The following is a 55,145-nucleotide window of genomic DNA, read 5'->3' as shown; positions in this document are numbered from 1 at the left end:
GCCCTTGTCAGCCACGGTGTCCACCACGGCTTGCATCTTGGCGAACAGTTCGGTCGCCTTGGTCTTGTCGCCAGCCAGAACAGCCTTTTCGACGTTCTTGACAGCGGTACGGTATTTGGAGCGCAGCGAGGTATTCGCAGCGTTGAGCTTGATGTCCTGACGGACGCGCTTGCGGCCCGACGCCAGGCGCGGGTTCTTTTTCTTGGGTTTAGCGGATGCCATGATTTAGTTCCTTGGGTCTGTGGATGATGCCAGCAAAGCCCGCGATTATAGCCCAAGGCTGTTTGTTCATCGCCATGGTGTTCAAAACCGGCGTAGCGCCATCGCTAGCGTACCCCTGGAACTGGCTCTGCCAGGCCACAGGGTGCGTCCCCCTCTGGGGGAAGGCGCGAAGCGGCTCAGGGGGAATACACTCCCGCCCGTGTCACTGTTCAAAGCCGCCTCCACCGTTTCCCTTTTGACCCTTGCCTCCCGCATCACCGGGCTGGTGCGAGAGCTTCTCATGGCTTCCGTCTTTGGGGTTAGTGCCATGACGGACGCCTTCAATGTGGCATTTCGTATCCCCAATCTGTTCCGGCGGGTGCTGGGCGAGGGCGCCTTCAGCCAGGCTTTTGTCCCGGTGCTGTCCGCCACCCGTGCCCAGGAGGGCGAAGAGAGTGCCCGCGCGCTGATCGACCATGTGGGCACCTTGCTGGCATGGACGCTGGTGCTGCTGTGTATTGCTGGCGTGCTGGGCGCCCCCTGGATGGTGTGGGGCATGGCCAGCGGGCTCAAGCAGTCGCCCCAGGGCTTTGACGCCGCCGTCACCATGACGCGCTGGATGTTCCCGTACATCGGCTTCATGTCGCTGGTGGCGCTGGCGGGGGGCATTCTCAATACCTGGAAGAAGTTTGCAGTGCCGGCGGCGTCGCCGGTGCTGCTCAACATCGCACTGATCCTGTCCATCACGGTGGGCGCACCCTGGTTTTCCCGCCATGGCATCGAGCCCATTTACGCCCAGGCGGCGGGGGTGATGCTGGGTGGCTTGCTGCAACTGGCCATCCAGGTGCCTGCGCTGGTGCGCCTGGGGTTGCTGCCGCGCATTGGGGTGCGCTGGGCGGCCATTCGTGCCGCCTGGTCCGACCCCACCACGCGCAAAGTGGCACGGCTGATGCTGCCCGCGCTGCTGGGGGTGAGCGTGGCGCAGATATCCCTGCTGATCAATACGCAGATTGCCTCGCACCTGCCCACAGGCAGCGTGAGCTGGATCACCTACGCAGACCGCCTGATGGAGCTGCCGACCGCGCTGCTGGGCGTGGCGCTGGGTGTGGTACTGATGCCGCAACTGGCCAGCGCCCGCGCCAAGCAGGACGACGACCAGTACTCGGCCATGCTCGACTGGGGGCTGCGCTTGGTGGTGCTGTTGTCCGTGCCCTGCATGGTGGCCTTGCTGGTCTTTTCAGAGCCGCTGGTGGCGGTGCTGTACCACTATGGGGCCTTTGGCGATCAGGACGTGCGCCAAACCACCCTGGCACTCACGGGTTATGGCGTGGGCCTGGTGGGCATTGTGGCCATCAAGGTGCTGGCGCCGGGCTTCTATGCCAAACATGACATGCGTACCCCCATGCTCATTGCGGTGGCGGTGCTGGTGCTGACCCAGTTGATGAACCTGGTGCTGGTGCGTTACCTGCAGCATGCGGCCCTGACGTTGACCATCGGCATTGGCGCACTCATCAATGCCGGTTGGCTGTTGATCGGTTTGCTGCGGCGCGGCAGCTACCGGCCCCTGCCGGGGTGGGGCAAGTTCGCCCTGCAGGTGATCGCTGCGAGCGCCTTGCTGGCCGTGCTGCTGGTATGGGGTGCGCAGCATTTCGACTGGGTGGAAATGAGGGGGCAAACCCTGCAGCGGATAGGGTTGCTGGCGGCGCTCATGGCTGCTGCTGCCGTGCTGTACTTTGGCGCGCTGTGGGCAGCCGGGCTCAAGCTGCGCCAGCTGTTGCGGCGCTGATTTCACCGAAGGCCACAAATGCCCTGTCAAGAAGGGCTTTCTGTCGCTTGACGCCGCCCGCCCCGGCACTTACAACACCACCATGTCACTGAGCTATTCCGTACCCACCTCGCTGGAGTACTTTGCATCGCTGGTGCAAAGCGATGATCACTTCCCGCTGCTGGAGGCAGCGGCCAGCCTGGCGCAGGACGAATACCCTGAGCTCGACATGCAGCAACTGCTGGGCGACATGGATCAGCTGCTTGCGCGCATCAAGCGCCGCCTGCCTGCCGACGCACCTGCGCTGCAGCGCCTGCGTACGCTCAACCAGTTTTTCTTTGTCGACCTGGGCTTTGGCGGCAACATCAATAACTACTACGACCCCGAAAACAGCTATCTCAACGCCGTGCTGCGAACGCGCCGGGGCATCCCCATCAGCCTGGCCGTGTTGTGGATGGAGCTGGCTCAGGGCCTGGGCCTGCATGCCCGGGGCATTGCATTCCCCGGGCACTTCATGGTCAAGGTGCTGCTGCCCAAAGGACAGGTGGTGCTGGACCCGATCTCGGGCCAGTCGCTCAGCCGCGAAGAGCTTGCCGAACGGCTGGAGCCTTACAAGCGCCGCAACGGCCTGGTGGACGACTACGACGTGCCGCTGGGCCTGTACCTTCAGGCGGCCACACCGCGCGACATCATTGCGCGCATGCTGCGCAATCTGAAAGAGGTGCACCGCACGCAGCACGACTGGCAGCGCTTGATCACCGTGCTCGACCGGCTCATCGTGCTGCTGCCTGACGCCTGGGGCGAGCGGCGGGATCGGGGGCTGGCCCATGCCGAGCGGGGCAACACCCTCGAAGCGATGGCCGATCTGGAAGCCTACCTGGCCCACGCCGAAGACGGGCTCGACATCGACCTGATCGCTGACCGGCTGAGCGCGCTGCGCAACGCCAACGGCTGACGCTCAGAACGGCGCGCTGCCTTCTGGCAGTGCCGCCTGCAATTGCGCCACCTGCCGACGCAGCTGGGTGTTCTCTGCCGTCAGTTCTGCCACGCGGGCCCGCAGGGCCTGCAGTTCATCGGCGCCCGCTTCAGCGCCCGGGCTGGCGTCCTTGGCCGCAGGGCTTTCGTCCGATGGCGCTTCTTCGCGTGGCTTGCGCTTGTTGAGTTCGCGCACGCGCTTGGCGGCCTGCTTGAGTTCGTCCTTGCCTGCCACGACGGCTGCCACCTGCTCCTCGGCGGGCAGCGTGGCTACGGCAGCTGCCGCATTGATGGAGATGGTGCCGGACTTCACGGCCGCCACCAGTTCCGGTGCGGCCTGCTTCTGGATTTTTTCGATCATCACCACCTGGCTGCTGCTCAGGCGCGCGGCCTTGGCAATGGCTTCGCGGCTGTCCAGGGGCGAGGGTGCGGGCAGGGCGGCCGCAGCTTCGGGGGTGTCAGGGGTGGTGGCCGCTTCGGTGTCTGCGGCCGTCGTTGCGCGGGCCTTGCGGTCGGCCATGATCTCGCGCTTGCGCAGCGCCAGTACGCCGCGCTGGAAATCCGATACGCTGCGGCGCCCCAGGTGCTGGTCGATCATCCACAGGTGCACGTCTTCCATCGACTGAAAGCGCGGGTTTTGCACGGTCTGGAACGGCAGGCCATGCTTTTGACAGATGCCATAGCGGTTGTGGCCGTCCACCAGCACATCGCCCCACAGCACCAGCGCGTCGCGGCAGCCTTCGGCCAGGATGCTGCGCTCCAGCGCCTCGTGTTCGTCGGGGGTCAGGGGTTCGATATAGGCTTTGAGTTCTTCGTTGACGACGATGTTCATGGCAGGGCAGGCAATCGGGAGCGGGGAAGGGGCGCGATTGTAGAGGCCCCGACAAGAGTCCTGGGCCAGGGCGCCGCCCTGGGCACTACGGGTCTCGCGTGCCCCGCAGCGCCAGCCAGCCCGCTACCGCAGTAAAGGCCGCCACCACGGCCACGATGATCCAGAAGCCATGCCCGTTGTCGGCCAGCGGCACGCCGCCCACGTTCATGCCGAACAGGCCAGCCAGGATGTTGATGGGCAGGGCCAGCACGGTCACCACCGTCAGCACAAAGAGGCTGCGGCTGTTGGCTTCCTGCACGCTGGCTGCGATCTCTTCCTGCAGCAGCTTGATGCGCTCTTGCAGTCCCTGCATGTCGCGCAGCACCACCGAGAACTCTTCCGTGGAGTCGCGCAGCTCCTGCGCATCGTCCGATCCCATCCAGGCCGGTGGATGCTGCAGTAGGCGGAACAACGCCGCAGGCTCGGGCGCCAGCAGCCGCTGCAGGCGCACCAGCAGGCGCCGCAGCACACCCAGGCGTGCGCGTTTGTGGTCCAGGCGCCCGGCCAGCAGCGCGTCTTCCACGTCGTCGATGCGCTGGGTCACGCCGCGCACGATGTCCACCAGACCCGAGGCCTGCGTGCGCATCAGCTCGGCCAGCAGGGCCACGCTGGAGCAGGGCGCATTGCCGCTGCGCACGGCGGTGCGCAGTGCGTCCACCGACCGCAACGGGCGTGTGCGCCCAGTCACCATCAGGTGCGGCGCCACGCTGGTCCACAGGGTGGCGATGTCCGAGGGCTCGAACGCAAAGTCAAAGTGTGCGTCGTTGAGCACCGCGATCAGCGTGTCGTCGTCGCGCTCGATGCGGGTGGACACAGAACGGTCCTTGAGCGCGTCAAAAAAAGCTTCGGGCAGGTCGGCATGCCGCTCCATCCAGCGCACGGCCTGCGCGTGGCTGAGGTTGAAATGCAGCCACAGGAACTGCCCTTGCGGTGCGGCTCCTGATGGAATGCTTGCCAACCACTGCGCCGCCTGCACGGTATCGACCTCGCGCGGCGCGGTGTTTGCGGCGAGCAGGTAGCCGCAGATGAGCCCGGCGGCATCACCCCCATAGTTCAGGCTGTTGCCTGCAGGCGCAGCGTTGGGGCGGTGGGGGGCGGGGGGAGCGGAGGGCACGGGCCTGCATCCTGGCTGCTGCACATGACGTGGCTGTGACAGATCACACCCGTGTCACGGTCCTGTCACTTGGCGGTACCACCATGGCGCCATCTTTTTTTGCACCGCCGGACGGCACAATGTTCCACAGCAACACCCTTGACACCCAGGAGCTGATGCAGCGCATCGCCAACGACCTCATCGACAGCTACGACGAAGAGCTGGAGCTGGAGATCGAGGACCGCAATGTGGACGACATCGGCGCGCCGCAGCCCACCGATCGCCTGGCGCGCCAGCAGTATTTCAAGGATCTGTTCCAGTTGCAGGGTGAACTCGTCAAGCTGCAGGACTGGGTGCAGCACAGCCGCCAGAAGGTGGTGATCCTGTTCGAGGGGCGCGATGCAGCCGGCAAGGGCGGCGTGATCAAGCGCATCACCCAGCGTCTGAACCCGCGCGTGGCCCGTGTGGCGGCACTGCCTGCGCCCAACGACCGCGAGCGCACCCAGTGGTACTTTCAGCGCTATGTGGCGCACCTGCCTGCGGCCGGCGAGATGGTGCTGTTTGACCGCAGCTGGTACAACCGTGCGGGCGTCGAGCGGGTGATGGGCTTTTGCACCGACGACGAATACGAAGAGTTCTTCCGCACCGTGCCTGAGTTTGAAAAGATGCTCGTGCGCTCGGGCATCACACTCGTCAAATACTGGTTCTCCATCACCGACGAAGAGCAGCATCTGCGCTTTCTGGGCCGCATCCACGACCCGCTCAAGCAGTGGAAGCTCAGCCCCATGGACCTGGAAAGCCGCGTGCGCTGGGAGGCCTACACCAAGGCCAAAGAGACGATGCTGGAGCGTACCCACATCCCTGAGGCGCCTTGGTGGGTCGTGCAGGCGGTGGACAAGAAAAAGGCCCGCCTCAATTGCATCGCCCACCTGCTGTCGCAACTGCCCTACCAGGACGTGCCCCACCCGACCGTGGTGCTGCCCGAGCGGGTGCGCAACCCTGAATACCTGCGCCAGCCGGTGCCCGCGAGCATGTACGTGCCCGAGGTGTATTGAAGAATTGCTATTAAATTTATAGCTATCTGCGCTTGTCTATCAAACGCTAGCGGCCAAAATCAGCGCGCCAACTCCTCTCGCACGGCCGCGACTTGCCGGCGGGAGACCGCCAGCAATTCGGTGGACCCCTGCAGCCGCACCGCCCAGCCTTCGCCCTCTTCGGGGTCGTAGTGTTTCTCCAGTGCGCGTACTGCGCGGCGGGCCACGAGCGCATTGCGGTGGATGCGCAGGAAGCGCGGGGCGAACTTGGTTTCTATCTCGCTGAGCGAGCCGTCCATGATGTAGCTGCGGGTGGTGGTGCGCACGGTCACGTACTTCTGCTCGGCCTTGAAGTACAGCACCTCGGCCAGGGGCAGGCGTTCGGTGCGGCCCCGGTCCTGGATCAGCAGGGTTTCGCCTTCGGGCAGGCTGGGCGCCTGGGCGGGTGCGGAAGGGCGTGCGCTGCGCTGCGCCTTGGCCAGTGCCTGCTGCAAGCGTTCGCGGCGCACGGGCTTGGTCAGGTAGTCGGTGGCGTCCAGCTCGAACGCGCTCACGGCGTGGTCGGCGTGGGCCGTCACAAACACCACCGCCGGGGGCTGGGGCAGGGTCTGCAGTGTGTGGGCCAGGGCCAGGCCGTCCTGGCCGGGCATGTGGATGTCGAGCAGCACCAGGTCAAAACCCCGTCCGCCCGTGGGGCCCAGCAGTGCCATGGTTTCGCTCGCGTTGGAGGCCTCGGCCACCGTCATGCGCTGAGCGGGCTGGGCCTGGGCGCAATCGGCCAACAGGGTCCGCAGGCGGCTGCGCGCAAGGGCTTCATCGTCAACGATCAGGATGTTCATGGTCTCTCAAGGGGCTGTTGTTGTCGTTGGGGCTGTCCACCATGCGGCGCTGCAACGGCGCCGCGCGGCTGCCATGGCGGTTGCCGGGGTTGCCAGAACTGCGGCGCGCGGGCGGCGCTGTGCTGCGCCCACCCCGGGGGCGGGGCTGGGGGGCGGGGGCGGGCAGGGTAATGCGCACCTGGTAGAGGCCATCCTGCACGCCAGCGGTGAACTCGCCCTGCACATCGTGCAGCAGCGCCAGCCGCGCACGTACATTGGCCAGCGCAATGCCGTGGCCGCGGGGCGCGGTGTCCTCTCCATTGCCATGGCCGTTCTTGCCTTCCTTGGGGGGAAGGGTGTTGGTGATGCGCACCACCACACGGCTGCCGCGCAGCTCGGTCAGCACGCGGAGCTTGCCACCCCGGTCGCTGGGCTCCACGCCGTGTTTGACGGCGTTTTCCACCAGGGGCTGCAGCAGCAGCGGGGGCAGGCGGGCGCCATCGGTGCGGGGGTCCAGGTTCCACTGCACCTGCAGGCGTTTGCCAAAGCGCACCTCTTCGATGCCCAGGTAGCGGCGCGCGAGCGTGATTTCTTCGGCCAGCGTGGTCGATTCACCCTGCTCGATGAGGGCGACCCGAAACAGGTCGGACAGGTCTTCCAGCAGCGATTCGGCCTTGGCCGGTTCTTCGCGCACCAGCGCGATGGCGCTGTTGAGCGTGTTGAACAGAAAATGGGGGCGGATGCGTGACTGCAGCTCCGTCAGGCGCGCCGTGGTGGCCGCGGGCGTGCGGCCCCGCGCGCGCAGCACCAGCGCTGCCACCAGCATGGCTGCCAGCAGCGCACCCGTGGCGGCGCTGGCCAGCCAGGGGGCCGAGGTGGGCTGCGCCACCAGCGCCAGCATGCCGCAGGCATAGGCCCCGGCCAGGGCACCCAGCAGCACGCCCGCCAGGTATTGCTGCACGGTGGTCAGGCGCTGCAGCACGGTCTTGAGGCTGCAGGCCGTGACCAGCCACAGCAGCGTGGCGGGCAGCGCACCGCCCGTCAGCAGCGCCAGGGTGGCCAGCCATTCCACAGGGTTGCCCGCCCCATACATCGCGCCCACGCCCACCACCAGCTCCACGAACAGCACGGCCCGCAGCACCACGCCCACCTGGCAGGCGTCAAACACCAGGGCCCGCCCGCGCGGCGGCTGCCCGCCCGGCCCGGCGCCAGCGGCCGCCCGCACGCTGCGCGCAGACCTTTCTGGCGGGCCAGAATCGGGCAGCGGGGGCTGGGTCGATAAAATTTGCGTGTTTTGCATTGCGGCGCCCGGGTTGTCCGGGTGTCTGAACCTCCGGATTATTGCCCTCCTTATGTCCAAAGCCCAAGCCACCAGCGCTGACTCTGCGCCGTCCCACAACCAGCTCGACACCAAGGCCCAGGCCTGGTCAGCGTTGTTTTCCGAGCCCATGAGCGACCTGGTCAAGCGCTACACCTCCAGCGTGTTCTTCGACAAGCGCCTGTGGCAGGCCGATATTGCAGGCAGCCTGGCACATGCCGAGATGCTCGCCGCGCAGGGCATCATCTCTGCCTCCGACCACGCCTCCATCCAGCGCGGCATGGCGCAGATCACGCAAGAGATCGAATCCGGCGCGTTCGAATGGAAGCTGGACCTTGAAGACGTACACCTGAACATCGAAGCCCGCCTGACCCAGCTGGTGGGCGACGCTGGCAAGCGCCTGCACACCGGCCGCAGCCGCAACGACCAGGTGGCCACGGACGTGCGCCTGTGGCTGCGCGGCGAGATTGATTTGATCGGCGACCTGCTCAAAGAGCTGCAGGTGTCGCTGGTGGATGTGGCCGAGCAGAACGTCGAGGTGATCCTGCCCGGCTTCACCCACCTGCAGGTGGCTCAGCCGGTGAGCTTTGGCCACCACATGCTCGCCTATGTGGAAATGTTCAAGCGCGATGCCGAGCGCATGGCCGACGTGCGCCGCCGCACCAACGTGCTGCCCCTGGGGTCTGCGGCCCTGGCCGGCACCACCTACCCGCTGGACCGCGAGCGCGTCGCAAAAACCCTGGGCATGGAGGGCGTGTGCCAGAACAGCCTGGACGCCGTGAGCGACCGCGACTTCGCCATCGAATTCACCGCCGCCGCCAGCCTGTGCATGGTGCACGTGAGCCGCTTGAGCGAAGAACTCATCATCTGGATGAGCCAGAACTTCGGCTTCATCAAGATCGCCGACCGCTTCACCACCGGCTCTTCCATCATGCCGCAGAAGAAGAACCCCGACGTGCCGGAACTGGCGCGCGGCAAGACCGGCCGCGTGGTGGGCCACCTCATGGGCCTCATCACCCTGATGAAAGGCCAGCCCCTGGCCTACAACAAGGACAACCAGGAAGACAAGGAGCCACTGTTCGACACCGTGGACACGCTCAAAGACACACTGCGCATCTTTGCCGAGATGGTGGGCGGCCAGATGAACCCCGCCACGGGCCAAAAGGAAGGCGGCATCACCGTGAACGCGCAAGCCATGGAGCAGGCTGCCCTCAAGGGCTACGCCACGGCCACCGACCTGGCCGACTACCTGGTGAAAAAGGGCCTGCCCTTCCGCGACGCGCACGAAACCGTGGCCCATGCGGTGAAGGCGGCCACCTCGCACGCGTGCGACCTGTCGGAGCTGCCTTTGACGGTGCTGCAGGGCTTTCACCCCGCCATCGAGAAGGATGTGTACGAGTGCCTGAGCCTGCGTGGCTCGCTCAACGCCCGCAACACGCTGGGGGGTACGGCCCCCGCGCAGGTGCGCCTGCAGTTGGAGCGCCATCGCGCACGCCTGGCCTGATTTTTGCGGTGCCCATTGCACATCCTTTTGGAGCTTTTGCCATGACCCCATCCCGCCGCAGCCTGTTGTCCCGTCTTTTGCGCACCAGCGCCTTTCTGGGGGCTGCGCTGACCGTGGGGCTCGCGTCGGCGCAGTCGGCCAAGCCCATTCGCCTGCTGGTGGGGTTCCCGCCCGGCGGTGGTTCGGACGCCATTGCGCGCACCTTGTCCGAGAAGCTCAAGGACGAACTGGGCGTGCCAGTGGTGGTGGAAAACCGCCCCGGCGCCGGGGGCCAGATTGCGGCCCAGGCGCTCAAAGCCGCAGTGCCCGATGGGACCACGCTGTTCATCACGCACGACCACACCATCTCCATCCTGCCCCAGGTGGTCAAGAACGCTGGCTTCGACCCGGTGCGCGACTTCGTTCCCGTCGGTGGCTTTGCCACCTTTGTGAATGCATTTGCCGTCTCGGGCGGCACGCCCGCCAAGTCGTTCGGCGACTACGTCAACTGGGTGCGCACGGCGGGCCAGGGCAAGGGGGCCGTGGGTATCCCGGCGCCAGCTTCCACCCCCGAATTCCTGGTCAAGCTGATCGGGCAGAAGTACCAGATCGACCTGGTGTCCGCCCCCTACCGGGGCAGCGCGCCCATGATGGCCGACATGCTGGGCAACCAGATCGGTGCAGGCGTCGCCTCGGTGCAGGATTTCATCGAGAACCACAAGGCGGGCAAGGTGCGCGTGGTGGGCGTGCTCGGCACCAAGCGCCAGGCCGCCATGCCCGATGTGCCCACGTTCGACGAAATGGGCCTCAAGGGCTTTGAAGACCTGCCGTACTACGGCATCTACGCCCCCACCGGCACACCGCAGAAGTTCATCACCGAGTTCTCCATCGCCCTGTCCAAGGTGGTGTCGATGCCGGATGTGCGCGAGCACCTGACGGCCATGGGCCTCACGGTGGGCTACATGACACCGCAGCAGCTGGCCACCCGCCAGGCGGCCTACACCGAGGCTTGGACGCGCATCATCAAGACCAGCGGGTTTGTGGCGCAGTAGGCCAGGGCGTGATTGGTGTGGTCATTCGAGCGGATGCCGCTGCATCCTCCAGTTCCTGAGAACGGTCGAATTGCGGAAATTCAAACTGCGGATTCACGTGCTGCAGATTTCTAAGGCTGGGCCGGGCCTTTGAATTGGTGCGCCGCAAAAGCCGTGACCCGGTCAAAGCGCTCCTCGGGCAGGGTGTCCAGAGTCTGTTGCGGGCGCGGGGCCTGCAGACGTTCATTCTCATCGGCGCGATGGCTTTTTCATGGCAGTGTCTGTGCCGTCGCGGCGGGTGCCTTTTGGGGCTGTGGCCGAGGCTGCGAAGCGGGCCGGTGCCCGCAGTTCAGTGCGCGCGCGCCCGGCCCGTACCCTGCGACGGCGTGCCTCCGCGCCCGAACTGGTGCCAGGCCCGGCGCAGCTGGGTGTCGGAGCTGAACCCCGCCATCAGTGCCGCCTGCGTCACGTTCTGGCCAGACCGCAGCGCGGCCTCGGCCGTGGCCAGGCGGATGCGCCGCAGGTACTGCAGCGGGGCGATGCCCGCATGTTCCAGGAACAGCCGCGTGAGGTGGCGCGGCGAGGTGTGTGCCACCTCGGCCATCTGCGGCACGCTCCAGTCGGCCTGCGGTTGCTGGCCCACGGCGTCCTGCACGCGGTGCAGTGCGGGATGCATGTGGTTGCGGTGGTGCAGAAACGGCGAGAACTGCGGGTCGTCCGGCCCCCGGCGCAGCCCGATCACCATGGCCTGCGCCACCTGCACCGCCACCGTGGGGCTGCAGATGTCGGAGATGCGGTGGAGCAGCAGGTCGATGCCGGTGGTCACGCCTGCGCTGGTGTAGATGGGGCCATCGGCTACGAACACGCGGTTGGCGGCCACGTCGCAGCGTGGGTCTACCAGGGCCAGCTCGTCCAGGTGCAGGTGGTGCGTGGTGGCGCGCCGGCCGGTCAGCAGCCCTGCATGGGCGGCCAGCACCGCGCCCGCGCACACGGTGACCAGCTCCAGCTGCCCGGCCACCGGGCGCAGGCCGCGCAGCCAGTGCAGCAGGGCCTGGGCTTCGGGGCCGCTCACGTCGATGTGGTGGCCTGCCAGGCCCACCAGCACCACCCACGCGGGGCTGGGCAGTGTGTCAGGCAGCGGCGCCAGCCCGGTGACAGCGACCCCCACGGACGACATCGACTCGGGCGTGGGGCTCACGAAGTGCTGCACAAAGCGCTCTGGTTGGCCCAGGGCGACCAGGGTCTGGTTGGCAATCCGCAGCGCCTCGGCCGGGCCCGCCCAGTCCAGCACCAGGCTGCCAGGCAGCAGGGCGAAGTACACGTGGATGGGGGAAGGTGTGGTGTCCTGCATGACAAGTTCTTGAAAAAGGCGCCGCTCCCAAGGGGGTTTATGGCTCCCTGTTCCACGGGGTGTCCATCTGGCGGGCGGTGCGCTCCGCAAGTGCTGCGCCCGCCAGCCGGGTGACCAGGTGCAGGCTCATGTCAATGCCGGCGCTGATGCCGGCCGACGTGACCAGCGCCCCCCGGTCTACCCAACGCACATTTTCCCGCACATCCAGGGTGGGAAACTGCGCCCGCAGGTCAGCAATGTCCTCCCAGTGGGTGGTGGCAGGGCCTTCGGTCAGCACGCCTGCGGCTGCCAGGATGAATGCTCCTGTGCACACCGAGGCGGTGATCTGCGCACCACGCGCCGCCTGGGCCACCCAGGCGCGGGTGTCTGCGCAGGCCGCGGCGGCGTCCACCACGCCGCCGGGCACGATGAGCACATCGGGCGCGGTGGCGCTGGTGAAGTCCGCGTCCGGCAGCACGCGCAGACCAGCGCGGGCCCGCACGGGGGCCAGGCTGCGGGCCACGCACTGCACGGCAAATGGCGCGGGTGCGCCAGGCTGCAGGCGCTGCGCCATGCGCACGGCGGTGGTGAACACTTCGTAGGGGCCGCCCAGGTCCAGGGCTTCCACCTCGTCAAAAACGAGGATGGCGACTTGCAGGGGCTTTGGGGGTTTGATGGCAGATGGCGTGGTCATGGTGTGGTCATGGTGTGGTGCGGGGAGGGTGGTGGGCAAACACATAACGCGGATAGGTGCCGTGCGCAGTCGTTGCGGCGTTCAGGTCGATATCGACGGTGCAAAAGGGTTGTTCTGCCGTGGTGCGGGCGAGCAGGGCGCCATCGGGGCTGATGACCCAGCCCGCGCCGCCATAGGTGCCTGCGGCGTGGTCCGCGCGGTTGGACGACAGGCTGTAGGCGCCAGTGCGCACGGCGGCCACGGTGCCCACGGCCAGCCATTTGTCCGTGGTGGCGGCCGCTGTGGCGCGCGGCGACAGGATGGCCTGCAGCCCGCCCAGCGCCGCATAGTGGGCATAGGTGTCCAGCGCCCAGAGTTCGGTGCAAATATTCAGGCCGAAGGCCAGCGGCCCGGCGTTGAAACGGGGAAATGCTGCATCACCGCGCTCAAACCACTGGGCTTCCCAACCACCCGGTTCATCGGGCAGGTGGAACTTGCGCCGCAGGGGCGCGTAGCCGGTCTGCGCGGACCAGAGAAAGCCCTCGTTCAGGCGCTGCCCGCCCGCAGTGACCGGGCGCGCGCCCACCACCCAGTCGGCGCCCAGCTCGGGCAGGCGGGTCGCCCAGGTGTCGCTGAGTGCGACGGCTGCGCCCCAGCGTGCAGGATCGGCGGGGAGCGATTCCCACACCGGCTCGACAAAGGCGAACTCGGGCAGCAGCACCAGCTCGGATTGCGCGCTGTGGGTGTGGGCGCACAGCGCGGCCCAGGCGGCTTCGAGCTGGTCTGGTTGATAGGGCAATTCGCAGACAGTGGCGCGCATGGTGTTCTCCGGCGGTCAGGCTGCGGCCGCTTCCAGGGCGTCCAGGGCTTCCCGCACGGTGCGCAGCGTGGCAAAGCGGCCCTGCAGCACGGTGGCGGTGCGGGTCTTGATGTCGGCGGCTGCCAGCGTCTGGCCGTCTGGCTGCACCATGTCCCAGGTCAAGGTGGCGTCGGTCACATAGTCCACCTCCCAGCCCAGGTCGGAGGCGTGGCGCGTGGTGGTTTCGCAGCATTGTTCGGTGCGGATGCCGCTGATGATGAGGCGCTGGATGCCATGGCTCGTCAGCCACACGTCCAGTCCCGTGCCCACCAGCGCGCTGTGGCGCGACTTGGTGAAGGTGGCGGCCGCCTCGAAGGGCGCCAGGCCATCGAGTGCGCGCACCTGGCCTGACACCTGCGAAAACGCATTCTCTGGCACTTCGGGGCCTTCGCTGTGGAACACCCGCACCACCGGCACGCCGCGCGCCACGCAGCCTTCGATCAGGGCGTTCTGGGCCTGCAGATAGGCGGGCAGGTCGTGCGTGGTGAAGTAAGGGCGGTGGCGAAAGGACTCCTGGACGTCAATCACAATCAGACATGTTTTCATGGTGTGCTTCTTTCGATGGATGGTTTGAAGCCTCTATTTTTATTAAGCTAAGGCGTGGAGTCCGCGCCAGACGGGACAGGTTTCGATCAATTTACGCCATCGGTGGAGGTCTTGGCGAGGTTTCATCGGGAATGGTGGGCAAGCGGGCCATGGGGTTGTCTGGAAAAAGGCGATTAACGCTGTATGGGTAATGTTTTTTAGCTATCAAATTGATAGTTTTGCGCGGTGAGCCGCATAAGCTGTTATGGTGATTAGGGTTTTCCCTAAATTTTTGACCTCTACAGCCCACCCACTACACAACTCCTTGCCATGGCCAGACGCTCCCGCTTGTTTTCCCTGTCAGCGCTGACGCGGGCCTACCAGCGCAACCTGAAGGCCTTTGCCCGGGCGGCGCGCCCTGTGCGCGCCAAGGCCCCGGCTGCGCCGCGCCGGGTGGTGCCTGCGCCAGCCGTGCCAGCCCGGCGCGCGGCCAGCAAGCCCGTGCCCGCTCGCGGAGAGTGGGTCGGTGGCATTGCACCCGGGCCTGCGGGAGCGCGGCGCTACCACCTCTACATCCCGCCAGGGCTGGCGCTGAAAGCAGACGAGAAACTGCCCTTGCTGGTCATGCTGCATGGCTGCGGCCAGACGGGGGGCGATCTGGCTGCCGCCACGCGCATGAACCGGCTGGCCGCGCGCGAGCGTTTTCTGGTGCTGTACCCAGAGCAGGAGCGCATGGCCAACGCCCATGGTTGCTGGAACTGGTTTGAGCGCCGCAACGGCAAGGCCCAGGCCGAGGCAGCCACGCTGCTGGCTGCGGTGGACAAGGTGGCGCGCCGCTACCCGGTGGACCTGGCCCGTGTGGCCGTGGCGGGCTTGTCGGCCGGTGCCAGCATGGCCGTGCTGATGGCCGCGCTCTATCCCCAGCGGTTCTGTGCCGTGGCCATGCATTCCGGGGTGGCACCGGGCACGGCTGAATCGGCCGCCACGGCGCTGGCTGCCATGCACGGGCGGCGCGCTGCGCACCTGCCAGAGCCCCTGGGTGTCTCCCTCAACCAGGGCGCAATCCCTTCCGCGCTGCCGCTGCCGCCCCTGCTGGTGCTGCATGGCGATGCCGATGGTGTGGTCTCGGTGCGTAACGCGGCGGCCACGGCCCTGCTGTGGGCGGACGCGCTGGGCGCGCGGGCCGGAGCCTTGCGCACCCTGCAGCGTGGCCAGCGCCATGCCATGCGGGTGACCGAATTCAAGACCCGGGGCCGCACCGTGGTGGCGCTGCGCGAAGTGGCGGGGCTGGCCCACGCCTGGAGCGGCGGCGTGGCGCAATTGCCGTTCAGCGACCCGGCCGGGCCGGATGCCTCGGCCCTGGTGTGGGCCTTTGTGGCGCGGCAGTTTGCAAAAAATGAATAAAAATAAGCTCTAGCGCTTATCTGTCAAGCGTGAGAAGCTATTAAATTTGTAGTGAATGTGGTGTTGATGCTGCCGGTGGCAGCATCCATGGCCTGCTACACCAGCCGCGCTGCCACCAGTTCCTTCTTGAGGTAGGCATAAAACAGCGGGGCCGCCACCAGCCCGGCGGGGCCAAACACGGCCTCGGCCACGAACATCACGCTCAGCAGCTCCCACACGCCCATCTGCGTGCGGCGGCCCACCACCTTGGCGTTGATCACGTATTCGGCCTTGTGGATCAGGATCAGAAAGCCCAGGCAGGCGGCCGCCGCCAGCGGCGACACCGACAGCCCCACGATGGTGATGACCACGTTGCACACCAGGTTGCCCACGATGGGCACCAGCCCGGCAATGAACGTGAACGTGATCAGCACGGGCGTGTAGGGCAGCTCCAGATTCCACAGCGGCAGCACAAACAGCAGGAACAGCGCGGTGAGCAGGGTGTTGAACGCCGCAATCCAGAACTGTGCGGCCACGATCTGCCGGAACGCCTCGCCAAACAGCGTGATGCGCAGCTTGAGCTGCTGGGCCAGCGGGCCGCGCGCGAGGGCTGGTGGGCGCACGGCCGCCAGCGCACCGATGAGCAGGCCCACGTAGGCAAACAGCAGCCCAGCCAGCCAGGCGCGTCCGGCCATGGCCAGCGCGCCGGCCTTGGCGCCCAGGTAGTTGGCGATGATGCGCTGGATTTCAGCCGCGCCCTCGGGCAGGTGGGCCGCCATGTCGGCAGGCAGCTTCAGGCGCAGCTCCAGCACCGTGCGCGCCATGTAGTTGAGCAGCTCACGGTATTGCTGCGGGGCATCGACCAGATAACCCCGCGAGTGCGTCAGTCCGGCGGCCAGCAGCGCCAGCGGCAGCAGCATGACCAGACCTGCCGCCACCACCTGCGCCACCCGCAGGCTGCGGGCGGAAGGTGTGGACTGGCGCTGCACCCGTCCCAGGCCCTGGGCAAACCAGCGCGTGAGGGCTCGCGTGAGCAGAAAGCCCAGGCACACGCACAACAGGCCCGGCAGCAGGCCGCGCCACATCACCAGCAGCAGCACGGCCGCCACCAACAGGTAGCTGGCCACCACAACGCCCCGGGTCAGGGCGCGCGGTGGCAGCGTGGTGGGCTCGGGCGGTGCGGGGGCGACGGGGGCAGAAGGGGGGCGCTGCGCCATGCGCTGAAACTGGTCGTGTGCGGTGGGGTTGAATGAACGCGGGCGGGGGCGATCAGGCCACCACCACGGCGGCGCCTTCGGCGCGCGCAGCGATCGTGCCAATCGTGTACACCTGCTCGCCCGCAGCACGCAGTGTGGCGGCTGTGGCCTCAGCGTTGGCGGCATCCACCACCACCACCATGCCAATGCCGTTGTTGAAGGTGCGGTTCATCTCGATGTCGTCGATGCCGGCGGTCTTTTGCAGCCAGGCAAACAGCTCGGTCTGGGGCCAGCTGCCCTTGGTCAGATGGGCGGCCGTGCCTTCGGGCAGCACGCGGGGGATGTTCTCCAGCAGGCCGCCACCGGTGATGTGGGCCAGGGCCTTGATCGGATGGACCGCCAGCGCAGCCAGCACGTTCTTCACGTACAGGCGGGTGGGTTCCATGATGGCCTGCTTGAAGGGCTTGCCGTCCAGCGTGGCGGGCAGGGTGCCAGCGGCTTCGGCGCGGTCGATGCACTTGCGCACCAGGCTGAAACCGTTGGAATGCACACCATGGCTGGCCAGACCCAGCACCACGTCGCCGGGCTTGACGTCCTTGCCGGTCAGGATCTTGGACTTTTCGACCGCGCCCACGGCAAAGCCGGCCAGATCGTATTCACCGGCAGGGTACATGCCGGGCATTTCGGCCGTTTCGCCGCCGATCAGCGCGCAGCCGCTCAGTTCGCAGCCCTTGGCGATGCCGCCCACCACGGCCGCAGCCGTGTCCACATCGAGCTTGCCGCAGGCGAAGTAGTCCAGGAAGAACAGGGGCTCGGCGCCTTGCACCAGCACGTCGTTCACGCTCATGGCCACCAGGTCGATGCCCACGGTGTCGTGCATGTTCCATTCAAACGCCAGCTTGAGCTTGGTGCCCACGCCGTCGGTGCCGGAGACCAGCACCGGCTCCTTGTAGCGCTTGGGCACTTCGAACAGCGCGCCAAAGCCGCCAATACCCGCCAGCACACCTTCGCGCATGGTCTTCTTGGCCAGGGGTTTGATGCGTTCGACCAGGGCATCGCCCGCGTCGATGTCAACGCCAGCGTCTTTGTAGGACAGGGGGGTGGGGGAGGTGGCAGAGGTGCTCATAGGGGTGCTCAAGGCAGGGACGGCACGGAACAGCGTGCGCAGCAGACTAAAATTTGCCCAGATTTTACGGGTTGCGCACCCAGTGCCACCCGCTCACCCCTTCACACCGCCCTGTTTTGTCCTTCAAGCCCATGCTGTTTCGTGCCCCAACCCTCTGCCTGCGTGCCTGTGGGCGGCAGCCATGATGAAGCAACTGGCACTGGACATCGGCTTGGCCACAGGGCCCACGCTGGCCCGGTTTTATGCAGGCCCCAATGAAGCCGCCCTGCAACATCTGCGCCTGGCCGCCGGCGAGGGCAGCAGCGAGGCCACCCGCTCTCCCGTGCCCACCTACCTGTGGGGCGAGCCCGGCAGTGGCAAGACCCATTTGCTCCAGGCCGTGCGCCAGGCCCTGCGCGAGCAGGGCTCCAGCGTAGGCTGGCTCGACCCGGCCGTCGCCGAACCCCCTGATTTCGACGAAAACTGGGCAGCCGTGCTCATGGACGACGTGCACCTGTACAGCACCGCCCAGCAGGCCACGGCCTTCAATTGGTTCGTTAACGCCATCAGCCCCGCCAGCGGCAGCCAGCGCTGGGTGCTGGCTGCTGGCAACCTGCCCCCGGCAGACCTGCCCTTGCGCGACGACCTGCGCAGCCGCCTGGGCTGGGGCCATGTGTTCCAGCTGCAGCTGCTGGGCGAGGCCGAGCGCCGCGCCGTGCTGCGCCAGGAGGCCGACGCACGCGGCGTGTTCCTGGGCGATGAAGTCATGGACTACATGCTCAACCGCTTCTCGCGCGACCTGGGCAGCCTCATGCAGCTCTTGGACCAGCTGGATGCCTTTGCCTTGCGCACCCAGCGCGCCATCACGATTCCCTTGCTCAAGACAATGTTGGAATCGGAATAACGCCGTGCCCCCACGTCTTTTTTTACGTGTGAACCTGAATGACTTCTGAACCCCGCCGCCTGCGGCTTGCGCTGTTTGACCTGGACCACACGCTGCTGCCGCTCGACTCCGACTACGAGTGGGGCGAATTCACCATCCGCATCGGCTGGAACGACCCCGTGGAGTTCGCGCGCCGCAACGACGAGTTCTACGCCCACTACCAGGCTGGCACGCTCGATGTGCACGACTACGTGCGTTTTGCGACCGAGGCCGTGCGCCTGCGCGGGCCCGAGGCGGCGGCGGCCGCGCACCAGCAGTTCATGCGCGAGGTCATCACCCCGGCCATCAAACCCCGGGCGCTCCACCTCATCCGCCAGCACCAGGCTGCAGGCGACGAGGTGCTGATCGTCACTGCCACGAACGAATTTGTGACCACGCCCATCGCGCAGGCGCTGGGCGTGTCGCAACTGCTGGCCGTGCAACTGGTGCGCGACGCCAGCGGCTGGTACACCGGCGAGATCGACGGCATTCCCACCATGCGCGAAGGCAAGGTGCGCCGCATGGAACAATGGCTGGCCGAGCGGCAACTGGCCTGGGGAGATGTCGAAAGCACGTTCTACAGCGACTCGATGAACGACGTGCCCCTGCTGGAGAAGGTGAACCACCCGGTGGCCACCAACCCCGACCCGCGCCTGCGCACCCTGGCCCAGGAGCGCGGCTGGCGCATACTGGACCTGTTTGCGGCCGATGCCGAAACGCCTGCACCACCAGCTGAATGATGAGCGCCTTGCAGCCCCAACCAGCCGCCGTTTCGTGCCCGACCCCCTGAAACCTTTCACTCCATGATCAAGAAGTTCCTAGACAAACTGATGGGCAAATCGACGCCCGGCACCTCGGGCGGCAAGCCCCACTTCGGCAAGCGCGAGGAGGTGCCCGCCTCGGTGCACGGCATCAACCCCGAACTGGTGGACCGCCGTGCTGCCGAGGTGGTTGCCACGCTCAAGCAAGCAGGTTTTGAGGCCTACATCGTCGGCGGCGCCGTGCGCGACCTGCTGCTGGGCCTGCGCCCCAAGGACTTCGACGTGGCCACCAACGCCACGCCCGAGCAGGTCAAGGGCCTGTTCCGCCGCGCCTTCATCATCGGCAAGCGCTTTCGCATCGTGCACGTGGTGCACGGCCGGGGGCGTGAGCATGAAGTGATCGAGGTCTCCACCTTCCGCGCTTACCTGGACAACGCCGCTGCAGGCCAGGTGGCGGGCAACGAAAAGACCAGCAAGGCCCAGCTGTCGGGCATGCAGCACGCTGTGGATGCCAGCGGACGCGTGCTGCGCGACAACGTCTGGGGCCCGCAGGACGAAGACGCCACGCGCCGCGACTTCACCGTGAACGCCATGTACTACGACCCGGTGAGCCAGATCGTGGTGGACTACCACAAGGGCCTGCAGGACGCCAAGAAGAAGACCCTGCGCATGATTGGCGACCCCGCCACGCGCTACCGCGAAGACCCGGTGCGCATCATCCGCGCCGTGCGGTTTGCGGCCAAGCTCAGCCCGCTGGGCTTCAGCATCGACGCCAAGTCGGCCGCGCCGCTGGTGCAGTCGCAGGCGCTGCTGGCCGAGGTGCCCCAGAGCCGCATGTTTGACGAAATGCTCAAGCTGCTGCAGACCGGCCACGCGATTGCCACCATCGAGCAGCTCAAGAAGCTGGGCATGGCGAAGGGCATCTACCCGCTGCTGGACGTGGCCGTGGAGCGCGCCGATACGCCGTTTGTCAAAGCCGCCCTGGTGGACACCGACCGCCGCGTCAACGAAGGCAAGCCCGTCGCCCCGAGCTTCCTCCTGGCCTGCGTGCTGTGGGAAGACGTGCGCAATGGCTGGCAGGCGCGCCTGAACCAGCGCCAGCACCCGCTGCCCGCGTTGCAGGAGGCCATCGACGAGGTGTTCGACAAGCGCATTGGTGATGTGTCCGGCCGGGGCAAACTGGCCGCCGACATGCGCGAGATCTGGGTCATGCAACCGCGTTTTGAAAAGCGCGTGGGCAACACACCGTTTGGCATGGTGATGCAGCCGCGCTTTCGCGCCGGTTTCGACTTCATGCGCTTGCGCGCCGATGTGGGCGAGGTGGAAGAAGCGCTGGCCGAGTGGTGGCAGGACTTCCAGACCGCCGACGACGAGCGCCGTGATGACCTGATGGACCAGGCCAAAGAAGAACAGAAAGCCCGCCAGAAAGCGCAGCCCGTGGTCAAGCGCGTGCCCCGCGCTGCACCCGCCGCCGATCCGCGCGGCTTGCCCCAAGGGTCAGAGGCCGGACCGGTCGACAGCGACGCTGAATTCCCCTCCGAAGGTGGTGCCCCCAAGAAGCGCCGCCGCCGCCGTCGCAAGCCCGGTGGTGCGGGAGGCGGCGAAGGCGCAGCCCCTGCGGCGGCTGGCGAGTGAATCTGCCGGACCTCGGCGAGGAGGGCGAACGGCCCGCCCTGGTCTATGTGGGCCTGGGCGCCAATCTCGGCGAGCGTGAGGCGGCATTGCGCAATGCTTTGGCGGCCATCGGCCAGTTGCCAGGCACCCGGGTCACGCGCGTGTCGCCGCTCTACGGCAGCGCGCCGGTCGATGCCGGTGGGCCCGACTACCTCAATGCCGTGGCCGAGCTGACCACGGCACTGGCCCCGCAGCCCCTGCTGCAGGCCCTGCAATCCATCGAACAAGCCGCTGGCCGCCAGCGCCCCTACCGCAACGCCCCGCGCACGCTGGACCTGGACATCCTGTGGTTTGGCGGCCAGGCCATCGACACCCCCGAGCTCACCGTGCCCCACCCTCGGATGGCCGAGCGCGCGTTTGTGCTGCGCCCCCTGGCCGATCTTGCGCCCGAGCGGGTGGACGCCGCAGCGCTGCAGGCCGTGGCATTGCAGGACATCCACCGGCTCGAAGGCCCGGGTTGGGCGGACGCGGTGGTGGGTAGATGATTTGCTCCTAAATCAGGAGCTGCTAGCGCTTTTTAGATAAGCGCTAGAGGCTAAAAAAGCTTAAAAATATTACCCTGCGCGACGGATGGACCCGCACCGGATGAAACTGGCGCAGCCCAACGCCAGTGCCACCGTGGAACCGGCTTTGCCGGGCCACGGGTGGCGTCCCTCTTGTGGGTTGAGATACTGCCGCTCAGGGGGTCAATCCACCTTCGCGCCGGACGCCTTCACCACCTGCTGGTACTTGGCGCGTTCGCTGGCCATGAAGCTGTCGAACTGCTGCGGTGTGGTGGGTACGGGTTCGGCCAGCAAGGCTCCAAAGCGGGTCTTGGTTTCTGGCGCATGGAGGGCGGCTACAAAGGCCTTGTTCAGCTTGTCGATGATGGGCTTGGGCGTGGCTGCGGGTGCCACGAGGCCCCACCAGGTGTCGATGGAAAAGCCCTTGAATGTAGCGGACAGGGGCGGCACGCCCGGCAGCGAGGGCGAGGCGTCCAGCGAGGTCACGGCCAGGGCCTTGAGCTTGCCGGCACGGATATTGGGTGCGGCGGCCGCCAGGTTGTCGATGTTGAAGTCCACCTCGCCCGCGAGCAGTGCCAGCTGCGCGGGGTTGGCGCCGCGGTAGGGGATGTGCAGCGCAAAGATGCCCGCGCGCTGCTTGAACATCTCACCTGCCAAGTGGCCCGCGCTGCCATTGCCGCCGCTGCCGTAGTTGAGCTTGGCGGGGTTGGCCTTGGCGTAGGCGATCAGGTCGGCCAGGGTGTTGATCTTGAGCTGCTCGGCTTTGGCGGCGTTGATGACCAGCACGTTGGGAACACGCACCATCTGCGTGATGCCCGCGAAGTCTTTGCCCGCGTCGTAGGGCATCTTGGCGTACAGCCAGGGGTTCACTGCGTGCGTGGCCGTGGCGGCGATGCCGATGGTGAGGCCATCGGGTGCGGCCTTCGCAATGGCGTCGGCACCGATGTTGCCGCCGGCACCGCCCTTGTTTTCAATGATCACGGTGCCCAGCGAGTCGCGCACGCGCTCGGCCAGCGCACGCGCCGTCACGTCGATGGGCCCGCCGGGTGCGTAGGGCACGACCAGCCGGATGGGCTGGCCGGAGTCCTGCGCAAGCGCGACCGAGGCCGCGAAGGGGGATGAAAAAGCCGCTGCAACAGCGGCACTGGCGATGAGGTGGTTTCTGCGGTTCATGGTGCCATTGTGCAAAAAATAATAAGACTGCTTACGAAAACTGGTGGACGGCAGCTGTGGAGGGTGCCTGTGCAGGGCTGTCACAGCGTGCGCACCGTGTTTTCTGCCAGCCCCAGATCTTCCACCAGCATGCCCAGCTCGTGCGACGAGCGGATGTCCAGTTTCAGAAAGATGGCAGAGCGGTGCGTGTCCACCGTGCGCGGGTCGATGGGTCGCTCCGGGTCGCGCTGGGCCAGCGCGCGGGCCACCTCCTTGCTGCTGATGCCGGTGGCCAGCAGGCGCGCCACCTCTTGCTGGCGCGGGCTCAGCGTGTTCCAGCGCTCCCGCAAGGTGTTGCGCCGCTGTGCGCGCTGTGCGTCTTCCAGCGACAGGTTCGCGGCCCGGAGCACGGCGGCCAGCAGGGTTTGCTCGTCGCAGGGTTTTTCGAGCCAGTCCACGGCCCCTTGCTTGACGGCGGTGACGGCGGAGGCCAGTTCGCCATGGGCGGACAGGAACACGGTCTTGAGCACGGCATTGCGCTCGCGCAGGGCATCGAACACCTGCAGGCCGCTCATGCCGTCCATGCGCAGGTCCAGCAGCACGCAGCCCGGGTGGGCGAGGTCGGCGCGGGCCAGGAACTCAGGGCCGCTGGCAAACGTGCGGGGCGCATGGCCACCGGCCAGCAGCAGGGCGGCCAGGGAGTTGCGCACACCCTCGTCGTCGTCCACGACGTAGACATTCGCGGGAACTGTGGTGTTGACGGTGACGGGAGTGGTCGGACGGCTGTCGATCATGGTGTGGGCAAGAAAATGCGGGGCAACCGGATTTCAAACACGGCGCCGCCGCCGTCGCGGTTGCGCGCCAGCAGCTCGCCGCCCATGCTTTCGACAATGGAGCGGCAGATGTTCAGGCCCAGCCCCAGGCCGTCGGAACGGGTGGTGAAGAAGGGCTCGAACAGGCGTTCGGCGATCTCGGGTGGCAGGCCGGGCCCCCGGTCCAGCACTTCGAGGCAGGCAAACCGGGTATCGGCCGTGGTGCGCAGCAATAGTTCGTGCGCCTCGGGCGGCGTGGTATCTGCGCGCATCGCCTGCATGGCCTGCAAGGCGTTGAGACCCAGGTTCAGCACCACCTGTTCGAGCAGCACGCGGTCGGCATTCACGCGCAGCGGGCCGTGTGCCAGGTCCAGCCGCACCGCCACCCCGTGCCGCCGCGCCTCGGCGCGCAGGAGCAGGCCCAAGGACTGGTCCACGGCGGCATTGAGGTCGCAGGGCTCGCGGGCCTCGGGGTGTTGGCGCACCCAGCGGCGGATGCGGCCGACGATGTCGGCGGCGCGCAGGGCCTGGCTGGAGAGTGCGGTGAGGCTGTCGTTCAGCAGCTCGGTTTTGCCCTGCGCCGCCAGTGAGCGCGCTGCGGCCGCGTAGTTGACCAAGGCGGCCAGTGGCTGGTTCAGCTCGTGCGCCAGCGTGGAGGCCATCTCGCCCACGGTGATCACACGCTGCACGCGCTGCAGCTGGGCCTCGCGCTGCTGCTGCTGTTCTTCGGCGCGTTTTTGGGCGGTGATGTCCACCACCGAACTCATCCAGCCGATGTGCTGGCCGTTGCCGTCGATGAGGCGTGCGGTGTAGAACATGGTGTACACGTCGGAGCCATTGCGGTGCCGCAGCCGGTTTTCGTTGCCCTGGGGCGCGGCTTTGCCGGCCAGGGCGGTGTCGCTGTCGTTCCAGTGCCGGTCCAGGTCGTCCGGGTGCCAGTAGGGGTAGGGCGGCAGGCAGCCGATCAGCTCGTCTGCGCTGTAGCCCACCATGTCGCACATGGCGGCGTTCACGTAGACGATGCGGCCTTCGAGGTCGCGCGCGCGCATGCCCACCAGCAGCGAGTCTTCCATCGACTGGCGAAATGCCTGCGCCTGCTGCAGTGCATGGGTGCGTTCCTGGACGCGCTGCTCCAGTTCGATGCGGGCCTGCCGGTTCTCTTGCAGGCGCCGTTCGCGCAACTGCCAGTACAGGGCGCCGAGCACCAGCAGGCCCGACGCCAGGCTCGCCAGTGCCCAGGCCTGTTGGCGCGCCAGGGCGATGGCCTTGCTGTCAGCCGTGAGGGTCAGCGTCCAGCCCAGATCGGGCAGGCGCTCTTCAAGGGCCAGATAGCGCTTGCCGGTGCCGGGCACGAGGATCTCGGTGCCTGGTTGGCCGTCGCGCTGGAGCGTTTTCCAGGGCACGGGCTGGGGTGTCCAGCGTGCGCCATACTGCTCGTCGAATTGCACCTGCTGCACGTCCTGTTCGGGCAGTGGGCGCGTGGTCTGGTACAGCCAGGGGAGGACAGAGCCGAGGAAGATAATGCCGCGCTCGTCGGTCACGAAGACCGGGTCGCGCAGTTGCGCCCAGGTGTCCACGATGGGCTGCATCCACACCTTAACGGCCACGACGCCGATCACCCGGCCGTTTTCCACCACGGGTGCCGATGCAAAAAGCCCAGGTTCGCCGGTGGTCTTGCCCACGCCGTAAAACCGCCCCGGCTGCCCTTGCAGTGCATCGCGGAAATACGGGCGGTTGCCGTAGTTCTGGTTCACGAAGCTGGTGGGGGTATCCCAGTTGCTGGAGGCTACCGTGAGCCCGTCGGTGTTCATCACATACAGCGTGTCCGAGCCCGCATTGGCATTGATGGTCTGCAGATAGGCGTTGGCAGCGCTGCGCAGCGGTTGTGCGCCGGGGTTGTGCAGCAACTCGGCAATCAGCGGCTGCTGCGCCGCCGTGAAGGGCAGATAGCTGTAGCGGGTGGCCACGCCGCGCAGGGCCAAGGCCTGCACTTCACCCGAGCGGCGCAGGTTGTCCCACTGGTTGTCGAGTTCGCTCTGGGTCGCCCATTCTCCCGCGCCCAGCACCAGGAGCACCGCCAGCCCCACCACGGCCGCCATGGGGCCCGTGCCGCGCACTGCGGCGCGCCATCGCGAAATCCGCCCTGGTGGGAGCGCAGTGCCGGGAGGCGGCAGCGCCAGCGGCGCACGGGGTGCAGCGGGCTCAGCCGGGGTGGTTGGCATGTGCGCCCCGGTCAGCCGCCGTGCTTGTCCGCCTCGGAGGTGAAGGCATCCGCATAGAACTCTTCTGCGGGCAGGCCGCGCTGTGCACTGTAGGCATCGCGGGCCGAGTCCACCACGATGGGTGCGCCACAGGCATACACTTGGTGGCCCGAGAGGTCGGCAAAGTCGTCCATCACCGCCTGGTGAACAAAGCCGGTGCGGCCCGCCCAAGCGTCTTCGGGCGTGGCATCGGACACCACGGGTACGTAGGTGAGGTGGGGCATTTCGGCCGCACGCGCCAGCACCCAGTCATGCAGGTACAGGTCGCCCGGCCGGCGGCCGCCCCAATACAGCGCGGTCGGGCGTGTGATGCCCTTGAACTGCATGTGCTCGATCAGCGCCTTGATGGGCGCAAACCCCGTGCCCGAGGCCAGCAGCACGATGGGCTTGTCGGAGTCCTCGCGCAGAAAAAAACTGCCAAACGGGCCTTCCACCCGCAGGATTTCCTTTTCCTTCATCGCGCCGAACACATGGTCGGTGAACTTGCCGCCCGGCATGTGGCGGATGTGCAGCTCCACGCCCGGCGCTTCAGCCTGCGTGTGGGGCGCGTTGGCCATCGAGTAGGCCCGGCGGGCGCCATCCCGCAGGATGAATTCGATGTACTGGCCCGCGTGGTAGCGGAAGGTATCGGCGGCGGGCAGCTGCAGGCGCACCTGCATCACGTCGTGGGATTTTTTTTCCAGGGTAGATACGCGCACCGGCATCTTCTTGATCGGATACGCGCTTTCGTCAGTGACCTGGCGTGATTCGAGCACCACGTCGGTCAGCGGTTGCGCGCAGCAGGTCAGCACCAGGCCTGCAGCCTCTTCATCGGCCGTGAGTGCCTTGGACTGGTGTTCGCCGTGGTGCACGGCGCCGCTGATCTTCTTGCACTTGCACGAACCACAGGCGCCGTCCTTGCAGCCGTAGGGCAGGCCCACGCCGCTGCGGATGGCGGCGGACAGGATGGCCTCGCCCGCATTGGCACTGAAAGCGCGGCCGCTGGGCTGCACGGTGATCTGGAACGCTGCGGGAGTTGCAGCCTCTGCGCTGGTCATGTGTGGGTATCCTTGGAATCGTCTTCGATCAAACTATCGGCCCAGCAAAAGCCAAGCAAACGGACCCAATTTTGCCTTCAATACAAAGCCCCCTTGGCGCCCTCCCTGCGCGCTTTCGCCGTGAACGCCTCCTGATCGTGGGTTGCGGTGATGTAGGTCAACGCATCCTGCGCGATCTGCAATCAGGCCCCGGCGCCGCACGCATGCGGGTGATGGCGCTCACGTCCAGCCCCTCGCGGGTCGCGGGGCTGCGCGCCCTGGGAGCCAGGCCCATCGTGGGCAATTTGGACGATGCGCCTTCGCTGCGCAGGCTTGCCGGGCTGGCCACCCGGGTGTTGCACCTGGCGCCCCCTCCGGGCGAAGGGGCCGGAGGAAATGCCTGGTGGCTGGATCCCCGCACCATCGCCTTGGCCCGCGCGCTGCGGCTGCGAAGCCTGCCGGTGTCCTTGGTGTATGCATCGACGAGTGGGGTGTACGGCGATTGCCAGGGGGCCCTGGTGCCTGAGACGCGGGCCGTGGCTCCCGGCACCCCGCGGGCGCAGCGCCGCGTGAACGCAGAAACTGCAGTACGCCACCTGGGCCGTGCCGGTGTGCGGGCCAGCGTGCTGCGCATTCCGGGTATCTACGCACCTGACCGTGAAGGCGGCACGCCCGAGGCCCGTCTGCGCCGAGGCACGCCGGTGCTGGTGGCCGAAGACGATGTGTTTACCAACCACATCCATGCCGATGACCTTGCGCGTGCCTGTATGGCCGCCGTGTGGAAAGGGCTGTCACAGCGCACTTACAACGTGAGCGACGCCACCCACCTGAAGATGGGCGATTACTTTGACCTGGCCGCCGACCTGTACGGCCTGCCGCGCCCCCCGCGTGTGCCCCGCACTGCAGCGCAGGAGCAGTTGTCGCTGATGCTGCTGAGCTTCATGAGCGAGTCACGCCGGCTCGACAACCAGCGCATGGTGCGGGAACTGGGGTTGCGGCTGCGATACCCCAGCGTGGCCGAGGGGCTGAGCGGGCAGCCGCAGCGTTAGGGCCTGCTGGTGCGCGCCCGTGGCATCAGCAGGGCGCCTGGCCGCCGTTTGAGCGGCAGACACCACCGGGCCCGGGAAACCGCCCCGGACCTGTGCGGGGGTAGGTGTTGCCCAGGTTGTCGGTGCAGCGAAAGTCGCCACATTGGGTGAGGCGTGGTGGGGGTTGTGGGTTACCTGCCTGGGGAAACGGATCGGGGTAGAGAGGGCGGTGCCTGGAGGGTGGGACCACCACCACACGCGGCTGGTTGGCACGTGCCTTTTCGACCTCGGCATAGCCCTGGGGGCCCAGGCAGTCCAGGTCCACCTGCCTCTGGGCCGCTTCGAGCCGCAGTTCCTGCTCATAGGTCGAGCGCGACAGGCCTGCAGCCACCATGTCGAAATTGCGCCGCGAACGTGCACATTCCGGGGAGCGGGCGTAGTCCTGCGGTTGTGGGGCTGCGGCAGCGGCCTGCGCAGCGCGTGCCCGGTCGCGCTCGGCGTTGCGGCGGGCCTCGGTCTCTGCGGCGGTGGCCTCGGCCTGCAGCCGCTGTTGCTTGCGCTCCAGCGCCTCAGCGGCCTGTTCGCGTTCCAGTTGGAGTTCTTCCGGCGTTTTGCGCGCTTCCACTTCGCGCGCCGCCGCTCCGCCCGTACAGGCCCCGTCGGTATAGGTCACCTTGCCGGTGCGGGTGTCGGTGCATCGCACCACTTGTGCGTGGGCCACTGTGCCCAGCCAGGCTGCGCACACACAGAGGAAGAGGGCGAGATGGCGGTTGCGGAGGCTCATGGTCTGCGGCCAAGGTGGGCAAAAGCGTGGCGGTGGGAGCCCTGGTCAGCCCCTGTCAGGGCTTGTCGGGGCTGTTGGACTGTTGGCGGGAGCGCCAATCGTGGGGGTCAAACGAGTAGCTGCCTGGCGCAACACGGCCTGGAGGGGGTTGGCGGTTGCGGCGATCGTCTGCGGCGCGGCGGTCGCGCTCAGCCTGCTCGCGCAGGGCCTGGTCACGGTCGCGCTGGCGGCGGTCGAGCTCGCGGGCCTGCTGTTCGCGGCGATCACGCTCGCGTTCCCGGGCCTGCCGGTCGCGCTCGGCACGTTCCCGTTCGCGTTCACGTTCTCGCCAGTCGTTACGGTTGCGGTCTCGCTCCCAGCGATCGTCCCGATCGCGTCCGCCGTAGTAGATAACGGCTGGGGGCGCCGAATACGCGGGGTACACCGGCGGGGCGTTGTTGTAGATGTAACCCGGCTGCTCATAAACACGGTACGGAGTGGGTTCGTAGTACGGGTCACCCTGCACCGTGGCGCAGCCGGTCACCGCGGCGCCCAGGACCGTGGCAGAAATAAGGCGGGCAAGTGTGTTTGTCATGGTGGTCAGACCCTGGCAGGGAGTGGCCGTTCCACCCTGCTCGTAAAGCCCCCGAAAAGCACCCCGGCGGAGTGTTACAAATTTCGGAGGCTGGCGCGTTGAAGCCGCTTTCAATGTAGCGCGTGGCCCCCCGTTTTGGTTGACCTGCCTGTCGATGTGCGCGGTAGGACGGCGCCTATTGTCCCATCCGTCGGGACCGGGCGCTGCCGTGGAGAAACTTCAAAAACAATAGCTATGAACCATTGCCCGATTAGCGGAAGCGGCCAATTTTTTACCCCATATCTGACCGTGGGGGCGGGGCGCCTGCTCCGCGGCAGGCCGCCCTGCCTTTAAGGCTTGGGCAGCACCCGGCGGATGGTTTCGGCCAGGTCTTCCGCCACAAACTTGGCGACGTACCCATCGGCTCCGACGCTGCGCACGTGGTCTTCATTGGCCGAGCCCGACAGCGAGGAGTGAATGACCACGGGCAGCCCATGAAAACGCGCGTCCTGCTTGATGTTGCGTGTCAGGGTAAACCCGTCCATTTCCGGCATTTCCAGGTCGGTCAGTACCATGGCGACGCGGTCCAAGACCGTTTTTCCCTCGGCTTCGGCGCTTTTCGCGATGGCGTTGAGACGGTCCCAGGCTTCCTTGCCGGACTTCACCATTTCATACGGGGCGTTGAGCACTTTGAGCTCTTGCTCGATGAGCGAGCGGGCCACGAACGAGTCGTCGGCCGCCAGGATGATGCAGCCGGGCTTGAGCTTGAGCTTGGCCCCAACCTTTTCTTCGGTGACCTCGTGGCCGTCCGAGGGCGAGATCATCTGAAGGATGGCCTCCACGTCCAGCACCTGGGCTAGGCGGGATTCATCGGTGTTGCCGTCCAGGCGGGCAATGCTGGTGACCAGCTTGCCAGCGGCGCCGCTCGTTTCGGCCGAGAGCACCTGTTTCCAGTCCAGTCGCACGATGTCTTCCACCGACTCGACCGCAAACGCCTGCGTGGTGCGCGCGTATTCGGTCACCAGCATGATGTTCAGGCCCGTCTGGGGCTTGCAGCCCACGATGGACGGCAGGTCCAGCACCGGAATCACCTGCCCGCGCAGGTTGACCACGCCCAGCGAATGGGCCGTGGTGCCCGCGATCGGCGTGATGCTGGGCATGGCCACGATCTCGCGGATCTTGAACACGTTGATGCCAAACAGCTCTGACTTGCCCAGGGCACTGTCGGTGCCCAGGCGAAACAGCAGCAGTTCGAACTTGTTGGTGCTGGTGAGGTTGGTCCGCTCGTCGATATCCTGCTGCACTGCTTTCATGATGGGTCCTTCGCGCAGAAAAGAAGAAGATACGCGCGTTTACAAATTCTAGGATCAGAACGGGGTGCGCAGTGCGCTAAATGTTCAGGCAATACCCGAATAGTGCACTGCCGCATCCTTGCGTGGCAGCGCTGTCACACGTTGGAGCCGGGTTGCGGGCTCAAGCCGGGGCTGGCAGGGCCACCGGCCCACAGTGCAATACCGTGGGGAAAGGGTTGTAGAAGTGGTGCAGGAGCTGTTTCCAGTCCTGGTACCGGGCCGACTCGCGAAAGCCGATCTCATGGTCCTCCAGGGTGACCCAGCGCACCAGCAGCACGTAGTCCTGCGGGCGCTCCAGACAATGGCCCAGTTCGTGTGACAGGTAACCGGGCATCGAGGCAATGATCTGTTGCGCCTGGGCAAAGGCGTGCTCGAAGGCCGCGTTCTGGCCGGGGCGGATGGTGAGGTGGGCGATTTCGAGAACCATGGTGGGCTGGGGCGTGCTGTGCGCTAGGGAAGTGCCTGTTTCTACCGCAAGACTGCCGGGGTACCGTATGCAGCCTGTTGTTCTGCGCCCACCCACACCGGGAGGCGGGAGGCTCAGGCAACGCTGCTCTGGGGAATCACAGAGGCCTTCAAACTGTCGGCCAGGCGGCCCAGCAGTGCGAGCATGGGGGCATCCGAGGCATCGCAGGCCAGACCCAGGTGGCGCGAGAACGCCAGGGGGCCATCGAGGGGGCGCGTGACCGAGCGGCGAGCATGCGCCGCGTGGGACTGTGGCACCACCGCCACGCCCAGGCCGCTGTCCACCATGTGCAGCAACAGCTCTTCGCGTGCGGCGCTGGCCTGTACCTCCAGGGCGATGCCGCGCTCGGCCAGCAGGCGGATGAACGACTGGTGCAGCGGGCAGTAGGGCCATTCAAGAAGCGGCACCCCTTGCAGGTCCGCCAGACCGAATTTCTTCTTGAAGCGCAGGGGATGCTGCTCGGGCAACAGCATCACATAGGGCTCGCGCCACAACGACACAAACGTGTCGCCGGGCGGTTTGCAGTGCTCCGCCACCAGGCGCAACCGGGCCTCCTGCGCCGTGGCCGTGAGTCGGACCAGCGTGTTGGGCAGGAGGTCGGCAATCTGCGCAAACAGCGGCGCGGCTGGGCCCACCATCAGGTCGTCCTGCAGGAACACGCCCAGCGTTTCGCGGGGCGCATCGCGAAAGTCGCGCACCATGGCGCTGGACTGCGCCAGCAGGCTGCAGGCGCGCGGGTACAGGCGGTGGGCGGCGGGGGTGGGAGCCAGACCCTGGCGGCTTCGCTCGAACAGCACGGTGTCCAGCGCGTCCTCCAGCCCCTTGATGGCCATGCTGATGGACGGCTGCGCCACAAAGCAGCGGCGCGCCGCCGTGGTCACGGATCGTTCTTCGTAGGCCGCTACGAAGTAGCCGAGGGCGCGCAGGTCAAACAGCATGGGGTTTCAGGGGCCGGGGCCACAGTCAGGTAGGGGTGATCGTGGTGACGGTTTCGCGAAAGTAGTCGAGCTGGCCGTTTTGCGAGTGGCTCAGGATCCAGGTCAGCGACTCCACTTCGCGCTGTTGTACTCCATAAAAGAAGCGTTGGCTTAGCTGGGTCATCACCCAGTCGTCGCCCAGCGGCTGGCTGTGGGTGTGAACGATTTGCGTGCCTTGCGGAAAGATCTCCGTGCCCAGGCGCTGCAGCACCGTCAGCAGATCGGCTTGGTTGCGCGCGACCTGCCAGCTCATGTCTGCATCATCGCGGTAGTGGTCGATGCGGAAATCCAGGTCATCGGCAACGCTCCCGAGCAGCGTGGGGACATCGCCTTTTTCAAAAGCGGCCAGTACGCGGTCGATGGGGAAGTTTGTGGTGAGGTTGGTCGTCATGTGCGCTCTCCAGTCGGGGGGTTAAAAGGGCCAGAAGCAGGCCCTTGGGGGGCGACTGTAGGCAGCCGGCGCTGCCTGCACAACGATGGAATTTGTGTGTTTGAACGATAAAAAAATGATGGATAAAAAGTGGCAGCGATGTCCCGGCGAAGGAAGGCGCCGAAGGCAGTTACCCACGGACTGATCTCCTCTCATTCCGTGACGCCCGGCAGCTGGCTCAGATAGCGGTGCAGCGCGGCAATGGTCTGGCGCACCTTGGCGGGCTGGGCGTCGCGCTGGGGTGTCACCGCCCAGATGTCCAGGGTGCCAAACGACCAGTCGGGCAGCAGCCGCACCAGCCGCCCGGCCTGCAGCGCATCGTGCGAATCCATGCCGCCCACCAGCGCCAGGCCCAGCCCGGCCTCGCACATCTGCTGGATCGAAAGCTGGTTGTTGCTGGCAATGCGCGGCTCCACCCGCAGGGCCCGGGGATCGCCCGTGGGGCTGCGCAGGTCGATCAGCAGGCCGCCGTTTTCGCGCGCAAAGCCCAGCCAGCTGTGCGAGAGCAGTGCGTCCGGGTGCTGTGGCACGCCGTGGGCAGCCACCCAGCCGGGCGCCGCGCACAGGTACCACTGCATGCCTCCCAGGCGCCGTGCTGCCCAGGTAGAGTCCTGCAGGCGCCCGTAGCGCACGGCCAGATCGATGCGGGCATTGATGAGGTCGATGGGCGAATCGTCTACCAGCAGGCGCAGGCGCAACGCGGGGTGGGCGGCCAGCAGCTCTCCCAGCGCTGGGGCAATGTGGCGTGCAAACCCGACGGTAGCCGACAGCCGCAGCTCGCCACTGGGGGCATCGCGCGAAGCGGCCAGCTCGGCCCGCGCCTGGTCGGCTGCGGCACACATGGCGGCGCAGCGCGCGTGGTAGCGCTGGCCTGCTTCAGTGAGTGCAAGCTTGCGCGTAGAGCGGTGAAGCAGGGTCACACCGCCATCGCTTTCCAGCTTGCGCACCTGCTGGCTCACGGCGGAAGTGCTCATGCCCAGGGCGCGGGCGGCGCCGCTCATCGAGCCGTGCTGCACCACGGCGGCAAACACCGCCATGCGTTTGAGGTCTTCCATATCAGGTCCTCTCGTCAATCCCCACTGGGCTGTTGTCCGCCCCCAGACCTTGGAACTGGCGCGACCAAGTCCAGTGCCCCCGCGCAAGGGCCGCCAAGCTGCTTGTGCGGCGCTTCGCTTGAGTGCGCTGGGGGCGTCCCCATCCCGCATGGCGCAGCCATGCGAGAGAGGGGGAAGGCGCAAAGCGACTCAGGAGGTGATTCATCCATTGTGAAGTTGAGCTTCAAAGAGAAGGCCAATTTAGCCATCTACCGCCAGCTTTGACAATCTCCTATTCTCACTACATCGCAACTTCGACCCCAAGGACATCGATATGAACATCGCCCTGATTGGCGCCTCCGGCTTTGTTGGCGCTGCCGTGCTGAATGAACTGCTGCAACGCGGCCACCGCGTGACGGTACTGGCCCGCAACCCCGCCAAGCTCGCCGCGCGCGAAGGTCTTACGGTAGTGGCGGCCGACGCGCAAGACGCCGCCCAGGTCGCCAAGGCCGCTGCCGGCCACGATGCTGTGGTCAGCGCCTATAACCCCGGCTGGGAGAACCCCAACATCCACGACGAGTTCCTGAAAGGTACCCGCGCCATCATCGACGGCACCAAAGCGGCTGGTGTGCGCCGCTTTCTGATGGTGGGTGGCGCTGGCAGCCTGTTTGTGGCGCCCGGCGTGCAGCTGGTGGATACGCCCCAGTTCCCCGCCGAATGGAAGCAGGGCGCCCTGGCCGCGCGCGAGGCGCTGAACTGGATTCGCACCGAAAACACGCTGGACTGGACCTTCCTCTCGCCGCCCATCCTGCTGCAGCCTGGCGAACGCACAGGCCAATACCGCCTGGGCGACGAAGCGCCGCTGATGAATGGCGAGCAACCCGGCAGCATCAGCGTGGCCGACCTGTCTGTTGCCATCGTGGACGAGCTGGAGACGCCGCGCCACGTGCAAAAGCGCTTTACGGTGGCGAACTGAGCGCCCATGCTTGCCGGCGTGCAAAGGCCGAAAAGGCCGAAAAGGCCGAAAAGGCCGAAAAGGCCAGAGCACTCCTGTTTTGATAGCTGCTAGCGCTTTATGGATAAGCGCTAGCGACCAATTTGGCTATAAATAGTCACGGCTTAGCCGATAAACCACCGCATCGGCACCAGCACGATGGACGGGAACAGCACCATCAGGAACATCATCGCGAACTGCGCGCCCATGAAGGGGAGCACGCCCCGGGTGACTTCGTCCATGCGCATGCGTCCCACCCCCGCCACCACGTTCAGCACCGTGCCCACCGGCGGAGTGATCAAGCCGATGGCGTTGTTCATGATGAACAGCACGCCGAAGTAGACCGGGTCGATGCCTGCGGCTTTGACCACCGGCATCAGCATGGGCGCCAGGATCAGGATGGTGGGCGTCATGTCCATGGCGGTGCCCACGGCCATCACCAGCAGCATGATGGCCATCATCAGCAGGATGGGGTTGTCCATGAAGGGCTTCAGCAGCGAAACCAGCTGTCTGGGGATGTCGGCCACGGTGATGAGCCACGCGCTCACCATGGCGGCGGCCACCAGGAACATGATCACGGCCGTCGTTTTGGCAGCGCTCACGAACACGGCGGTCAGCTGGCGCCAGTGCAGCTCGCGGTACACCACCGTGGCCACGAAGAGCGCATAGACGGCGGCCACGGCGGCGGCTTCGGTAGGGGTGAACACGCCCATCTTCAGACCCACGATCACGATCACCGGCAGGAACAGCGCCCAGGTGGATTCCTTCAAGGCCTGCAGCTTCTCTGCGGTCGTTGCTCGGGGCGGCGGCAAAATGCTCTCGCGCTGCGATACCCAGTACCAGGCCGCAGCAATGGACAGTCCCATCAGCAGGCCCGGCACGATGCCCGCCAGAAACAGCTTGCTGATCGACACGTTGGCCGCGACGCCAAACACCACAAAACCAATGGAAGGCGGAATCACCGGCGCGATGATGCCCGCCGAGGCAATCAGCCCCCCGGCGCGCGCCTTGTCATGCCCGGCCTTCACCATCATGGGCAGCAGCAGCGCGGCCAGCGCAGCGGTGTCTGCCACGGCAGAGCCCGACAGCGCCGCCAGCATGCAGGCCGCGAGGATGGCCACAAAGCCCAGCCCGCCGCGCTTATGACCCACCAGCGTGAGCGCCAGCTTGACGATGCGCTGCGACAGGCCGCCCGCATTCATGATCTCGCCTGCCAACATAAAAAACGGCACGGCCAGCAGCGGGAACGAGTCCGCGCCGTTGATGACGTTCTGCGCAAGGATCTGCGCGTCAAACAGGTCCAGGTGCCACATCAGCGCCACGCCAGACACCAGCAGCGCGTAGGCAATGGGCACACCAATGGCCATGGCCGCCAGCAGGGAGCCGAGAAAGATGAATACGGTCATGCGAGTGTCTCCGGGGGGCTCAATGGGATGGCGGCTTGCGTGACGGCAACGCCGCGCGGTCCAGCTGCATGTCGGGCAGGGTGGCCACATCCTCCGACCCGGAGGTCTGCACCAGCTGGTCGTCTGGTACCTGCCCCGACAGCAGCCTCCACAGGTTGAGCAACAACAAAAGGCCCGACGCCACGGCAAACACCACCCCGGACGCATAGAAGATCGCCACCGATGCGCCGGTTACCGGCGCTTCCACATCCCAGTTGATGCGTGCCTGCGACAGGGCGCCACGGAACAGCAGCCAGGTGCAAAACAGCATGAGCCCGTGGCTGATGACAAGGCACACCCGTTGAACGATGGGTGGAAGCTTGGTGAGAACCAGGTCGCTGCCCAGGTGGCCGTGTTCCTTCACCACCACGATGGCGCCCAGGAACGTTATCCACACGAACAGCCAGCGCGACACCTCTTCGCTGACCGCAATGCCCGAGTTGAAGGCGTAGCGCAGCACCACGTTGCCGAACACCATCACCACCATCACGGCCAGTGCCAGCGCGATGAGAATGTTGATCCACCGGCAGCACCGGTCTATGAGGGCGTTGAGCATGGGTGTCTCCTTGGTCTTCTTCTGGTGTGCGTGCCGTTGCGGCCTGTGGCTCAGAGCGCTGCGTCGCGCAACAGGCCGCGCTGCGTCAGGTTACTGATAAAGGCGCGCAAACCAAAGCGCCAGGGCGCCGCCGCCTCGCTGTGCGCCACGCGGTTGTGCAGGCCACCCAGCCACGCGCTCTGGATGGACACCAGGTCGCCCAGGTGGTGGGTGAAGCCACCGCCCGGCTGGTCGCGGTCTTCAATGGGCGCGAACAGCGTGCCCAGAAACAGCATGAATCCATCCGGATACTGGTGCGCGGCCAGGGTCTGCGCCACCAGGTCGCTGGGGTCGCGGCTGATGCTGGCCATGGTGTTGATGCCGCGCAACTCATAGCCATCCACCCCTGCAACGCTCAGGTGCACGGTTTCGCTGCGCACCTTGTCCATCCCGAAGCTCGCGTCGAACAGGCGGATGAACGGGCCTAACGCGCACGAGGCGTTGTTGTCCTTGGCCTTGCCCAGCAGAAGGGCGCTGCGGCCCTCGATGTCCCGCAGGTTCACGTCGTTGCCCAGCGTGGCGCCCACGATCTGGCCCCGGCTGTTCACCGCCAGCACCACCTCGGGCTCGGGGTTGTTCCAGGCCGAGTCGGAGCGGATGCCGATGTCGTCCCCGCAGCCGACGGACGCCAGCACCGGCGCCTTGGTGAACACCTCGGCATCGGGGCCAATACCCACCTCCAGATACTGCGACCACAGGCCTTTTTCTTGCAACAACGTTTTGAGTTCCATGGCCTCGGGCGAACCAGGGCGGATGTCGGCAAGGTTCTCGCCGATCAGCTCGATGACCTGGCTTCGCAAGGCTTGCGCACGGCTGGCGTCGCCCCGGGCCTGTTCTTCGATCACGCGCTCGATCAGGCTGGCCGCAAACGTCACGCCCGCCGCCTTGACCACCTGCAGGTCGCACGGCGCCAGCAGCCAGGGGCTGCTCGTGTCGCGCGTGCCGGGTAGGCTGTTGGCCAGCAGGTCTTCCACGCTGCACAGGTACTGGCCGGTGGCTGCACGCACCGCCTCGGCGGGTGCCAGGGTGTCGAGCAGCGTGCTCATGGTGGGGTAGTGCGCGCTGAGGTCGAACACGCCTTCGGGCCGCAGGGCCACCACAGCTGGGCCCGCAACGGCGCCCTGTGGTGCCCACACCCGGCCCACCAGCGTGCCCTGCAGGCCATCGTCGGGAAGCACTTGCAATGCGGTCTGGGGCGCACGGGCCCGTTCGGCAACTGCCGTCGCCGTCATGTTGTTCATGGAGAGTCCTTCGAAAAAATCCGGGGGTGGCGCCGGTGGCCCGCCCGCTCGTTGTCAGTGGTTGTGGCGTGGTGTCTTTTCGGAAATGCGCTGGAATGCCAGCGCGAAGTCGAGCGTCGCGCCACCGGCCAGCTGCCCCGTCTTCTCGCGGTACAGCGCTTCCCAGGGAGACTGGCTCGCGGGCACGGGTGGGTCGGGCAGTTCACGCTTTCGGCGGGCGATTTCCTCGGGCGCGACCAGCGCATCGCAGCGCCCGGTGTTGAGGTCGGTGCGGATGGTGTCGCCGCTTTGCAGCCAGGACAGGCCCCCGCCCACGGCGCTCTCGGGCGATGCGTTGAGGATGGACGGGCTGTCTGCCGTGCCCGACTGGCGCCCGTCGCCCAGCGTGGGCAACGTGTTGATGCCGCGCCGGATCAGCGCATCGGGCGGCTGCATGTTGACCACCTCGGCCGAGCCCGGCCAGCCGATGGACCCGGCGCCGCGCATGACCAGGATGCAGCCCTCGTCGATGTCGAGCGCTGGGTCGTTGATGCGTGCGTGGTAGTCGTCCGCGCCTTCAAACACCACGGCACGGGCTTCGAAGATGCCCTCGCGGCCCGGCTGGCTCAGGTAGCGCTCGCGAAACGCGGGCGATATCACCGAGGTTTTCATGATGCCGAAGTCAAACAGGTTGCCGCTGAGCACCAGGAACCCAGCTTTTTCCATCAGCGGCGCGCTGAAGGGGCGAATCACTTCACGGTCGCGCGCTTCGTGGCCCTGCAGGTTGTCGCCGATGGTTTTGCCCGTCACGCTGGCGCAGTCGTTGTGCAGGCGGCCCGCTTGCTGCAGCTCCCACATCAGCGCAGGCACACCGCCCGCGCGAAAGAACCGTTCGCCCAGGAACTGGCCTGCAGGCTGCATGTTCAGCAGCAGGGGCAGGTCGTAGGCGTGGTCCGTCCAGTCCTGGGCCTCCAGTACCACGCCTGCATGGCGCGCCATGGCCATCACGTGCACCTGCGCATTGCTGGAGCCCCCGGCCACACTGATGACCGACAGCGCGTTCAAGAAGCTCTCGCGCGTCAGGATGCGCGAGGGGCGCAGGTCTTCATAGGCCATATCAACAATGCGCCGCCCGGTTTCGTACGCCATCTGACCGCGTTCTCGGTACAGTGCAGGAATGGCCGCGCAGCCGGGCAGCGACAGGCCCAGGGCTTCTGCCACCGCGTTCATGGTGGATGCCGTGCCCATGGTGTTGCAGTGGCCCGCCGACGGTGCGCTGCTGCAGGCGCGCTGCAGAAACTCTTCTTCATCAATCTTGCCCGCTGCCAGCTGGCGGCGGCTGCGCCAGATGACGGTGCCCGAACCCACCAGTTGTCCGTCGTGCCAGCCATCGAGCATCGGCCCGCCCGAGAGCACGATGGCCGGAATGTCCACCGTGGACGCGGCCATGACGCCAGCAGGCGTGGTCTTGTCGCAGCCCGTGGTCAGCACCACCGCGTCGATGGGGTAGCCGTACAGGATCTCCACCAGCCCCAGATAGGCCAGGTTGCGGTCCAGTGCGGCCGTGGGCCGGCGGCAGTTTTCAAAGATGGGGTGAACAGGGAACTCCATCGGAATGCCGCCCGCATCGCGGATGCCGTCGCGCACGCGGCGCGCCAGGTCCAGGTGGATGCGGTTGCAGGGCGACAGGTCGCTGCCCGTCTGCGCGATGCCGATGATGGGCCGGCCCGAGCGCAGTTCCTCGGGCGTGAGCCCGTAGTTCATGAAGCGTTCGAGGTACATCGCGGTCATGTCCGAGCGCTCGGGGGCGGCAAACCAGTCGCGGGAGCGGAAGGGGCGGCGGGGTGTTTTGGTCATGGGGTCGGGACGTCGCAAAAGGAGGGGCGGGGGCGCAGCTGCAACCAGCTGCGCCCCGGGAGGCGAATCGCTTACTTCCCGCCCCGCGCCTTCGCCAGCTCGCCCATCATTTCGCTGGTGGTCTCTTCACCAAACTCCTTGCCGTACTTGGCCAGCACGGGCTGCAGCTTGGTGCGCAGCTTGGCCTGCTCGGCAGCAGGCAGCTCGGTGATCTGCATGCCGGCCTTTTTCAGCTCGCCCAGGGCGGTTTCGCTGAAGGCGCGGATGGTCTTGCGCTCGAACAGCGTGGCCTCGCGGGCAGACTCCTGCACGATCTTGCGCTCGTCGGCCGAGAGGCCGTCCCAGGTCTTCTTGGAGATGAGCAGCACCCACGCGCTGTACATGTGGCGCGACAGCACCAGATGCTTTTGCACCTCATAGAACTTGCTGGCCAGGATGGTGGCAGGCGGGTTCTCCTGGCCGTCCACGGCCTTTTGTTCCATGGCGGTGTACAGCTCGGTGAACGGCATGGGCGTGGCGTTGGTGCCCAGCGCGTTGAAGGTGTCGAGGAACAAGGGGCTCTGGATCACGCGCAGCTTCAGGCCTGCCAGATCATCGGCCGTATTGATGGGGCGGCGCGAGTTGGTTACATGGCGAAAGCCGTTTTCCCAAAAGCCCAGGCCGATCAGGCCCTTGTCGGGCAGCATGGCCAGCAGCTTCTGGCCGAAGGGGCCGTCGAGCAAGGCGTCGGCTTCGGCCTCGGTGTTGAAGGTGAGCGGCAGGTTCAGCACGCCAAAGGGCTTGATCAGCGACATCAGCGTGGATGAATCCGGAATCGTCATCTCCAGCGTGCCGCCGCGCAGGGCCGAGGTCATGCTCACGTCGTTGCCCAGCGCACCGCTGGCAAACAGCTTGGCGTTCATCTTGCCGCCGCTCTTGGCCTGCAGGCGCTCGGCAAAGTGGCGCACGGCCTGGGCCTGCGGGTGGTCGTCGCTCAGGCCAATGCCGACCTTGAAGGTGTGTTCCTTCACTTGGGCCGCGACGGGGGCGGCAAAGGCGGCCAGCAGCGTGGCAGCAAGCGCCAAGGATTTAGCGAGGGTCTTGAATTGCATGGTGTCTTGTCTCCGTTGGAATGGCTGACCCCGTTGGCGAGGCCTTCGGCGTATGCAGCTTTTTGGGGCAAGCCGTCATGGACGCAAGGCGAAGGTTAGGTTTCGCGTCCTGCCGGGTCCACTGAATGTTTTGCGACAATCCATTCCAAACGCTTATGAGTCCAGACGAATTTCCGGGTAAACCCTTGTCTTTGGCGCAGGCCTGCGCGCGGCTGCGCTTTCGGCATTTGCAGTTTCTCGACATCCTGGGCCGCACGCGCAACCTGCGGCTCACGGCCGAGCAGATGCACGTCACGCAGCCTGCGGCCACCAAGATCCTCATGGACATCGAGGAGATCCTCGAGGCGCGCCTGTTCGACCGCCTCTCGCGCGGCATGCGGCCCAACGAGCTGGGGCTCTTCACGCTGCGCTACGCCAGCGCGGCGCTCGATGGGCAGCGCAAGTTTGTGGACGAGTTCAACGCACTCAAGCAGGGCGGCCATGGCCATGTGACGGTGGGCGCGATCACCGGCTCGGCAGCGCATGTGCTGGTGGCGTCGGTGGTGGAGCTCCAGCGCTTGCGGCCCCTGCTGGTCATCAAGATCCTGGAGCAGAGCAGCGACCAGCTCATCGCCTGGCTGGCCGAACGCAAGATCGACCTGATGATTGGCCGCTTCACCACCGAGGACCAGCGCAGCCAGTTCCACTACGAGCACCTGTCCGCCGAGCCGCTGCATGTGGTGGGCGGGCAGCACCACCCGCTGCGCGGCGCCACCGACCTGTCGCTGACCGAGCTGGCGCACTGGCCTTGGATTCTGTACCCCGCCTCCACGGCGGTGCGCAAGGTGTCGGACGACTTGTTCGGCGGCGCGGGCCTGGCGCTCACGGCGGGGGTGGTGGAGACGCCGTCCTTCCTGTTTGCGCTGGAGCTGATGAACACCACCCACATGATGTCGCTGCAGCCCGCCGCGCTGATCCAGAAATACGTGGACCGGGGCCTGCTCTCGCGCATTCCCGTCGAGCTGCCCGACCGCATGCCCAGCTATGGCCTCATCACCCGCCTGGGCGAGCCGCCCACGCCCTCGGTACAGGCCTTTATCGACGTGCTGCGCGACACGGCGGGTGTGGCGCCGGACGTTTTGGGGGAGTAGCAAGGCCCGCGCTATGCCTGGCCCCTTTCGATAACCAATGGTTATTGGAAATTGGGGTGGCCAGGCCCTGCCGTTATGCTCTGCGCCCTTTCCCGCCATCCAGACCTTTTTCTCCATGACCGACGCACCCGACACGCCCGACACCATCCAGGAACCCCGCTGCTGGAGCGATGGGCGCTGGACGGCGCAGGTCATCAAGAACGAAGACGACGATGGCTGGGCGGTGTCCATGACGCTGAAGGGCGAGGCCGAGCCCGCACTGGTGGGCCCCTGGACCATGGGCCGCGACAAGAAGAACCCCAAGCCGCTCGATGTGTCGGCCTTTCACACCCTGGTCAAGACCGCGAGCGAGGTGGTGCGCCGCCATGAGCAGCAGCTGCACGCGCAGTTGAACAAGAGCGTGCACATCACCACCGCCGACGGCCAGCGCCTGCGCGTGGCGCTGGCCATCGTGCCCGATGAGGAAGGTGCCACGGCCACGCTGAGCGCCGAAGATGCACTGGGCCAGGAAATCGCCCGCGTGCCTGCGCCGCCCACCTTCCGCCTGACGGCCGCCAGCGCTACCGCCTGGGCGGACGGGGGCTTTGCGCGGCCCCGTTGACCTCGGCGCCCAGCGCTTTTGCACGCCCCCGACAAGGTACCGACGAAGAGTTTCTTGCAGCCCTGCGCGCTGCCAGGTGCTGCGCGCAGGGCGACGTTTGGGTAGATTGGAGGGCATGGCCCAGTGGCCCGTCGGAGTCCTGCCGTGCGTTCCTCATTTCAACCCTTGCTGCCATTGCCCTCCCCGTCCGAGGGCTTGTTCCCGCCACCACCGCGAGCCGGCTGTGCTGGAGCCGCCCTGCTGGCCTGCTGCGCGCTGTTGCCCCTGCCGGCCCTGGCGCAGCAGGGGGCTGGCGCGCCGCAGCCCTCCGCCCGAGCCCAGGAGCTTGCGGTCTCCGCTACCCCCGAGCCGCGCCGCATCTTCATCGACGGCGCACGCGCGGCCAGCGACGTGGGGCTGGCCTCGGTGGGTGTGCAATGGCCCTGGGCCTGGCGCCGTGATTTTTTGGGCGGCGAACTGACGGGGCACTGGGATACCCACATCGCGCACTGGCGCGTGCCGCCCGGCACCGCCGTGCCGGGCGGGCGCAGCCACTGGACGCAGCTGGCGGTGGTGCCGACACTGCGTTGGCGATTCGACGGCGGGCGGTCCGCCTGGTTCATGGAAGGCGGCATCGGCCTGTCGGCGCTGGACGGGCACTACGCCACCCGGCACAAGGCCTTCAGCACCCGTTTCAACTTTGCCGACCACCAGGGCGTGGGCTTCAACTTTGGCGCCCGCCGCCAGCACGAACTGATGCTGATCGTGCGCCACATTTCCAACGGCGGCATCCGCAAGCCCAACCCGGGCGAAGACTTTGTGCAGGTGCGCTACAGCCGGTCTTTTGAATGATCCGGCTTCCGTCAACTTGAACCGTTCGCTGAGCGCCGTTCAAGCGCCGCGCCTGGCTTGGGCAGGCTCAGCAAGAACGGATGAACGGGATCGGCGAAGGGGGCCAATCGCCTTGGCGACGGCGCGAATGTCACCAAGCTCCTAGAATCCCCCTGCAGGCCCTGGATCCACTCCAGGGCCGGCAGCGTTCTCAGGGCGGGGTGGAATTCCCCACCGGCGGTATTTGAGGGCTGAAAAGCCAACAAGAGCCCGCGAGCGCCTGTGGTGCCGTTCTTTGGAACAGGCCCGCAGGGTCAGCAGATCTGGTGCGAAACCAGAGCCGACGGTCACAGTCCGGATGAAAGAGATCGCGAAACTAGGGATGTCCTGCATAACCCTCGCGAGTCGGTGGTAGTGCGGATTGGGATGGGCCGCAAGGCGACTTTTTGCAGCCAATAGCGCGGCTATTGGCATGAAAAGCAACGCAGCGGACCGCCCGGGACCGCGCTATCACGGACCGCAGGGAGTTATGCAGGACATCCCTAGAGCACCCGCCATGGGTGGCTGGGCCCTTGGCGTTTGCCTGCGTGTTTTTTGCCCGCTCGCAAGCGCCGTGAGGCCTGCGCCGCCCTGTGCAGGCGCCGTGTTCGCGCGCGCCCTGATTCTGGTCTGACCTGTTTTGAGGAACCCATGAATCAGTCTTCTGCTACTTCTCCCGTCTCTCCCCTCGCGCCTGTGGCAGCACACCGTGGCGCCCGCGTGGCCATCATCAGTGCCAGCTGGCACCAGGACATCGTGCACCAGGCGCGTGACGCGGCCCTGGCCGAGTTCGACCGCCACGGCCTGCCACCCGCGCAGGTGGCGCTGTTCGATGTGCCCGGTGCGTTCGAGATCCCGCTGTTGGCCCGCAAGCTCGCGCGCAGCGGGCGCTACGACGCCATCGTGGCCTGCGCGCTGGTGGTCAACGGCGGCATCTACCGCCACGAGTTCGTCACCACCGCTGTCATCGACGGCCTGATGCGCGTGCAGCTAGACACCGAGGTGCCCGTGATGTCGGCTGTGCTCACCCCGCGCGACTTTCACGACCACGAAGACCATGTGCGCTTCTTTCGCGAGCATTTCGTGAAGAAGGGCACCGAGGTGGCCCAGGCCTGCCTGCAGACCATGGCCTACCTGCGCAAGCTCGCCTCGCCCACGTTGGCCTCCGTGCAGCAGGCTTCGCCGGTGCTGGCAGAAGTCTGAGTCGATGGCTTTTTGATTGCTATCTTTTGGATAGCTTTTAGCGCTTGATGGTAAAGCGCTAGAAGCCGATTTGGCCTGGAATTTTTGCGCGACATCAGCCAGCGGCCAGACGGGGCTGGTGCTGCCCGGGCACTGGCAAGTGGGCGCGTGTGGGAGCGCTGGCTTCAGAGTCCGCCAGTCGGAACACCGCCACCGCCTGCACCAGCTGCTGCGCCTGCACCTTCAGGCTGTCGGCAGCTGCCGCGCTCTGTTCGACCAGCGCCGCGTTCTGCTGCGTGGCCTGGTCCATTTCGGTGATGGCGTCCCCCACCTGGGCCACGCCTGCACTTTGCTCGCTGCTGGCGGCGCTGATCTCGCCCACGATGTCCGTCACACGGCGGATGGCGCTGACCACCTCGCTCATCGTGGCGCCCGCCTTGTCTACCAGCGTGGTGCCCAGCTCTACGCGCTCCACGCTGGCGTGGATCAGGGTCTTGATCTCCTTGGCGGCGTCTGCGCTGCGCTGGGCCAGGTTGCGCACCTCGCTGGCAACCACCGCAAAGCCCCGGCCCTGCTCGCCCGCGCGGGCTGCTTCCACGGCGGCGTTCAGCGCGAGGATGTTGGTCTGGAAGGCGATGCCGTCGATCACGCTGATGATGTCGGCAATCTTCTTGCTGCTGTCGTTGATGCCCTTCATGGTCGTCACCACCTCGGCCACCACATCACCGCCCTGCACGGCCACGGTGCTGGCGCTCACGGCCAACTGGTTGGCGGTGCGCGCGTTTTCGGCATTGGCCTGCACGGTGGAGCTCAACTCCTCCATCGACGCCGAGGTTTCTTCCAGCGCGCTGGCCTGCTGCTCGGTGCGGGCGCTCAGGTCGTTGTTGCCCTGTGCGATTTCGGTACTGGCGGCGGCCACGCTGTCGGCGTTGTTGCGCACATTGCTCACCACGTGCGACAGGCTGATCTGCATGTCGTGCAGGGCATTCAGCAGCAGGGCGATTTCGTCCTTGCCCTGCACTTGCCGTGCCACGGTGAGGTCGCCGCTGGCCACGGCCTGCGACACGCGCACCGCGTTGTCCAGCGGGTTCACTACGGTGCGGCTGAAGGCAATGGCGCCCGCAATGCCCAGGGCGCACACCACCAGCATCACCACCAGGCTGATGGTGGTGGCGCGCTGCGCTGCTTTGGCGGCGCGCTCGGCCACTTCGCTGCTGGCCTTGGCGATCAGGCCACCGGCCTGGTCCAGCAGCTGCGAGGGCTCGCGGTCCATGCCCGCGACGGCCTTGTCGCCCGCCTGCGGGTCGTGGTCGGCGGCCTTGAAGGCCTCAAACCCCTTGCGGTAGGCCGCGCCCATGCGCTCGTGGGCCTGGGCAAATTGCTGCACGCGTTCACGGCCTTCGCCGGGGGGCAGGGCGACCACGAGCTTTTGCGCCTCGTCCTTGATGGCCTTTTCCTGCTTTTCAAACGCGGCCCAGTAGCGCGTGAGCTGGGCCGGGTCCTTGCCGCGCAACAGCACATTCTTCCACTCCTGCACCTGCACCTTGAAGTTGTTGAGCATGTCCGCCGCCATGCGCTCGTGCTCAAAACTCTGGGCCACGGTGGTCTGGTAGGTGTCGAGCGCCTGGTTCAGGCGGCTGATGCCAAACAGCGCCGCCGCAAACAGCAAAAGCAGCGACACGGTAAAGGCCAGGGGGAGCTTGAGGCTGAGCTTCATGGGGAACTCCTGTGGGGTCCACGATTCGCCGCTGGGGCGGGGCAAAGTGCATGCGGCCCAGCCGGACTTCCCCGTACGTTGCGGCGGTTGTCCCACTGCGCCTCTCGTCTCGGTCAACCGGCGCGTGCTGTGCGCCGCGCCGGAGAGATTCCCGCTGCCATTATGGAGAGATGTGTAAATTTTTGTACATGTCTTTTTTACCAAGGTGCGAACACATGTAGGCGCCGAGAGCACCAAGATTTGTTATCAAATTGATAGCTGTTAGCGCTTATTGGATAGGCGCTAGAGCCTGATTTGGTTCAGATGGTGCAGACAAAAAAGCCTTGCCGTTCAGGGCGAGGCTGTTCAATGGCGGGGGCGCTGCGCAGCTCGGTGCCGCGTGGGGCTGGCTACAAAACCCCGCTGGCCCGCAGCGCCGCAATGCGCGCCGCATCCAGCCCCATCTCCCGCAGCACTTCGTCGGTGTGCTGGCCTAGGGCAGGCGGGGCGTTGCGCAGCACGGGCGGCGTGGCCGACAGGCGCAGTGGGCTGGCCACGCCGGTGATCTGCTGAACGTTGTCGGTGGCGGCCTCGCCGTCCTTCCAGCGCGGCAGCGTCACGGCCAGGCCACGGGCCTGCACCTGCGCGTCGTCAAACGCCTGGGCGATGGTGTTGATGGGGCCGCAGGGTACGGCCTTGTCTTCCAGCAGTGTGATCCAGTCGGCCGTGGTGCGCGTGCGGGTCACGGCCTCCATGGCGGGGATCAGCGCGGTGCGGTTTTGCACGCGCAGGGTGTTGGTCGCAAAGCGCGGGTCGCTGGCCCACTGGGGCTGCTCGGCGGCGGCGCAAAAGCGCTGGAACTGCCCGTCGTTGCCAATGGCCAGCAGCATGTTGCCGTCGGCGGTGGGGAAGTCCTGGTAGGGCGCGAGGCTCGGGTGGCTGTTGCCCATGCGTCCGGGCGCCTTGCCCGTGGCGAGGAATCCCGAGGCCTGGTTGGCCAGCACGGCCATGCCCACGTCGAGCAGGGCCATGTCGATGTGCTGGCCCTGGCCGGTGCCATTGGTGGCGTTGTCGCGCACATGCAGCGCGGCCAGGATGGCGTTGCTGGCGTACAGGCCGGTGAACAGGTCGATCACGGCCACGCCCACGCGCATGGGGCCGCCGCCGGGTTCGGTGTCGGCCTGGCCCGTGATGCTCATCAGGCCCGTCATGGCCTGCACCATCAGGTCGTAGCCTGCGCGCTCGGCGTAGGGTCCGTCCTGCCCGAAGCCGGTGACCGAGCAGTAGATGAGGCGGGGGTTGAGCGCGCGCAGGCTCTCGTGGTCCAGGCCGTATTGCTTGAGGCCGCCGACCTTGAAGTTCTCCACCACGATGTCCGCCTCTTGTGCCATCTGCCGGATCAGCGCCTGGCCCTCGGGCGAGGCCATGTCGATGGTCACCGAGCGCTTGTTGCGGTTGCAGGCGGTGTAGTAGCTGGCCTGGTTGGTGTCGTTGCCCTCGGCGTCTTTCAAGAACGGAGGGCCCCACTGGCGCGTGTCATCGCCTACGCCGGGGCGCTCCACCTTGACCACGTCCGCGCCCAGGTCGGCCAGAATCTGCGTGCACCAGGGCCCGGCCAGCACGCGGGAGAGGTCTAGCACCTTGATGCCTGCGAGGGCGCCTGGGGAGGAGGGGGATGTGGTCATGAAGGTACTATAAGTTTGATAGCTGGTAGCGCTTATCCATCAAGCGCTAGAGGCCTAAAACGCTTGAAACATGTGTAGAGGAGCCCCGTTTTAACTCCCTCTCCCCTCGCGGGAGAGGGTGGGGGAGAGGGGGCGAACAGGCACAGCGCACGCCACTACCCCCTCTCCCCCGGCCCCTCTCCCGCGAGGGGAGAGGGGAGTTCTCACCACCGCATTGGATGGAGGGGAGGCCGGGCCTCAGTTGGCAAACGCCGCAATGCCCGTCTGCGCACGGCCCAGAATCAGCGCATGCACATCGTGCGTGCCTTCATATGTGTTCACCACCTCCAGGTTCACCAGGTGGCGGGCCACGCCAAACTCGTCGCTGATGCCGTTGCCGCCCATCATGTCGCGCGCCAGGCGGGCAATGTCCAGCGCCTTGCCGCAGCTGTTGCGCTTGATGATGGAGGTGCCTTCCACGCTGGCCGTGCCCGCGTCCTTCATGCGGCCGAACTGCAGGCAGGCCTGCAGGCCAATCGCAATCTCGGTCTGCATGTCGGCCAGCTTCTTCTGGATGAGCTGGTTGGCGGCCAGGGGGCGGCCAAACTGCTTGCGGTCCAGCGTGTACTGGCGGGCGGTGTGCCAGCAGAACTCGGCCGCACCCAGGGCGCCCCAGGCGATGCCGTAGCGCGCGCTGTTCAGGCAGGTGAAGGGGCCCTTGAGGCCTTGCACTTCAGGGAAGGCGTTTTCTTCGGGCACGAACACATCGTCCATCACGATCTCGCCGGTGATGGAGGCGCGCAGGCCCACCTTGCCGTGGATGGCGGGGGCTGTCAGGCCCTTCATGCCCTTTTCCAGCACGAAGCCGCGGATGGGGCCCACGGCGCCGCCTTCGGACACTTCCTTGGCCCAGACCACGAACACGTCGGCCACGGGGCTGTTGGTGATCCACATCTTGCTGCCCTTGAGCTTGTAGCCGCCGTCGACCTTGTAGGCGCGCGTGGCCATGCTGCCGGGGTCGGAGCCGTGGTCGGGCTCGGTCAGGCCAAAGCAGCCGATCCACTCGCCGGTGGCGAGCTTGGGCAGGTACTTCTGCTTCTGCGCTTCGGTGCCGAATTCATGAATGGGCACCATCACCAGCGACGACTGCACGCTGGCCATCGAGCGGTAGCCCGAATCCACGCGCTCCACTTCGCGGGCGATCAAGCCATAGGCCACGTAGCTCAGGCCGGGGCCGCCGTACTGCTCGGGGATGGTGGGGCCGAGCAGGCCCACTTCGCCCATCTCGCGGAAGATGCTCACGTCCATCTTTTCGTGGCGGAAGGCGTCCAGCACGCGGGGCGCCAGCTTGTCCTGGCAATACGCTGCGGCGGCGTCGCGGATGGCGCGCTCGTCGTCGGTCAGTTGCTGGCTCAGGAGGAAAGGGTCATCCCATTGAAAAGCGGCGTGGGCCATGTGTGTCTCCGGTCGGAAAGAAGGTGAAAGAAACGGGTCTGAAGCGCATCGTAGGCCCTGGTGTGCCAGCCCGCAAGCGAGTTCTTTTCATCCAGATATGCGTTGTTGGAATGTATGGAATACTCGCGTCCATAGGTTGCAAGTGAGATAACCTCGTTAAAAGTTCCTCTTCATCATGCGCCGCAACATCCCATCGACCCAGGCCCTGGCCTGTTTTGAAGTCGCCGCCCGACACGAGAGCTACACCCGCGCCGCGCAGGAGCTGTCGCTCACCCAAAGCGCGGTGTCGCGCCAGATCCAGGCGCTGGAAGAATTTTTGGGCGTGGCGCTGTTTCGCCGCACGCGCCACGGCGTGGTGCTGACGCCTGCGGGCGCCCACTACGGCCGCCAGGTGGCGCGCTGGCTGCAGGGCCTGGAGCGCGATACGCTGGATGTGATGGCCCACCAGGGCGAGGGTGGCACTCTGTCGCTGGCCGCAGTGCCCACCTTTGCCACGCGCTGGCTCATCCCACGCCTGCCGCTGCTGGCGCAGGAGCATCCGGACATCGTGGTGCACATCGACACGCAAACGCGGCCTTTTCTGTTTGCCGACACCACCTTCGATGCCGCCTTGTATGCAGGCACACCCGAGCAGGTTGCCAACTGGCCCGGCGTGCAGGCCCTGCTGCTGATGCACGAAGACGTGGTGCCCGTGTGTTGCCCCCGCCTGCTCGAATCCGCCGCGCCCCGGGGCCGCGGCCGCGCCCACCAGCCGATCGCTGCCGAGGCGCTGGCCGAGCTGCCACTGCTGCAGCAAAGCACACGCCCCTATGGCTGGCGCCAGTGGTTTGATGCGATGGGTGTGGATGTCCCGCATGCGCTGGATGGCCCGCGCTACGAGCTGTTCTCCATGCTGGCCGTGGCCGCCACGCATGGCATGGGCGTGGCGCTGATGCCGCCTTTGTTGATCGAGGCCGAACTGGCCAGCGGCGAGCTGGTGGTGGCCTGCAACCGCCCGCTGCGTGGCGAGCGTGCCTACTACCTCATCAGCCCCGCGCAAGCCCAGCCGCCGGTGTTGGGGGCGTTTGCACGGTGGCTGCAGGGCATGGCAGCGGCGGCAGGCGGAGTGCCGCCGGTCGCCGGGGCAGAAGGCAAGGGATGACGCGCTTGCATCCGCCCAGGGGCTGAACTAATCTGGTGGCGCTGGAGTCTGTCTGCACATACCGATCCGGGAGTGACCCCATGACCACCTACCATGCCCCGCATTTCGACCCCACCGTGGACGAGATCGAGACCCTCAAACAACTCGAAATGGGCCAAGTCATTACGTTGCCCCATGCGCTCAAGGACCACGTGTCTGGCCGCCTGCTCGAATGGGGCTTCATCACCAAAGGCTCCGGCGGCGAACTGGCCATTACGCCCAGCGGTCGGCAACTGATTCGCCGACAGGACAACTAGTGTGGTGTTGCACGCTATCCGGCACCTAAAACCGCGTCTTTTCGATCAGGGCTGCGTTGCAAATCCGCGCGATACCTACGGGTATCGCTGTGGTTTGCGCCTTGCCCTGGCCAAAAAATCCATCGGTTTTCAATGTGCCGTCAAGCATGCAACACCACACTAGCCCCACGGCGCCGCAGAGCGCTACCGATGGCTAGGTCACCGCCGCCTGCTCCCCAGTGCCGGGGCTGTCGCCAATCCTCGCGCAGTTGGCGGGGTATTGCAGCCCGCAAATTTCGCCGTGCAGCATTGGCCCTATCCTGCCGCTCTTGCTTTCCTTTCTTCACGAGGAGCTTCTGTGCGCGCACCGTCCCTGATTCGCAAAGCACTGTGTGCTGCCACCCTGGCGGCATGTGGTCTGCTGTTGCAAGGCTGCAGCACGGTCAAGCTGGCCTACAACCAGGTGCCGCACCTGGCCTACTGGCAGCTGAACAGCTACCTCGGCCTGTCAGAAACCCAGACCGAGCGCGTGCGCGACGAACTGGGCGACCTGCACCAGTGGCACCGTGACACCATGCTGCCCCGGCATGCCGAGCTGCTGCAAAAGGTACAGCAACAACTGCCATCCGCCATATCGCCCGGCCAGGCCTGCCGCACCTACGACGCAGTGCGCACCCAGATCGACAAGGTTATCGCCCAGGCCGAACCCAAACTGGCCTGGCTGGCCGCCCAGCTCACCGACACCCAGATCCGCAACCTGCAAAAGAAGCAGGCCGACAGCAACGCCGACTGGAAGAAGGAATGGGTAGATATCACGCCCGACAAGCTGCGAGAGCAGCGCTTCAAGCAGCTCTTGTCCCGCGCCGAAGGCTTCTATGGCGCCTTGGACGAACCGCAAAAATCCGCACTGCGCACCTTCATCGCCCAGTCGTCGTTTGACCCACAGCGCACCTATGCCGAACGCCTGCGCCGCCAGAAAGACCTGGTGCAGGTGCTGCAGAAAATCGCCGAAGACCGCACCAACACCGACCAGGCCCGGAGCCTGCTGCGCGGCTACCTCGCACGTTTTCAAACATCGCCCGACGCGGCCTACCAGCGTTATGCGCAGGCGCTGGTGGAAGAGGGCTGCGAAGGCTTCTCTAACGTGCACAACGCGATGACGGCTGCGCAGCGGTTGAAAGCAGTGCAGTCGGTAAAGGGGTATGAGCAGGACTTTCTGGTGCTGGCGGCGCAGTGAGCGTGGAAGTTAGAAATACGAACAAGAGATGAACAAAAGGCCGCGTTGCCCCTGAAGCCGCTCAGGGTCGCCTGTGACGCCCGACCATGTCCCGCATGTGGCATCGAGGCCGCCTGCGCCAATTGCTGTCATGCTCAGCCCCCATTCCCTCAGGTACTTACTTGTATGCGTTTCAGCGGCTATTGCACTTTGGTCATCGCGATAACCGTGGCAGGTTTCGCTATCGCTCAGCCTGCGAATCCGGTGGACAACCACACGTCGTGCACTGCAGAAAAGGCGGACGTCGAAAAACGCATGGAAGTCGCGCGATCCAAGGGGCAGATGCTGCTACGTAGGCAACTGGCTGACCAACTGGCGGCGCTGCAATCGAGTTGTCAGCCGCTCGCGGTTGATCCGGGCCACACGGCGAATATTGAAAGGCTGGAGAAGGAAGTCCGAGCGCTCAGGGCAGAGCTTGAAGCTGCCGAGGAGCAGTTGCGCAAGCTGAAAAGCGAAGCAAATCGCTAGGCGGTGAATGGACTGCAGGAGCCGCGCCAGGGGCCGCAGACTCGGCGTCACGCTGCGGGGTGAGAGATTTCCACGCCAGACGGCAGCCGTAAAAATGAACCCGGGGGTGTGGGGCTAGTTGGGCTCTGTGTGCCGGTGACTGTAGCCTCGCAGACCACCCCAAAGTAACGCGCTGAAAATGGCACTTTAGAAAATGGAAAGCCCCTGTGAATCAACCTGTTGCCCATGCCGAGCTGATCGCCACTTTCAAAAGGGCGCAGGCTGACGCCGCCCACAAGCAGGGCCTCATCAAGGCTGTCGGCGCCAAGGGCCCAAAAGCCATTCAGGCGGCTGTTGATACGGCAGCCAAAGCAGCGAAGCGCAGGGATTCGTATGCGGAAAAGCTCGCTGCGCTGGGGGTGGTTCTCAAGGATTGAGCAGGGTACGGCGATGGCATCTGCCAGGACAAGACGATCGGTATCGCAGAGCTACCGGCTGGGGGCCTCGGGAAAATATGAATGTGCCCCTTTTTTGAAAATGTGCCCCCAGATATGCCCCCACCCGTTGCGGATGGGATGGATAGGTCTGGGCGGGTATGGGCAGCTAAGGTGCGGATTTCAAAGGCGCAAGAAAAAAGTCCGTAAGAGCCTGCGCTCTTACGGACTTGTTCGTGGTGCCCGGGGCCGGAATCGAACCGGCACGCCTTGCGGCGGGGGATTTTGAGTCCCCTGCGTCTACCAATTTCACCACCCGGGCTGGAATTCGTGAAGCCCCAAATTATGGCACAGTAGGGCGCATGAAATATCCGACGATTGAAGATGCAGTGGGTAACACCCCTCTGGTCGCTTTGCAGCGCATTGGGGCCAAGGACAACGCGGCGCGCGGCAATGTGGTGCTGGGCAAGCTGGAGGGCAACAACCCGGCCGGGTCAGTCAAGGACAGGCCCGCGCTGTCGATGATCCGCCGGGCCGAGGAGCGTGGCGACATCCGCCCCGGCGACACGCTGATCGAGGCCACGTCGGGCAACACCGGCATTGCGCTGGCGATGGCGGCGGCCATCAAGGGCTACCGCATGGTGCTCGTGATGCCCGAGGATTTGTCCATCGAACGCGCACAGACCATGAAGGCCTTTGGTGCCGAACTTGTGCTCACGCCCAAGAGCGGCGGCATGGAGCACGCACGCGACCTGGCCGAGGCCATGCAAAAGCGCGGCGAGGGCAAGGTGCTCGACCAGTTCGGCAACCCCGACAACCCACGCATCCACTACGAAACCACCGGCCCGGAGATCTGGGAGCAGACGGGCGGGCGCATCACGCACTTTGTGAGCGCCATGGGGACCACGGGCACCATCACCGGCGTGTCGCGTTTCCTCAAAGAGAAGAACCCGGCCATCCAGATCATTGGCGCGCAGCCCGAAGAGGGTTCGCGCATCCCGGGCATCCGCAAGTGGCCGCAAGAGTACCTGCCCAAGATCTATGACCCGAGCACGGTGGACGAGCTGGTCTATGTGAACCAGGACAGCGCCGAAGACATGTGCCGCCGTCTCGCGCGCGAAGAGGGCATCTTTGCAGGCATCTCGGCCGCAGGCGCGTGCTGGGTGGCGCAGCAGATTGCGGCGCGCGACAGCAATGCCACCATCGTGTTCATCGTGTGCGACCGGGGTGACCGGTATCTGTCTACCGGTGTGTTCCCTGCGTGACAGGCGGCCGCCGGCTGCCGGGTTCGAAGGTTTTAATGAAATTGGCTGCTAGCGCTTGATGGATAAGCGCTAGCAGCTATAAAAATAATAGCTATACCATGCACTACGAAGTCCGCCACTGCACCCACTGCGGTACCGCGCTACAGCCCATCACCCTGGCCGAAGACGGAGGCGACAAAGAGCGGCTGCGCTGCCCCGCCTGCGGCTGGACCCACTGGAACAACCCCACGCCCGTGCTGGCAGCGATTGTCGAGATCGACGGCAAGGTGCTGCTGGCGCGCAACGCGGCCTGGCCGGGCAAGATGTTCGCGCTGATCACCGGCTTCATGGAGGCAGGCGAGTCGCCCCAGGAAGGCATTGCGCGCGAGGTGAAGGAGGAAACCAACCTCGACGTGCAGTCCACCACCCTGGTGGGCGCCTATGAGTTCCTGCGCATGAACCAGATCATCATTGCCTACCATGTGGTGGCCACGGGGCAGGTTCAGTTATCGCCCGAGCTGGTGGACTACCGGCTGTACGATCTGGCAGACCTCAAATGCTGGCCGGCGGGCACGGGCTACGCGCTGGCCGACTGGCTGCGCACCAAGGGGCACGAGCCGGTGTTTTTTACCGCTGAAGAAAATGCAGAACGGCGGCGCGGCCTGGACGAACAACCGCCGCCGCCAAAGGATTGACGACCATGGACATTCACAAAGAAATCGACACCCGGGGCCTGAACTGCCCCTTGCCCATCCTCAAGGCCAAGAAGGCGCTGTCCGACATGGCCAGCGGCCAGTTGCTGAAGGTGGTGGCCACCGATGGCGGGTCGCTGCGGGATTTTCAGGCGTTTGCCAAGCAGACGGGCAACGAGCTGGTGGAGCAGCAGACGGTGGGCGAGGAATACATCCACATCCTGCGTCGTCGGTAGATTTAAGAAAAAATAGCTGCCAGCGCTCTATGGATAAGCGCTGGCAGCTATTAATTTGGAAGCGTTTGAGGCGCTTCCAGTGTGAGCCCGGACTGTGGCTTACAGCGCCAAGGTCTTCAGATATTCCCGGAACTGCGCGCCCACCTGCGGGTGTTGCAAAGCCAGCTCCACCGTCGCTTCCAGAAACCCTTCCTTGCTGCCGCAGTCGTAGCGCTTGCCTTCGTACTGGAAGGCGT

At 66.0% G+C, this 55,145-nt stretch carries 55 protein-coding genes, 1 tRNA gene and 1 riboswitch (2 of these 57 only partly in view); of the genes, 24 read left to right on the top strand and 32 right to left on the bottom strand.

What is annotated here, in order from left to right:
• A protein-coding gene (rpsT, locus tag ACODS0_RS17775) for a 30S ribosomal protein S20 (RefSeq protein ID WP_008905691.1) crosses the window boundary here: on the bottom strand, positions 1-222 show its 5' portion. 81 nt of this gene lie to the left of the window's left edge; only the first 222 of its 303 coding nucleotides appear in the window; the start codon lies at positions 220-222; its stop codon lies beyond the left edge, outside the window.
• Between the two features lie 199 nt (positions 223-421).
• Between rpsT and murJ the strand changes: the two genes are divergently transcribed.
• Both murJ and ACODS0_RS17765 read left to right on the top strand, forming a co-directional pair.
• Positions 422-1,987, top strand: a complete 1,566-nt coding sequence (gene murJ, locus ACODS0_RS17770) for a murein biosynthesis integral membrane protein MurJ (protein WP_121419265.1) — start codon at positions 422-424, stop codon at positions 1,985-1,987.
• Between the two features lie 82 nt (positions 1,988-2,069).
• Positions 2,070-2,921: a SirB1 family protein gene (locus ACODS0_RS17765; protein WP_121422607.1), complete on the top strand. Its 852-nt coding sequence runs from the start codon at positions 2,070-2,072 to the stop codon at positions 2,919-2,921.
• A gap of 3 nt (positions 2,922-2,924) precedes the next feature.
• On the opposite strand, the gene ACODS0_RS17760 is transcribed toward ACODS0_RS17765, so the two are convergent.
• Both ACODS0_RS17760 and ACODS0_RS17755 read right to left on the bottom strand, forming a co-directional pair.
• Complete coding sequence (locus tag ACODS0_RS17760) at positions 2,925-3,773, bottom strand: ParB N-terminal domain-containing protein (RefSeq protein ID WP_488836187.1); 849 nt, start codon at positions 3,771-3,773, stop codon at positions 2,925-2,927.
• Between the two features lie 85 nt (positions 3,774-3,858).
• Positions 3,859-4,926 carry a transporter gene (locus ACODS0_RS17755; RefSeq protein ID WP_233559384.1) on the bottom strand — a complete coding sequence of 356 codons (1,068 nt, stop codon included), beginning with the start codon at positions 4,924-4,926 and terminating at the stop codon, positions 3,859-3,861.
• 119 nt (positions 4,927-5,045) lie between these two features.
• Here ACODS0_RS17755 and ppk2 point away from each other — a divergent pair, with 119 nt between their 5' ends.
• Complete coding sequence (gene ppk2, locus ACODS0_RS17750) at positions 5,046-5,960, top strand: polyphosphate kinase 2 (RefSeq protein WP_121508792.1); 915 nt, start codon at positions 5,046-5,048, stop codon at positions 5,958-5,960.
• Between the two features lie 59 nt (positions 5,961-6,019).
• On the opposite strand, the gene ACODS0_RS17745 is transcribed toward ppk2, so the two are convergent.
• Positions 6,020-6,778: a LytR/AlgR family response regulator transcription factor gene (locus tag ACODS0_RS17745; RefSeq protein ID WP_055394454.1), complete on the bottom strand. Its 759-nt coding sequence runs from the start codon at positions 6,776-6,778 to the stop codon at positions 6,020-6,022.
• On the bottom strand, positions 6,759-8,057 hold the full coding sequence (locus ACODS0_RS17740; RefSeq protein WP_488836186.1) for a sensor histidine kinase: 1,299 nt from the start codon (positions 8,055-8,057) through the stop codon (positions 6,759-6,761). The genes ACODS0_RS17745 and ACODS0_RS17740 overlap by 20 nt, the downstream gene beginning before the upstream one ends.
• Before the next feature lie 52 nt (positions 8,058-8,109).
• Between ACODS0_RS17740 and argH the strand changes: the two genes are divergently transcribed.
• Complete coding sequence (gene argH / locus ACODS0_RS17735; RefSeq protein ID WP_488836185.1) at positions 8,110-9,579, top strand: argininosuccinate lyase; 1,470 nt, start codon at positions 8,110-8,112, stop codon at positions 9,577-9,579.
• A gap of 41 nt (positions 9,580-9,620) precedes the next feature.
• Positions 9,621-10,610 (top strand): Bug family tripartite tricarboxylate transporter substrate binding protein, encoded by a 990-nt coding sequence (locus tag ACODS0_RS17730; RefSeq protein WP_488836184.1) that lies wholly within the window; start codon positions 9,621-9,623, stop codon positions 10,608-10,610.
• A 328-nt stretch (positions 10,611-10,938) separates the two neighbouring features.
• Here the strand turns inward: ACODS0_RS17730 and ACODS0_RS17725 are convergent, their stop codons facing one another.
• Genes ACODS0_RS17725 through ACODS0_RS17710 form a run of 4 tightly spaced genes read right to left on the bottom strand, consistent with a single transcriptional unit; the run spans position 10,939 to position 13,997 of the window.
• Complete coding sequence (locus tag ACODS0_RS17725; RefSeq protein ID WP_488836183.1) at positions 10,939-11,940, bottom strand: GlxA family transcriptional regulator; 1,002 nt, start codon at positions 11,938-11,940, stop codon at positions 10,939-10,941.
• A 37-nt stretch (positions 11,941-11,977) separates the two neighbouring features.
• Positions 11,978-12,613: a DJ-1/PfpI family protein gene (locus ACODS0_RS17720; protein WP_488836182.1), complete on the bottom strand. Its 636-nt coding sequence runs from the start codon at positions 12,611-12,613 to the stop codon at positions 11,978-11,980.
• A 7-nt stretch (positions 12,614-12,620) separates the two neighbouring features.
• Entirely contained in the window at positions 12,621-13,412 is a 792-nt protein-coding gene (locus ACODS0_RS17715) for a carbon-nitrogen hydrolase family protein (RefSeq protein ID WP_488836181.1), read from the bottom strand.
• 15 nt (positions 13,413-13,427) lie between these two features.
• On the bottom strand, positions 13,428-13,997 hold the full coding sequence (locus tag ACODS0_RS17710; RefSeq protein WP_228899842.1) for a cysteine hydrolase family protein: 570 nt from the start codon (positions 13,995-13,997) through the stop codon (positions 13,428-13,430).
• A gap of 309 nt (positions 13,998-14,306) precedes the next feature.
• On the opposite strand from ACODS0_RS17710, the gene ACODS0_RS17705 reads away from it, so the two are divergent.
• Positions 14,307-15,380: an extracellular catalytic domain type 1 short-chain-length polyhydroxyalkanoate depolymerase gene (locus ACODS0_RS17705; protein ID WP_488836180.1), complete on the top strand. Its 1,074-nt coding sequence runs from the start codon at positions 14,307-14,309 to the stop codon at positions 15,378-15,380.
• Positions 15,381-15,475: 95 nt separating this feature from the next.
• Here the strand turns inward: ACODS0_RS17705 and ACODS0_RS17700 are convergent, their stop codons facing one another.
• Together ACODS0_RS17700 and purM are read right to left on the bottom strand one after the other, a co-directional pair.
• Entirely contained in the window at positions 15,476-16,576 is a 1,101-nt protein-coding gene (locus ACODS0_RS17700; RefSeq protein ID WP_121419276.1) for an AI-2E family transporter, read from the bottom strand.
• Between the two features lie 52 nt (positions 16,577-16,628).
• Positions 16,629-17,681: a phosphoribosylformylglycinamidine cyclo-ligase gene (purM, locus tag ACODS0_RS17695; protein ID WP_436130531.1), complete on the bottom strand. Its 1,053-nt coding sequence runs from the start codon at positions 17,679-17,681 to the stop codon at positions 16,629-16,631.
• Between the two features lie 184 nt (positions 17,682-17,865).
• On the opposite strand from purM, the gene hda reads away from it, so the two are divergent.
• From hda to folK, 4 genes are all read left to right on the top strand, one after another.
• The gene (gene hda, locus ACODS0_RS17690; protein ID WP_055395116.1) at positions 17,866-18,564 is read left to right on the top strand and encodes a DnaA regulatory inactivator Hda; all 699 of its coding nucleotides are present in this window, start codon (positions 17,866-17,868) and stop codon (positions 18,562-18,564) included.
• A 38-nt stretch (positions 18,565-18,602) separates the two neighbouring features.
• Complete coding sequence (locus ACODS0_RS17685; protein WP_228899846.1) at positions 18,603-19,322, top strand: histidinol-phosphatase; 720 nt, start codon at positions 18,603-18,605, stop codon at positions 19,320-19,322.
• 63 nt (positions 19,323-19,385) lie between these two features.
• A complete protein-coding gene (gene pcnB / locus ACODS0_RS17680) occupies positions 19,386-20,978 on the top strand; it encodes a polynucleotide adenylyltransferase PcnB (protein WP_488836179.1) in 1,593 nt (530 codons plus the stop codon).
• Entirely contained in the window at positions 20,975-21,502 is a 528-nt protein-coding gene (gene folK / locus ACODS0_RS17675) for a 2-amino-4-hydroxy-6-hydroxymethyldihydropteridine diphosphokinase (RefSeq protein WP_176888740.1), read from the top strand. Before pcnB ends, folK begins: the two co-directional genes overlap by 4 nt.
• 201 nt (positions 21,503-21,703) lie before the next feature.
• Here folK and ACODS0_RS17670 read toward each other — a convergent pair whose 3' ends face one another.
• From ACODS0_RS17670 to ACODS0_RS17655, 4 genes are all read right to left on the bottom strand, one after another.
• Positions 21,704-22,693: a tripartite tricarboxylate transporter substrate binding protein gene (locus tag ACODS0_RS17670; RefSeq protein WP_176888741.1), complete on the bottom strand. Its 990-nt coding sequence runs from the start codon at positions 22,691-22,693 to the stop codon at positions 21,704-21,706.
• A gap of 80 nt (positions 22,694-22,773) precedes the next feature.
• Entirely contained in the window at positions 22,774-23,466 is a 693-nt protein-coding gene (locus ACODS0_RS17665) for a response regulator transcription factor (protein WP_488836178.1), read from the bottom strand.
• Positions 23,463-25,706: a PAS domain S-box protein gene (locus ACODS0_RS17660; RefSeq protein ID WP_488836177.1), complete on the bottom strand. Its 2,244-nt coding sequence runs from the start codon at positions 25,704-25,706 to the stop codon at positions 23,463-23,465. The genes ACODS0_RS17665 and ACODS0_RS17660 overlap by 4 nt, the downstream gene beginning before the upstream one ends.
• Positions 25,707-25,717: 11 nt before the next feature.
• Positions 25,718-26,782 carry a CDP-6-deoxy-delta-3,4-glucoseen reductase gene (locus ACODS0_RS17655; RefSeq protein WP_488836176.1) on the bottom strand — a complete coding sequence of 355 codons (1,065 nt, stop codon included), beginning with the start codon at positions 26,780-26,782 and terminating at the stop codon, positions 25,718-25,720.
• A gap of 71 nt (positions 26,783-26,853) precedes the next feature.
• Here ACODS0_RS17655 and ACODS0_RS17650 point away from each other — a divergent pair, with 71 nt between their 5' ends.
• Entirely contained in the window at positions 26,854-27,810 is a 957-nt protein-coding gene (locus ACODS0_RS17650) for an NAD-dependent epimerase/dehydratase family protein (protein ID WP_488836175.1), read from the top strand.
• A gap of 25 nt (positions 27,811-27,835) precedes the next feature.
• Here ACODS0_RS17650 and ACODS0_RS17645 read toward each other — a convergent pair whose 3' ends face one another.
• The 7 genes from ACODS0_RS17645 to ACODS0_RS17615 form a co-directional block, all read right to left on the bottom strand.
• Positions 27,836-28,573 (bottom strand): DUF4124 domain-containing protein, encoded by a 738-nt coding sequence (locus ACODS0_RS17645; protein ID WP_121419285.1) that lies wholly within the window; start codon positions 28,571-28,573, stop codon positions 27,836-27,838.
• A 55-nt stretch (positions 28,574-28,628) separates the two neighbouring features.
• Entirely contained in the window at positions 28,629-29,147 is a 519-nt protein-coding gene (locus ACODS0_RS17640) for a hypothetical protein (protein ID WP_228899876.1), read from the bottom strand.
• 329 nt (positions 29,148-29,476) lie between these two features.
• On the bottom strand, positions 29,477-30,439 hold the full coding sequence (locus ACODS0_RS17635; protein WP_121419286.1) for a chemotaxis protein: 963 nt from the start codon (positions 30,437-30,439) through the stop codon (positions 29,477-29,479).
• A gap of 160 nt (positions 30,440-30,599) precedes the next feature.
• Entirely contained in the window at positions 30,600-30,905 is a 306-nt protein-coding gene (locus ACODS0_RS17630; RefSeq protein WP_488836174.1) for an antibiotic biosynthesis monooxygenase family protein, read from the bottom strand.
• Between the two features lie 113 nt (positions 30,906-31,018).
• Complete coding sequence (locus tag ACODS0_RS17625; protein WP_121507216.1) at positions 31,019-31,882, bottom strand: LysR family transcriptional regulator; 864 nt, start codon at positions 31,880-31,882, stop codon at positions 31,019-31,021.
• Between the two features lie 25 nt (positions 31,883-31,907).
• On the bottom strand, positions 31,908-32,312 hold the full coding sequence (locus ACODS0_RS17620; RefSeq protein ID WP_488836173.1) for a hypothetical protein: 405 nt from the start codon (positions 32,310-32,312) through the stop codon (positions 31,908-31,910).
• A gap of 191 nt (positions 32,313-32,503) precedes the next feature.
• A complete protein-coding gene (locus tag ACODS0_RS17615) occupies positions 32,504-33,406 on the bottom strand; it encodes a LysR family transcriptional regulator (protein ID WP_488836172.1) in 903 nt (300 codons plus the stop codon).
• A gap of 313 nt (positions 33,407-33,719) precedes the next feature.
• Here ACODS0_RS17615 and ACODS0_RS17610 point away from each other — a divergent pair, with 313 nt between their 5' ends.
• Positions 33,720-34,361 (top strand): NAD(P)-dependent oxidoreductase, encoded by a 642-nt coding sequence (locus ACODS0_RS17610; protein ID WP_488836171.1) that lies wholly within the window; start codon positions 33,720-33,722, stop codon positions 34,359-34,361.
• Between the two features lie 143 nt (positions 34,362-34,504).
• On the opposite strand, the gene ACODS0_RS17605 is transcribed toward ACODS0_RS17610, so the two are convergent.
• The 5 genes from ACODS0_RS17605 to ACODS0_RS17585 all read right to left on the bottom strand — a co-directional run bounded on the left by ACODS0_RS17605 (position 34,505) and on the right by ACODS0_RS17585 (position 40,587).
• Positions 34,505-35,785, bottom strand: coding sequence for a TRAP transporter large permease subunit (locus ACODS0_RS17605; RefSeq protein ID WP_431152222.1), 1,281 nt, complete (start codon positions 35,783-35,785; stop codon positions 34,505-34,507).
• A gap of 19 nt (positions 35,786-35,804) precedes the next feature.
• A complete protein-coding gene (locus ACODS0_RS17600) occupies positions 35,805-36,380 on the bottom strand; it encodes a TRAP transporter small permease (protein ID WP_488836170.1) in 576 nt (191 codons plus the stop codon).
• A 50-nt stretch (positions 36,381-36,430) separates the two neighbouring features.
• Entirely contained in the window at positions 36,431-37,660 is a 1,230-nt protein-coding gene (locus tag ACODS0_RS17595; RefSeq protein WP_488836169.1) for a fumarylacetoacetate hydrolase family protein, read from the bottom strand.
• 54 nt (positions 37,661-37,714) lie between these two features.
• The gene (locus ACODS0_RS17590) at positions 37,715-39,496 is read right to left on the bottom strand and encodes an IlvD/Edd family dehydratase (protein WP_488836168.1); all 1,782 of its coding nucleotides are present in this window, start codon (positions 39,494-39,496) and stop codon (positions 37,715-37,717) included.
• A 71-nt stretch (positions 39,497-39,567) separates the two neighbouring features.
• Positions 39,568-40,587 (bottom strand): TRAP transporter substrate-binding protein, encoded by a 1,020-nt coding sequence (locus ACODS0_RS17585; protein WP_488836167.1) that lies wholly within the window; start codon positions 40,585-40,587, stop codon positions 39,568-39,570.
• A 155-nt stretch (positions 40,588-40,742) separates the two neighbouring features.
• On the opposite strand from ACODS0_RS17585, the gene ACODS0_RS17580 reads away from it, so the two are divergent.
• From ACODS0_RS17580 to ACODS0_RS17565, 4 genes are all read left to right on the top strand, one after another.
• The gene (locus ACODS0_RS17580; RefSeq protein WP_488836166.1) at positions 40,743-41,717 is read left to right on the top strand and encodes a LysR family transcriptional regulator; all 975 of its coding nucleotides are present in this window, start codon (positions 40,743-40,745) and stop codon (positions 41,715-41,717) included.
• Positions 41,718-41,832: 115 nt separating this feature from the next.
• Positions 41,833-42,318: a hypothetical protein gene (locus tag ACODS0_RS17575; protein ID WP_488836165.1), complete on the top strand. Its 486-nt coding sequence runs from the start codon at positions 41,833-41,835 to the stop codon at positions 42,316-42,318.
• 144 nt (positions 42,319-42,462) lie between these two features.
• Complete coding sequence (locus ACODS0_RS17570) at positions 42,463-43,149, top strand: acyloxyacyl hydrolase (RefSeq protein ID WP_488836164.1); 687 nt, start codon at positions 42,463-42,465, stop codon at positions 43,147-43,149.
• A gap of 182 nt (positions 43,150-43,331) precedes the next feature.
• Positions 43,332-43,502, top strand: a riboswitch (FMN riboswitch).
• Positions 43,503-43,818: 316 nt separating this feature from the next.
• A complete protein-coding gene (locus ACODS0_RS17565) occupies positions 43,819-44,370 on the top strand; it encodes a 6,7-dimethyl-8-ribityllumazine synthase (protein ID WP_176888756.1) in 552 nt (183 codons plus the stop codon).
• 94 nt (positions 44,371-44,464) lie between these two features.
• Here the strand turns inward: ACODS0_RS17565 and ACODS0_RS17560 are convergent, their stop codons facing one another.
• The 3 genes from ACODS0_RS17560 to ACODS0_RS17550 form a co-directional block, all read right to left on the bottom strand.
• On the bottom strand, positions 44,465-46,066 hold the full coding sequence (locus ACODS0_RS17560) for a methyl-accepting chemotaxis protein (protein WP_121419298.1): 1,602 nt from the start codon (positions 46,064-46,066) through the stop codon (positions 44,465-44,467).
• A gap of 389 nt (positions 46,067-46,455) precedes the next feature.
• On the bottom strand, positions 46,456-47,730 hold the full coding sequence (locus ACODS0_RS17555) for a CaiB/BaiF CoA transferase family protein (RefSeq protein ID WP_488836163.1): 1,275 nt from the start codon (positions 47,728-47,730) through the stop codon (positions 46,456-46,458).
• A gap of 237 nt (positions 47,731-47,967) precedes the next feature.
• Positions 47,968-49,164, bottom strand: coding sequence for an acyl-CoA dehydrogenase (locus ACODS0_RS17550; protein WP_121507204.1), 1,197 nt, complete (start codon positions 49,162-49,164; stop codon positions 47,968-47,970).
• Between the two features lie 175 nt (positions 49,165-49,339).
• Here ACODS0_RS17550 and ACODS0_RS17545 point away from each other — a divergent pair, with 175 nt between their 5' ends.
• From ACODS0_RS17545 to ACODS0_RS17525, 5 genes are all read left to right on the top strand, one after another.
• Positions 49,340-50,305, top strand: a complete 966-nt coding sequence (locus tag ACODS0_RS17545; RefSeq protein WP_488836162.1) for a LysR family transcriptional regulator — start codon at positions 49,340-49,342, stop codon at positions 50,303-50,305.
• A gap of 80 nt (positions 50,306-50,385) precedes the next feature.
• Positions 50,386-50,601 (top strand): hypothetical protein, encoded by a 216-nt coding sequence (locus tag ACODS0_RS17540; RefSeq protein WP_055401611.1) that lies wholly within the window; start codon positions 50,386-50,388, stop codon positions 50,599-50,601.
• A 337-nt stretch (positions 50,602-50,938) separates the two neighbouring features.
• Positions 50,939-51,817, top strand: coding sequence for a DUF6279 family lipoprotein (locus ACODS0_RS17535; RefSeq protein ID WP_218298494.1), 879 nt, complete (start codon positions 50,939-50,941; stop codon positions 51,815-51,817).
• A gap of 165 nt (positions 51,818-51,982) precedes the next feature.
• Positions 51,983-52,324, top strand: a complete 342-nt coding sequence (locus ACODS0_RS17530; protein ID WP_488836161.1) for a DUF1090 family protein — start codon at positions 51,983-51,985, stop codon at positions 52,322-52,324.
• Between the two features lie 206 nt (positions 52,325-52,530).
• Positions 52,531-52,740, top strand: coding sequence for a hypothetical protein (locus ACODS0_RS17525; RefSeq protein WP_010459877.1), 210 nt, complete (start codon positions 52,531-52,533; stop codon positions 52,738-52,740).
• Between the two features lie 234 nt (positions 52,741-52,974).
• Here the strand turns inward: ACODS0_RS17525 and ACODS0_RS17520 are convergent.
• Positions 52,975-53,059: transfer RNA gene (locus tag ACODS0_RS17520), tRNA-Leu, on the bottom strand.
• A 40-nt stretch (positions 53,060-53,099) separates the two neighbouring features.
• On the opposite strand from ACODS0_RS17520, the gene cysM reads away from it, so the two are divergent.
• From cysM to ACODS0_RS17505, 3 genes are all read left to right on the top strand, one after another.
• Complete coding sequence (gene cysM, locus ACODS0_RS17515; RefSeq protein WP_055401636.1) at positions 53,100-54,002, top strand: cysteine synthase CysM; 903 nt, start codon at positions 53,100-53,102, stop codon at positions 54,000-54,002.
• Between the two features lie 98 nt (positions 54,003-54,100).
• Positions 54,101-54,676, top strand: coding sequence for an NUDIX domain-containing protein (locus ACODS0_RS17510; RefSeq protein ID WP_306553685.1), 576 nt, complete (start codon positions 54,101-54,103; stop codon positions 54,674-54,676).
• 5 nt (positions 54,677-54,681) lie between these two features.
• A complete protein-coding gene (locus tag ACODS0_RS17505) occupies positions 54,682-54,909 on the top strand; it encodes a sulfurtransferase TusA family protein (RefSeq protein ID WP_010459874.1) in 228 nt (75 codons plus the stop codon).
• Positions 54,910-55,008: 99 nt separating this feature from the next.
• Here the strand turns inward: ACODS0_RS17505 and galU are convergent, their stop codons facing one another.
• On the bottom strand, positions 55,009-55,145 hold the end of the coding sequence (gene galU, locus ACODS0_RS17500) for a UTP--glucose-1-phosphate uridylyltransferase GalU (RefSeq protein ID WP_055401640.1). The gene runs 751 nt beyond the window's last position; the window shows 137 of its 888 coding nt (coding positions 752-888); the start codon falls outside the window, past its right edge — the gene reads right to left on this strand; it ends in the stop codon at positions 55,009-55,011.

Source organism: Acidovorax sp. FG60 (genome assembly GCF_057808995.1).
The sequence above is the reverse complement of the archived record's forward strand: the minus strand, read 5'-3'. Positions and strand labels throughout refer to the sequence as shown.

Coding starts and splice junctions, on each gene's coding strand:
- ACODS0_RS17765 (WP_121422607.1), top strand. CDS start 2,070: ATGTCACTGAGCTATTCCGTACCCACCTCGCTGGAGTACTTTGCATCG.
- ACODS0_RS17760 (WP_488836187.1), bottom strand. CDS start 3,773: ATGAACATCGTCGTCAACGAAGAACTCAAAGCCTATATCGAACCCCTG.
- ppk2 (WP_121508792.1), top strand. CDS start 5,046: ATGTTCCACAGCAACACCCTTGACACCCAGGAGCTGATGCAGCGCATC.
- ACODS0_RS17745 (WP_055394454.1), bottom strand. CDS start 6,778: ATGAACATCCTGATCGTTGACGATGAAGCCCTTGCGCGCAGCCGCCTG.
- ACODS0_RS17740 (WP_488836186.1), bottom strand. CDS start 8,057: ATGCAAAACACGCAAATTTTATCGACCCAGCCCCCGCTGCCCGATTCT.
- argH (WP_488836185.1), top strand. CDS start 8,110: ATGTCCAAAGCCCAAGCCACCAGCGCTGACTCTGCGCCGTCCCACAAC.
- ACODS0_RS17730 (WP_488836184.1), top strand. CDS start 9,621: ATGACCCCATCCCGCCGCAGCCTGTTGTCCCGTCTTTTGCGCACCAGC.
- ACODS0_RS17725 (WP_488836183.1), bottom strand. CDS start 11,940: ATGCAGGACACCACACCTTCCCCCATCCACGTGTACTTCGCCCTGCTG.
- ACODS0_RS17720 (WP_488836182.1), bottom strand. CDS start 12,613: ATGACCACGCCATCTGCCATCAAACCCCCAAAGCCCCTGCAAGTCGCC.
- ACODS0_RS17715 (WP_488836181.1), bottom strand. CDS start 13,412: ATGCGCGCCACTGTCTGCGAATTGCCCTATCAACCAGACCAGCTCGAA.
- ACODS0_RS17710 (WP_228899842.1), bottom strand. CDS start 13,997: ATGAAAACATGTCTGATTGTGATTGACGTCCAGGAGTCCTTTCGCCAC.
- ACODS0_RS17705 (WP_488836180.1), top strand. CDS start 14,307: ATGGCCAGACGCTCCCGCTTGTTTTCCCTGTCAGCGCTGACGCGGGCC.
- ACODS0_RS17700 (WP_121419276.1), bottom strand. CDS start 16,576: ATGGCGCAGCGCCCCCCTTCTGCCCCCGTCGCCCCCGCACCGCCCGAG.
- purM (WP_436130531.1), bottom strand. CDS start 17,681: ATGAGCACCTCTGCCACCTCCCCCACCCCCCTGTCCTACAAAGACGCT.
- hda (WP_055395116.1), top strand. CDS start 17,866: ATGAAGCAACTGGCACTGGACATCGGCTTGGCCACAGGGCCCACGCTG.
- ACODS0_RS17685 (WP_228899846.1), top strand. CDS start 18,603: ATGACTTCTGAACCCCGCCGCCTGCGGCTTGCGCTGTTTGACCTGGAC.
- pcnB (WP_488836179.1), top strand. CDS start 19,386: ATGATCAAGAAGTTCCTAGACAAACTGATGGGCAAATCGACGCCCGGC.
- ACODS0_RS17670 (WP_176888741.1), bottom strand. CDS start 22,693: ATGAACCGCAGAAACCACCTCATCGCCAGTGCCGCTGTTGCAGCGGCT.
- ACODS0_RS17665 (WP_488836178.1), bottom strand. CDS start 23,466: ATGATCGACAGCCGTCCGACCACTCCCGTCACCGTCAACACCACAGTT.
- ACODS0_RS17660 (WP_488836177.1), bottom strand. CDS start 25,706: ATGCCAACCACCCCGGCTGAGCCCGCTGCACCCCGTGCGCCGCTGGCG.
- ACODS0_RS17655 (WP_488836176.1), bottom strand. CDS start 26,782: ATGACCAGCGCAGAGGCTGCAACTCCCGCAGCGTTCCAGATCACCGTG.
- ACODS0_RS17645 (WP_121419285.1), bottom strand. CDS start 28,573: ATGAGCCTCCGCAACCGCCATCTCGCCCTCTTCCTCTGTGTGTGCGCA.
- ACODS0_RS17640 (WP_228899876.1), bottom strand. CDS start 29,147: ATGACAAACACACTTGCCCGCCTTATTTCTGCCACGGTCCTGGGCGCC.
- ACODS0_RS17635 (WP_121419286.1), bottom strand. CDS start 30,439: ATGAAAGCAGTGCAGCAGGATATCGACGAGCGGACCAACCTCACCAGC.
- ACODS0_RS17630 (WP_488836174.1), bottom strand. CDS start 30,905: ATGGTTCTCGAAATCGCCCACCTCACCATCCGCCCCGGCCAGAACGCG.
- ACODS0_RS17625 (WP_121507216.1), bottom strand. CDS start 31,882: ATGCTGTTTGACCTGCGCGCCCTCGGCTACTTCGTAGCGGCCTACGAA.
- ACODS0_RS17620 (WP_488836173.1), bottom strand. CDS start 32,312: ATGACGACCAACCTCACCACAAACTTCCCCATCGACCGCGTACTGGCC.
- ACODS0_RS17615 (WP_488836172.1), bottom strand. CDS start 33,406: ATGGAAGACCTCAAACGCATGGCGGTGTTTGCCGCCGTGGTGCAGCAC.
- ACODS0_RS17610 (WP_488836171.1), top strand. CDS start 33,720: ATGAACATCGCCCTGATTGGCGCCTCCGGCTTTGTTGGCGCTGCCGTG.
- ACODS0_RS17605 (WP_431152222.1), bottom strand. CDS start 35,785: ATGACCGTATTCATCTTTCTCGGCTCCCTGCTGGCGGCCATGGCCATT.
- ACODS0_RS17600 (WP_488836170.1), bottom strand. CDS start 36,380: ATGCTCAACGCCCTCATAGACCGGTGCTGCCGGTGGATCAACATTCTC.
- ACODS0_RS17595 (WP_488836169.1), bottom strand. CDS start 37,660: ATGAACAACATGACGGCGACGGCAGTTGCCGAACGGGCCCGTGCGCCC.
- ACODS0_RS17590 (WP_488836168.1), bottom strand. CDS start 39,496: ATGACCAAAACACCCCGCCGCCCCTTCCGCTCCCGCGACTGGTTTGCC.
- ACODS0_RS17585 (WP_488836167.1), bottom strand. CDS start 40,587: ATGCAATTCAAGACCCTCGCTAAATCCTTGGCGCTTGCTGCCACGCTG.
- ACODS0_RS17580 (WP_488836166.1), top strand. CDS start 40,743: ATGAGTCCAGACGAATTTCCGGGTAAACCCTTGTCTTTGGCGCAGGCC.
- ACODS0_RS17575 (WP_488836165.1), top strand. CDS start 41,833: ATGACCGACGCACCCGACACGCCCGACACCATCCAGGAACCCCGCTGC.
- ACODS0_RS17565 (WP_176888756.1), top strand. CDS start 43,819: ATGAATCAGTCTTCTGCTACTTCTCCCGTCTCTCCCCTCGCGCCTGTG.
- ACODS0_RS17560 (WP_121419298.1), bottom strand. CDS start 46,066: ATGAAGCTCAGCCTCAAGCTCCCCCTGGCCTTTACCGTGTCGCTGCTT.
- ACODS0_RS17555 (WP_488836163.1), bottom strand. CDS start 47,730: ATGACCACATCCCCCTCCTCCCCAGGCGCCCTCGCAGGCATCAAGGTG.
- ACODS0_RS17550 (WP_121507204.1), bottom strand. CDS start 49,164: ATGGCCCACGCCGCTTTTCAATGGGATGACCCTTTCCTCCTGAGCCAG.
- ACODS0_RS17545 (WP_488836162.1), top strand. CDS start 49,340: ATGCGCCGCAACATCCCATCGACCCAGGCCCTGGCCTGTTTTGAAGTC.
- ACODS0_RS17540 (WP_055401611.1), top strand. CDS start 50,386: ATGACCACCTACCATGCCCCGCATTTCGACCCCACCGTGGACGAGATC.
- ACODS0_RS17530 (WP_488836161.1), top strand. CDS start 51,983: ATGCGTTTCAGCGGCTATTGCACTTTGGTCATCGCGATAACCGTGGCA.
- cysM (WP_055401636.1), top strand. CDS start 53,100: ATGAAATATCCGACGATTGAAGATGCAGTGGGTAACACCCCTCTGGTC.
- ACODS0_RS17510 (WP_306553685.1), top strand. CDS start 54,101: ATGCACTACGAAGTCCGCCACTGCACCCACTGCGGTACCGCGCTACAG.
- ACODS0_RS17505 (WP_010459874.1), top strand. CDS start 54,682: ATGGACATTCACAAAGAAATCGACACCCGGGGCCTGAACTGCCCCTTG.